Source organism: Pseudomonas arcuscaelestis (assembly GCF_016881005.1).
Lineage (GTDB): Bacteria > Pseudomonadota > Gammaproteobacteria > Pseudomonadales > Pseudomonadaceae > Aquipseudomonas > Aquipseudomonas arcuscaelestis.
Genome location: NZ_JACOPV010000012.1, coordinates 1 through 57,671, shown reverse-complemented (window position 1 = coordinate 57,671; position 57,671 = coordinate 1). Strand labels below are relative to the sequence as shown.

44 protein-coding genes and 3 pseudogenes (1 of these 47 running past the window's edge) are annotated in these 57,671 nt (G+C 59.4%); 21 read left to right on the top strand and 26 right to left on the bottom strand.

The genetic code is table 11. The features are described 5' to 3' along the window. The 6 genes from H8F21_RS19010 to H8F21_RS18985 form a co-directional block, all read right to left on the bottom strand. Window positions 1-1,029: the beginning of a fimbria/pilus outer membrane usher protein gene (locus H8F21_RS19010; protein ID WP_328824517.1), read on the bottom strand. 1,302 nt of this gene lie to the left of the window's left edge; only the first 1,029 of its 2,331 coding nucleotides appear in the window; it begins with the start codon at window positions 1,027-1,029; its stop codon lies off the left edge, out of view. 83 nt (window positions 1,030-1,112) lie between these two features. Then, the gene (locus tag H8F21_RS19005) at window positions 1,113-1,874 is read right to left on the bottom strand and encodes a fimbrial biogenesis chaperone (protein ID WP_203478641.1); all 762 of its coding nucleotides are present in this window, start codon (window positions 1,872-1,874) and stop codon (window positions 1,113-1,115) included. A gap of 71 nt (window positions 1,875-1,945) precedes the next feature. Continuing rightward, complete coding sequence (locus H8F21_RS19000) at window positions 1,946-2,449, bottom strand: Csu type fimbrial protein (protein WP_203478569.1); 504 nt, start codon at window positions 2,447-2,449, stop codon at window positions 1,946-1,948. Between the two features lie 3 nt (window positions 2,450-2,452). After that, a complete protein-coding gene (locus H8F21_RS18995) occupies window positions 2,453-2,983 on the bottom strand; it encodes a Csu type fimbrial protein (RefSeq protein ID WP_203478570.1) in 531 nt (176 codons plus the stop codon). Between the two features lie 17 nt (window positions 2,984-3,000). Beyond that, a complete protein-coding gene (locus tag H8F21_RS18990) occupies window positions 3,001-3,531 on the bottom strand; it encodes a Csu type fimbrial protein (protein WP_203478571.1) in 531 nt (176 codons plus the stop codon). Window positions 3,532-3,580: 49 nt separating this feature from the next. Next, window positions 3,581-4,108: a Csu type fimbrial protein gene (locus H8F21_RS18985; protein WP_442962952.1), complete on the bottom strand. Its 528-nt coding sequence runs from the start codon at window positions 4,106-4,108 to the stop codon at window positions 3,581-3,583. A gap of 212 nt (window positions 4,109-4,320) precedes the next feature. On the opposite strand from H8F21_RS18985, the gene zapE reads away from it, so the two are divergent. Further along, window positions 4,321-5,436: a cell division protein ZapE gene (zapE, locus tag H8F21_RS18980; protein ID WP_211201952.1), complete on the top strand. Its 1,116-nt coding sequence runs from the start codon at window positions 4,321-4,323 to the stop codon at window positions 5,434-5,436. A gap of 21 nt (window positions 5,437-5,457) precedes the next feature. Here the strand turns inward: zapE and H8F21_RS18975 are convergent, their stop codons facing one another. The 4 genes from H8F21_RS18975 to H8F21_RS18960 form a co-directional block, all read right to left on the bottom strand. Beyond that, window positions 5,458-7,347 (bottom strand): propionyl-CoA synthetase, encoded by a 1,890-nt coding sequence (locus H8F21_RS18975; protein WP_203478575.1) that lies wholly within the window; start codon window positions 7,345-7,347, stop codon window positions 5,458-5,460. Between the two features lie 180 nt (window positions 7,348-7,527). Then, entirely contained in the window at window positions 7,528-8,235 is a 708-nt protein-coding gene (locus H8F21_RS18970) for a YebC/PmpR family DNA-binding transcriptional regulator (protein ID WP_136475596.1), read from the bottom strand. Between the two features lie 95 nt (window positions 8,236-8,330). Further along, window positions 8,331-9,722, bottom strand: a complete 1,392-nt coding sequence (locus H8F21_RS18965; RefSeq protein WP_203478578.1) for an FAD-dependent oxidoreductase — start codon at window positions 9,720-9,722, stop codon at window positions 8,331-8,333. 19 nt (window positions 9,723-9,741) lie between these two features. Further along, window positions 9,742-11,058: an MFS transporter gene (locus H8F21_RS18960; RefSeq protein WP_203478580.1), complete on the bottom strand. Its 1,317-nt coding sequence runs from the start codon at window positions 11,056-11,058 to the stop codon at window positions 9,742-9,744. Window positions 11,059-11,336: 278 nt separating this feature from the next. Between H8F21_RS18960 and H8F21_RS18955 the strand changes: the two genes are divergently transcribed. Further along, window positions 11,337-12,206 carry a LysR family transcriptional regulator gene (locus tag H8F21_RS18955; RefSeq protein WP_136475593.1) on the top strand — a complete coding sequence of 290 codons (870 nt, stop codon included), beginning with the start codon at window positions 11,337-11,339 and terminating at the stop codon, window positions 12,204-12,206. 193 nt (window positions 12,207-12,399) lie between these two features. Here the strand turns inward: H8F21_RS18955 and H8F21_RS18950 are convergent, their stop codons facing one another. Both H8F21_RS18950 and H8F21_RS18945 read right to left on the bottom strand, forming a co-directional pair. After that, window positions 12,400-13,698: a Zn-dependent hydrolase gene (locus tag H8F21_RS18950; protein ID WP_203478582.1), complete on the bottom strand. Its 1,299-nt coding sequence runs from the start codon at window positions 13,696-13,698 to the stop codon at window positions 12,400-12,402. 45 nt (window positions 13,699-13,743) lie between these two features. Beyond that, window positions 13,744-15,231, bottom strand: a complete 1,488-nt coding sequence (locus H8F21_RS18945; RefSeq protein WP_203478584.1) for an NCS1 family nucleobase:cation symporter-1 — start codon at window positions 15,229-15,231, stop codon at window positions 13,744-13,746. Between the two features lie 325 nt (window positions 15,232-15,556). On the opposite strand from H8F21_RS18945, the gene hydA reads away from it, so the two are divergent. The 3 genes from hydA (at window position 15,557) to preA (ending at window position 19,742) form a co-directional block, all read left to right on the top strand. Further along, on the top strand, window positions 15,557-17,002 hold the full coding sequence (gene hydA / locus H8F21_RS18940) for a dihydropyrimidinase (RefSeq protein WP_203478586.1): 1,446 nt from the start codon (window positions 15,557-15,559) through the stop codon (window positions 17,000-17,002). Window positions 17,003-17,100: 98 nt separating this feature from the next. Next, window positions 17,101-18,468, top strand: coding sequence for an NAD(P)-dependent oxidoreductase (locus tag H8F21_RS18935; protein WP_203478587.1), 1,368 nt, complete (start codon window positions 17,101-17,103; stop codon window positions 18,466-18,468). Beyond that, window positions 18,465-19,742 (top strand): NAD-dependent dihydropyrimidine dehydrogenase subunit PreA, encoded by a 1,278-nt coding sequence (preA, locus tag H8F21_RS18930; RefSeq protein ID WP_203478645.1) that lies wholly within the window; start codon window positions 18,465-18,467, stop codon window positions 19,740-19,742. The genes H8F21_RS18935 and preA overlap by 4 nt, the downstream gene beginning before the upstream one ends. 53 nt (window positions 19,743-19,795) lie before the next feature. Here preA and H8F21_RS18925 read toward each other — a convergent pair whose 3' ends face one another. After that, window positions 19,796-20,425, bottom strand: coding sequence for a LysE family translocator (locus H8F21_RS18925; RefSeq protein WP_203478589.1), 630 nt, complete (start codon window positions 20,423-20,425; stop codon window positions 19,796-19,798). Window positions 20,426-20,567: 142 nt separating this feature from the next. Between H8F21_RS18925 and H8F21_RS18920 the strand changes: the two genes are divergently transcribed. Further along, window positions 20,568-20,942: a DUF2784 domain-containing protein gene (locus H8F21_RS18920; protein WP_203478646.1), complete on the top strand. Its 375-nt coding sequence runs from the start codon at window positions 20,568-20,570 to the stop codon at window positions 20,940-20,942. 10 nt (window positions 20,943-20,952) lie between these two features. Here H8F21_RS18920 and H8F21_RS18915 read toward each other — a convergent pair whose 3' ends face one another. Beyond that, window positions 20,953-21,573 carry a TetR/AcrR family transcriptional regulator gene (locus tag H8F21_RS18915; RefSeq protein WP_136475587.1) on the bottom strand — a complete coding sequence of 207 codons (621 nt, stop codon included), beginning with the start codon at window positions 21,571-21,573 and terminating at the stop codon, window positions 20,953-20,955. Window positions 21,574-21,731: 158 nt separating this feature from the next. Between H8F21_RS18915 and dkgB the strand changes: the two genes are divergently transcribed. Then, window positions 21,732-22,535 (top strand): 2,5-didehydrogluconate reductase DkgB, encoded by an 804-nt coding sequence (gene dkgB / locus H8F21_RS18910; protein WP_203478590.1) that lies wholly within the window; start codon window positions 21,732-21,734, stop codon window positions 22,533-22,535. Here dkgB and H8F21_RS18905 read toward each other — a convergent pair. Beyond that, complete coding sequence (locus tag H8F21_RS18905; protein WP_203478591.1) at window positions 22,532-22,774, bottom strand: DUF2790 domain-containing protein; 243 nt, start codon at window positions 22,772-22,774, stop codon at window positions 22,532-22,534. The two genes, dkgB and H8F21_RS18905, sit on opposite strands and share 4 nt — an antisense overlap. Window positions 22,775-22,938: 164 nt before the next feature. Here H8F21_RS18905 and pdxR point away from each other — a divergent pair, with 164 nt between their 5' ends. Together pdxR and H8F21_RS18895 are read left to right on the top strand one after the other, a co-directional pair. Then, window positions 22,939-24,369 carry a MocR-like pyridoxine biosynthesis transcription factor PdxR gene (pdxR, locus tag H8F21_RS18900; protein WP_203478592.1) on the top strand — a complete coding sequence of 477 codons (1,431 nt, stop codon included), beginning with the start codon at window positions 22,939-22,941 and terminating at the stop codon, window positions 24,367-24,369. A gap of 102 nt (window positions 24,370-24,471) precedes the next feature. Beyond that, window positions 24,472-24,909, top strand: a complete 438-nt coding sequence (locus H8F21_RS18895; protein ID WP_203478593.1) for a carboxymuconolactone decarboxylase family protein — start codon at window positions 24,472-24,474, stop codon at window positions 24,907-24,909. Between the two features lie 80 nt (window positions 24,910-24,989). Here the strand turns inward: H8F21_RS18895 and H8F21_RS18890 are convergent, their stop codons facing one another. From H8F21_RS18890 to H8F21_RS18880, 3 genes are all read right to left on the bottom strand, one after another. Further along, window positions 24,990-26,420 carry a short-chain fatty acid transporter gene (locus H8F21_RS18890; protein ID WP_203478594.1) on the bottom strand — a complete coding sequence of 477 codons (1,431 nt, stop codon included), beginning with the start codon at window positions 26,418-26,420 and terminating at the stop codon, window positions 24,990-24,992. Between the two features lie 142 nt (window positions 26,421-26,562). After that, on the bottom strand, window positions 26,563-27,219 hold the full coding sequence (locus H8F21_RS18885; RefSeq protein WP_136475581.1) for a CoA transferase subunit B: 657 nt from the start codon (window positions 27,217-27,219) through the stop codon (window positions 26,563-26,565). A gap of 36 nt (window positions 27,220-27,255) precedes the next feature. Then, on the bottom strand, window positions 27,256-27,954 hold the full coding sequence (locus H8F21_RS18880; RefSeq protein ID WP_136475580.1) for a CoA transferase subunit A: 699 nt from the start codon (window positions 27,952-27,954) through the stop codon (window positions 27,256-27,258). Between the two features lie 137 nt (window positions 27,955-28,091). On the opposite strand from H8F21_RS18880, the gene H8F21_RS18875 reads away from it, so the two are divergent. The 5 genes and pseudogenes from H8F21_RS18875 to H8F21_RS30090 all read left to right on the top strand — a co-directional run. Further along, window positions 28,092-28,997: a LysR family transcriptional regulator gene (locus H8F21_RS18875; protein WP_136475579.1), complete on the top strand. Its 906-nt coding sequence runs from the start codon at window positions 28,092-28,094 to the stop codon at window positions 28,995-28,997. Beyond that, on the top strand, window positions 28,985-29,806 hold the full coding sequence (locus H8F21_RS18870; protein WP_203478596.1) for an aldo/keto reductase: 822 nt from the start codon (window positions 28,985-28,987) through the stop codon (window positions 29,804-29,806). Before H8F21_RS18875 ends, H8F21_RS18870 begins: the two co-directional genes overlap by 13 nt. A gap of 301 nt (window positions 29,807-30,107) precedes the next feature. Further along, window positions 30,108-31,463 carry an APC family permease gene (locus H8F21_RS18865; protein WP_203478598.1) on the top strand — a complete coding sequence of 452 codons (1,356 nt, stop codon included), beginning with the start codon at window positions 30,108-30,110 and terminating at the stop codon, window positions 31,461-31,463. A 68-nt stretch (window positions 31,464-31,531) separates the two neighbouring features. Continuing rightward, window positions 31,532-32,752 (top strand): annotated as a pseudogene (locus tag H8F21_RS30095) (PDC sensor domain-containing protein); the annotation flags it as partial. 390 nt (window positions 32,753-33,142) lie between these two features. Beyond that, window positions 33,143-33,658 (top strand): annotated as a pseudogene (locus tag H8F21_RS30090) (methyl-accepting chemotaxis protein); the annotation flags it as partial. Window positions 33,659-33,673: 15 nt separating this feature from the next. On the opposite strand, the gene H8F21_RS18855 reads toward H8F21_RS30090, so the two are convergent. From H8F21_RS18855 to H8F21_RS18840, 4 genes are all read right to left on the bottom strand, one after another. Beyond that, on the bottom strand, window positions 33,674-39,391 hold the full coding sequence (locus H8F21_RS18855; protein WP_203585155.1) for a CHAT domain-containing protein: 5,718 nt from the start codon (window positions 39,389-39,391) through the stop codon (window positions 33,674-33,676). A gap of 315 nt (window positions 39,392-39,706) precedes the next feature. Next, window positions 39,707-41,047 (bottom strand): MFS transporter, encoded by a 1,341-nt coding sequence (locus H8F21_RS18850; protein WP_203478603.1) that lies wholly within the window; start codon window positions 41,045-41,047, stop codon window positions 39,707-39,709. A gap of 53 nt (window positions 41,048-41,100) precedes the next feature. Continuing rightward, on the bottom strand, window positions 41,101-42,633 hold the full coding sequence (locus tag H8F21_RS18845; protein WP_203478605.1) for a class I adenylate-forming enzyme family protein: 1,533 nt from the start codon (window positions 42,631-42,633) through the stop codon (window positions 41,101-41,103). 2 nt (window positions 42,634-42,635) lie between these two features. Continuing rightward, the gene (locus tag H8F21_RS18840) at window positions 42,636-43,814 is read right to left on the bottom strand and encodes an acetyl-CoA acetyltransferase (RefSeq protein WP_203585154.1); all 1,179 of its coding nucleotides are present in this window, start codon (window positions 43,812-43,814) and stop codon (window positions 42,636-42,638) included. 148 nt (window positions 43,815-43,962) lie between these two features. Between H8F21_RS18840 and H8F21_RS18835 the strand changes: the two genes are divergently transcribed. Continuing rightward, window positions 43,963-44,535, top strand: a complete 573-nt coding sequence (locus tag H8F21_RS18835; protein WP_203478610.1) for a LuxR C-terminal-related transcriptional regulator — start codon at window positions 43,963-43,965, stop codon at window positions 44,533-44,535. A 74-nt stretch (window positions 44,536-44,609) separates the two neighbouring features. Continuing rightward, window positions 44,610-44,807: pseudogene (locus H8F21_RS29675) on the top strand (tetratricopeptide repeat protein); the annotation flags it as partial. An 83-nt stretch (window positions 44,808-44,890) separates the two neighbouring features. Here the strand turns inward: H8F21_RS29675 and H8F21_RS18830 are convergent. Beyond that, a complete protein-coding gene (locus H8F21_RS18830) occupies window positions 44,891-48,631 on the bottom strand; it encodes a tetratricopeptide repeat protein (protein ID WP_203478612.1) in 3,741 nt (1,246 codons plus the stop codon). A 249-nt stretch (window positions 48,632-48,880) separates the two neighbouring features. Between H8F21_RS18830 and H8F21_RS18825 the strand changes: the two genes are divergently transcribed. After that, a complete protein-coding gene (locus H8F21_RS18825; RefSeq protein WP_203478613.1) occupies window positions 48,881-50,614 on the top strand; it encodes a hypothetical protein in 1,734 nt (577 codons plus the stop codon). Window positions 50,615-50,646: 32 nt separating this feature from the next. Then, on the top strand, window positions 50,647-51,801 hold the full coding sequence (locus tag H8F21_RS18820; protein ID WP_203478615.1) for a patatin-like phospholipase family protein: 1,155 nt from the start codon (window positions 50,647-50,649) through the stop codon (window positions 51,799-51,801). Between the two features lie 79 nt (window positions 51,802-51,880). Here the strand turns inward: H8F21_RS18820 and H8F21_RS18815 are convergent, their stop codons facing one another. Then, on the bottom strand, window positions 51,881-53,215 hold the full coding sequence (locus tag H8F21_RS18815; protein WP_203478617.1) for a hypothetical protein: 1,335 nt from the start codon (window positions 53,213-53,215) through the stop codon (window positions 51,881-51,883). A 355-nt stretch (window positions 53,216-53,570) separates the two neighbouring features. Between H8F21_RS18815 and H8F21_RS18810 the strand changes: the two genes are divergently transcribed. Next, a complete protein-coding gene (locus H8F21_RS18810) occupies window positions 53,571-53,774 on the top strand; it encodes a hypothetical protein (protein WP_136475570.1) in 204 nt (67 codons plus the stop codon). A 6-nt stretch (window positions 53,775-53,780) separates the two neighbouring features. On the opposite strand, the gene H8F21_RS18805 is transcribed toward H8F21_RS18810, so the two are convergent. Beyond that, window positions 53,781-54,074, bottom strand: coding sequence for a DUF3077 domain-containing protein (locus tag H8F21_RS18805; RefSeq protein ID WP_203478619.1), 294 nt, complete (start codon window positions 54,072-54,074; stop codon window positions 53,781-53,783). Window positions 54,075-54,633: 559 nt separating this feature from the next. Between H8F21_RS18805 and H8F21_RS18800 the strand changes: the two genes are divergently transcribed. Both H8F21_RS18800 and H8F21_RS18795 read left to right on the top strand, forming a co-directional pair. Continuing rightward, entirely contained in the window at window positions 54,634-55,626 is a 993-nt protein-coding gene (locus H8F21_RS18800; protein ID WP_203585153.1) for a formylglycine-generating enzyme family protein, read from the top strand. Window positions 55,627-55,922: 296 nt separating this feature from the next. Further along, window positions 55,923-56,915 (top strand): formylglycine-generating enzyme family protein, encoded by a 993-nt coding sequence (locus H8F21_RS18795; protein ID WP_203585152.1) that lies wholly within the window; start codon window positions 55,923-55,925, stop codon window positions 56,913-56,915. A gap of 42 nt (window positions 56,916-56,957) precedes the next feature. Here H8F21_RS18795 and H8F21_RS18790 read toward each other — a convergent pair whose 3' ends face one another. Continuing rightward, the gene (locus H8F21_RS18790) at window positions 56,958-57,401 is read right to left on the bottom strand and encodes a hypothetical protein (protein WP_203585151.1); all 444 of its coding nucleotides are present in this window, start codon (window positions 57,399-57,401) and stop codon (window positions 56,958-56,960) included. Window positions 57,402-57,671: the final 270 nt, after the last annotated feature.

Genomic DNA, 57,671 nt, shown 5'->3' with positions numbered 1-57,671 from the left:
GCCGTAGGCGAAGTCTCGCAAGGCATAGTCGCGACGCAGGCTGCCAGCAGCCAGTGAGAAGTCCGCAAGGCCCTTCTGCAACAGGCTGCTGGTGACGTAGAACGGCAAGGTCGTGGAGACCTGCCGCCCAAGGGCGTCGGTAGTCACCACCACCGCTTCGCCAGCGCCATTGATGAAGGGAATATTGGTAAGCGTATAGGGCCCAGGTTGCAATTCTGCGCTGGAGCTCTTGTAGCCATTGATGAACAGATCCAGCGAAGACGGCACTGCCGCTTCCCCTGCGAATGCTGGCAGAGGATAGGTGACCAGGTCCGGGCGCACGGCAAAGTCTCGCGACAGCTGGACGCCCCCCAAACGTACCGAACTGCTCCAGGGCAACGCGCCGCTGAGGACGTCGCCCATTTCCAGGGTCAGCAAGCGCGCCTCATCGGTATAACGCCAGGTTGTGTCGTAGCGGCGAAAGCCCTGCTGGCTGTCATCGAACTGGTTGCCGCCCAGCGCCTGGCGCCATTGACCGGTTGTCGACAGGGTGCCCCAACTGTCGAACAGGCGCAGTTCATTCCAGGCGGCAAGGTAGGTGCCGCCGTCATCGGTGTCGTTCAGGTACAGGTCGTAGTTGAACACACCACCCAAACTGCTGCGCGCCTCGCTGAGCGGATATAGCTGTTGGTTGCCCAGGGTTTGCAGCGGCAACCAGGCAGGCGGTACTTGCAACAGCAGGCGCTGCGCCTGACTGTCATAGTCGACATGCAGGCCATTGATGCTGTCGAGCGCCACGTCCCCTTCCGCTAGCCTCGGCACTTGCACCCCTGCCGCCTGCAGGTCCGCCGACGCCATGTACAGGCGCCCGGCGCGTTGCTGCACCACTACCAATTCAGGGCTGCTCATTTGGTTGACTACCAATTCCAACGACAACTGCGCATCGCCAACCGCTTCCAGGCTGGTGGGCGGCGCAGGCAGCTCGCCAGCCAACAACGGCGCGCTGCCCAACGCCAGCAGCGCACAGGCCGTCAGCGCCAGTGGACGCACCAAGGCCGCAGAAATACTCACGCACCGTATCCAACCATGACCGGGTCCTCCCTGGGCCCTGCTCCTGCGGTACTACCTTGTACTTATTGACCCTGACTCAGGGTTTGCGCCGGCTCCTGACCATTGATCCGCCCTTTGAGGACCGTGGCAGCTGTTATCGGTTGCGGCACTGGCCAGCGCATGCTGGCCCCGGGCAACACATAGCCGAGCAGACCTTCGACCAGCGGACGGCTCTGCCCACCTTGCTGTAACACCACATCGGTCAGGCGCGCATGCACCGGCCCGGTGTTGCGTACTTCCACGTAGGGCCGGCCCTGGACCGACACCTGACGCCAGCTCAATGCCGGTTTGCCAACACTTGCCGGATCGCGCTGGCCAGTGGCATCCGTCTTGCCCCACAGACCTTGCCCATAGACGAACAGCGGCACCGAGTAGCGCATCTGAAAGCGGATAGCCGCCTGTGGTTTGTCCGCAGGTGTGTTCTCGGACCAGGCCGGAGGAATTTCGTCGATGATGATCCGGTAAGCTTGTTCCTGGCCTACCGCAGAGGGGCCGGTGCGGGTCAGACGGATCAACTGTTTTTGTCCCGGCGCGATCGTTGCCACCGGCGGGCTGCCGATGATCTCGCGCTGGGCCTGGTATTGATCGTCATAATCACCCTGGCGCCAGGCGAACACCCTTACCTGCAGATTTGCCGCTGTGGTGCCGCGATTTTCCAGCCACAGCGCACCGGCCTTCTGGTCGGCCTCAAGCACAGGATCGATCGGCCAGATCAGCACCGATGTGGCCGCCTGCAACGGCGCCCCCGCCAGCATGATCAGCGCACAACCAAGCCACTTGATCATCCGGCGCGAATTGCCAACACATGCCCTCATTCACACTCTCCTTGGTTGTCGAACACACCTGGCAAGTCCTCTCACCAGGTCAGCACCACCTGCACCACATCGGTGTAACTGCCGGCCGGCAGCTTGCCGGTCAGCTGTGCCCGGGCATAGACCGGTAACTTGATAGCGTTGGCGTCGCTGTAATTCACAGCGACGATCTGGTCGATGCCCAGCGGCTGACTGAAACCGGCATCGCTGAACAATTGATACGCCAACAATTGGCTGCCGGCGTTGCGCTTGAGATTGCGGCTGCCGCTGCCCGGATTGCGCCCCGCATCGACGCTCATGCGCAATGTGACCCCCGGCGTGCATTGCAGGGACACGGATGCGGCACTGAGCGCTGTAGTGGGGGCGCCGCCGGCAAGTGCTGAAAAGGTGCCGAAATTGAGCTCGCCATAGTTGCTCGCGCCGCCAACTACCAAGCACCCGGCAACTACTTGGGCGCTCACTTGAAACGTGCTGGTGGTCGCCGCCGGCAACGTTGCCGGCGCGCCCCACACAGCCAGCCCCAGCAGCGCGCAAAACGTGCGCGGCACGGGTCAGAAACTCAACTCGACGCTCACCGTGTCGGTATAGGCCCCGGCGGGTAGACCGGCTTTGCCCTTGGCCAAACCATAGAGGTTGACCGTCTGCGCCACACCGGTGCTGGTTGCCAGGGTAATGGTGCCGTTTATCGCTAGAAGCTGGGAGTGACCGGAGTCGGTATAGAAGTCGTAGGGCACAAAGTTGCCTGCCCCATCCGCCAAGGATCGAGTACCACCGGGTGACTGGCCATCGTTTATGCCAGTGCCGACTTTAACCACGGGTACCGTACCGCTGGAGCAGAGGATGCTCATGGCCCCACCTGCTCCCAGTACTTGCCCTGCGACTTCGGTGAACAACGCATCGGTGGTGCCAAAATCCAATGCACCGAAGTCCACCCCGGTGCTACCCGTATTGCCGTTGACCAGACAGCTCGCCGTCAAGGTAAGCGTGGCATTGATTTGTCCGGTGATGCTCGCCGCATTGGCCTGTACGCACAGTGCCAGGCCGACGCCTGCGAAGATAAAGCGAGAAATGTACGGCTGCATGAGTCACTCCTTGTGTGTTACCAGTCCAGGGTCACCATCAACGTGTCGCGATAAATACCGGCCGGCAGGGATTGCGGGTGAGCTACCAGCACGCCGTAAATCGGTATGGGGATCTGCGCCGTACTGTTAATGGAAAAATTGAGTTGCTGGCCGATGCCATAGTGAGCATTGCCGGAAGCGTCGGCCGACAACTGATAGGCAATCAGCTCGCGGCCATTGCTCAAGCGCCGGTTGCCACCGTCCCCGTGAGTGCCGCCATTGATACTGACGGTGAAGGCGCGCACGGAAGGATTGCAGCGCACCATCAGGCTGTCGTTGGAGGCTTCTTCGTCCACGTGCGAAAGCAGCGGTCCGGTCCAGCTCGGACCCTGGCTGCCGAAATCCAGAACACCGGCGCCAGGGTTGCCGACACCACCCCTGGGATCACCACTGATCTGGCAGGCAGCGCTGATAACCAGACGCGCCTGGATGTGCCCGCTCGTCCCCGCGAAAGCGTCAGGACTCACCAGTAGCAACGGGCCAATACTCAACAACAGAACTTTCTTCATGCTGCCAGTTCCTTTAGCAGGCACCCCTTGCCAGTCAATGCAGGGGCTTTCACCAGGTCACGGTCACCTTGAGCAGGTCCGAATAGCTACCGACGGCTGGCACCTGGGTCAAGCTGTCGATACGTGCATACAGCGGAAGTTCCACCGAGCCACTGGAGGGCACGCGTGCATGCTGTATCACATTGACCGGCAGCGGTACGCGCCAGGCTGCATCCTGATACAAGCGATAGGGAATCGGTTGCGCCGACGGTTGGGCGCTGGCCAAGTAGCGCACTTCGCCGCTGCCGCCGTGCTGGCCAGCATCAACCTGCAACTGATAACTGGTGTGCGGATTGCACTCAAGCCGCGGTGGACGCTGGTTGTGTAAATAGCTGGTCCTGGGGCCGGAGGGATCGTCCAGCCGCGCGGTAACGCCAAAATCCAGAACGCCCAGCGCTTGGGCCCCGGCCTCACGTGGCTGATGCACAAGCACGCAACCGCGCTGTACCTGAACTTTGACTTCAACCATAAATTGAGCGGCGGCGCTGCTGTTGGCAATGACCAATCCGAGCAGTACAACCAGAGCGCGTCCTTTCACACTTTCATCCTTTAACGCAGAATTCATCTGGTTTTCAGGGTAGCAGTGAAGAAAAATGCTGCCAGCTCGTAGGAGAATGTACAGGTCGCGTACAAGATCCGCCGTCGCATTACCGACCTCCTCACGCGTTGGCAGCTACCGGCCATTTTGGTTAAATTAGCCGCGCTCACTCAAGCCGGTGCTTGAGTCCTTTCAGCCTTGAGGCGCCCAGATTGCCTGCTCAACCACCTTCCTGGATACGCTCACCGATACGCGCCTTGCGCCATCATCTCGCACCGGCATCCGCTGGCGACGCCAGCCTGCCTGCAACCGTTCATCAGTATTTTCGTCACAAGGCTGCAGTCCAGGGTTTCACCTTGAGCCAGGGGCAATTGCAGGTCATCGAACACTTTGCCAAACAGGCTACTCGTATCGACAGCGGCCAGGCTCGCAGTTTGTATCTGCATGGCAAGGTTGGACGAGGCAAAAGCTGGCTGCTCGATGGGTTCTTTCACGCATTGCCACAGGCGCACAAGCGTCGCCTGCATTTTCATGATTTTTTTGCCCGCCTGCACCAAGGCATGTTCGAGCACCGCCAGCAGGATGACGCCCTGGCCTGCACCCTCGACCAACTGCTGCAAGACTGCCAGGTATTGTGCTTCGATGAATTTCATGTGCACGACATTGGCGACGCAATGCTCATCACCCGGTTGTTCCAGGCACTGTTCGCCCGGCGCATCTTTGTAGTGGTGACGTCCAATTACGCGCCGGAAGGTTTGTTGCCCAACCCTCTCTACCATCAGCGTTTCGAGCCGGTCATACGCTTGATCAACAGCCAGATGCAGGTGCTGGAAGTGGGCGGTGACCAGGACTATCGCAGTTTGAGTACATCCACAAGCCACCAGCGCTTCACCCAGGGCCACTATGTTTGGCCGGGTAACCCGCAGCAGCGCCAGGCACTGCAACTGCCTGCCTCAGGCATGGCCCTCTCAGCCACTAACCCTGTGATGCTGCACGTGGGCAAACGCCAACTTAAGGCGCTGCTGGCCGAGGACAAGACAGTAGGATTCGATTTCGCCCAGATCTGCGAACAGCCTACGGCGGTTATGGATTACCTGCAGCTGGCCCAGCGCTTCGATTACTGGATTATCGACGGCTTGCCGTGCCTCGACGACTGTTCGATCGCCGAGCAGCAGCGCTTCATCAATCTGGTGGATGTGCTTTATGACCAGGACAAACATTTGATCGTGATCGGCGCAGCGCCGCTGCAGGTGAGCCTGCAGGGCGTTGCCGCCGACCTGGCGCGAACCCGCAGCCGGCTCGGTCAGTTACGCCAGGCCGACTGCTGAAAGCCACCGATGCGCGGGGGCTTAACCCACCCGCGCGAAGCTCGCCAGCACCGCTTCGATTTCTCCCAGCACAGCCGGATCATCCAGGGTTGAGGGCGGTGTGTAGGCCTGCTGATCGGCAATCTTGCGCAGCACAGCACGCAGGATCTTGCCTGAGCGTGTCTTGGGCAGGCGCTTGACCACCCGCACCTGATTGAAACAGGCAAGGGCTCCGATTTGCTCACGTACGCTGGCCATCAGCTCGCTCTGCAAGGCAGCCTCGCTGATGCCCTGGCCGTCCTTGAGCACCACCAGGGCCAGCGGCACCTGGCCCTTGATTTCGTCATGCACGCCAATCACCGCGCACTCGGCCACCGCTGGATGGCGAGCCACCAGGTCTTCCATTTCACCGGTCGACAGGCGGTGCCCGGAAACGTTAATGACATCGTCGGTACGGCCCATGATGTAGACAAAACCATCATCGTCCAGGTACCCGCCGTCACCTGTGTGGTAGTAGCCCGGATAGGTGGTGAGGTAGGCATCCAGATAGCGCTGGTGGTCGCCCCACAGCGTCTGGCTGCAACCGGGCGGCAATGGCAAGGCGATTACAATGGCGCCCTGCTGGTTCGGGCCAAGCAGTTGGCCGTCATCGTCCAGCACCCGCACGTGGTAACCCGGCACGGCGCGGTTGCTTGAACCTGGCCGCGCGGCACTGCCATCGAGCCCCACGCAAGGTGCCGTCACCGGCCAGCCGGTTTCGGTTTGCCACCAGTGGTCGTGAACCGTCTTGCCGCTGATCGATTCCAGCCACTGATGCGTGCTGGAATCGAGCTTTTCCCCCGCCAGGAACAGCTGGCGCAAGGAACTCAGGTCATAACTGCGCAGCAGCTCGCCCTCCGGGTCCTCCTTGCGGATGGCGCGCATGGCGGTCGGTGCGCAGAACAGGCCGTTGACCCGATACTGCTCGACCACGCGCCAGTAGGCGCCCGCATCGGGCGTGCGAATCGGCTTACCCTCATAAAACACGGTGGTGCAGCCGTTCATCAGTGGGCCATAGACGATCAACGAGTGGCCGACCACCCAGCCAACATCGGAAATTCCCCACCACACATCACCGGCCTGCATACCGTAGATATGACGCATGGCGAAGCTCAGGGCCACGGCGTTACCACCGTTCTCACGAACAATACCCTTGGGTTTTCCGGTGGTGCCGGAGGTGTACATGATGTACAGCGGATCGGCGGCGGCCAGCTCTACCGGCGCTACCGGGCGGGCCTTGGCCACGGCTTGCTGCCAGTCGAGGTCGCGGCCTTCAATCAGGGTTGCCGGCGCCTGCGGACGCTGCAGCACCAGCACCTTGCGCGGTTGATGGCTGGCCAGTTGCAGGGCGCGGTCAACCAGCGGCTTGTATTCGATGACGCGATCAAACTCCAGCCCGCAGGAAGCGGTCAGCAGCAAGGTCGGGCGTGCATCGTCGATACGCAGGGCCAGTTCATTGGCGGCAAAACCGCCGAACACCACCGAATGCACGGCACCGATGCGAGCACAGGCAAGCATGGCCATGGCCGCCTGGGGCACCATGGGCATGTAGATAATCACGCCATCGCCCTTCTGCACCCCCAACTCACGCAGCAATCCAGCCAGGCGCGCGACTTCGTCACGCAGTTGCACATAGGTGAACTGTTGCTGGCTGCCGGTTACAGGTGAGTCGTAGATAAGGGCAGTCTGCTCCCCTCGTCCCTGTTCGATCTGATGATCCAGGGCCAGGTAGCAACTGTTCAGGCTGCCGTCGGCAAACCACTGGTGGGTGCCATCGGGACGTTCCCCGAGGGTTTGCAGGGGCTTGCGATACCAGGCCAGTCCATCGGCATGTTCGGCCCAGAACGCGGCAGGATCGGCGATGGAACGGGCATAGCTGTGCTGATAAGTCATCGGTACTGAACCCTGAGTTTGTTGTTATTTAAAAGGGCGAATATCGATTATGGCTGGCTATCGCAGGGACGCCATCGGACTTAAGTCTCATCAGATATGCACAAATGCAGGGCCTGAACGCAACGCGGGGGACAAGCCTATTCGACTTGCCCCCCGCGTTAAGGTAACTGGACTTTTAGATCAGCCAGCCAAACCTACGTAGACGTTCTGCACGTCATCATTGTCATCGATGGCATGCAGGAATGCCTCGACTTCAGCCATTTGCTCATCGCTCAAACCGCTGACCGGGTTCTTCGGGGTGTAGCCGATTTTCGCCGAAACAACGGTAAAACCTTGCGCCGGCAAGGCCTTCTGTACCGCATCCAGGTCGGTGGTGTCGGTAATGAACAGGGTCGCGCCCTCTTCTTCACCTTCAGCAAAATCCTGGGCGCCCGCTTCGATTGCGGCCATTTCCGGGTCCGCGTCAGCGCTGGCCGGCGTGGCTTCGATCAGGCCAACGTGGTTGAAGTCCCAGGCGACGGAGCCCGAAGCGCCCAACTGGCCCTTGCGGAACAATACGCGGATCTGCGCCACAGTACGGTTGACGTTGTCGGTCAGGCACTCGACGATCAGCGGTACCTGGTGCGGCGCATAGCCTTCGTAGGTGACCGAGTTGTACTGCACGGAATCGCCATCCAGACCTGCGCCCTTGCGGATCGCCCGCTCCAGGGTTTCGCGGGTCATCGAGGCCTTTTTGGCCTGCTCTACCGCCAGACGCAGGCGTGGGTTCATGTCCGGGTCAGCGCCAGCCTTGGCGGCAATCTGAATCTCCTTGGACAGCTTGCCCATGATCTTGCCCTTGGCGTTGGCTGCTGTTTCTCTATGCTTGGCTTTCCACTGTGCGCCCATCTCGACTCTCTTGTTTCAACTGCCGGTTCAGGTAGCGACCAGCAAAGTGGGTGCAGTTTATACATCCTCGTTCTGGCAATCGACAAAAAAACTGCTCAGCCCTTGTCGGCCTTACCCGCCGCCGCGGCAAAACGTGCCAGGCGCACATCCAGGCGCCGTGGACGATGACCATGATCCTCGGCCTGCTCTTTGCGACGAATGGCGTTGCGCACCATCAACGACCCCAGGTAACGGATGGGTTCGGGAGGAAAATAGCCCAGCGGACCGTTGACCAAAGGTGAGCGCGTCCATTCGTTGTCCAGCCCCAGCGCCAGCGACGAAAGGATCTGCCCGCCCATATGACACGGGCCGACACCACTGCCTGAGTAGCCAAAGCCATAGAACACATTGCCCTGCGCACCCAGGCGACCGAAGAACGGCAAGCCGGTCACCGAGCGATCGGAAGGACCGTTCCAGGTGGCGGCCACGGGCACCTGCGCCAATGCAGGGAAGAACTCGCCGAGGCTACGCCGCAACAGCGCCTCGTAGGGTGACGGCTGATCGAATACCGGCAGCATGCGTCCGCCGTAGGCAAAGGTGTTGCCACCTTTACCAAGCATCAGCCGGCCGTCGCTGGTGTTGTGGTAGTAATGCACGAAGATCCGCGAATCCAGCACGCTGACGCCATTGGTCAAGCCAATCTGGCCCAGCAACTGCGGTTGCGGCTCAGTAATGATCATGTCGCTGGAGACAATCGCCACGCTGCGTTCGAACTGCGGGAAGGCGCGGGCCATCCAGGCATTGAGACCCAGGACCACACTTGCTGCACGAACGTTGCCAGTGGCGGTTTCCACCACCGCCTGCGGCCCCTCCTGCAGGCCGGTCATGGCGGTGCGTTCAAAAATGCGCACGCCCTTGTGCAGGGCAACCCGGCGCAGACCGCGCACCAGTTTGCCCGGTTGCACCGTGGCGGCAGCTGGCGAGAACCAGCCTTCCAAATGCTTGGCCGAACCGGCCATGCGCTGCACCTCATCCACCGGCAAGCGCCGAAACGAGTTGATGCCCTGGCGCTCCAGCGCGGCAATCACGCCGTCGGTAGCGCCCATCTGGGCGCGGTTGGTGGCGGTGTACAAGGTGCCGTCCAAGCGGTAGTCCGCATCGATAGCGTGATCACGACAGAAGTCACCAATTGCATAGATGCTCTGCTCGGATGCCTTGACCAGACGTATCGCCTCCTGCACCCCGAACAGCCGTTCCAGGGTGAAATACTTGGCCGACCATGACAGCGCGCAACCGCCATTGCGCCCACTGGCCCCGGCGCCACAGATATCGGCCTCGATCAGCACGACATCCAGGGCCGGGTTTTGCTCCTTGAGCATCAGCGCGGTCCAGAGCCCGGTGTAACCCCCACCGACAATGCACACATCGCAGTGGGTATCGCCAGACAGTGGTGGACACGCGCGTGCATCTTCCTGATCCAGCGCCTGTTGCAGCCAAAAGGGTCTCATGGTCGGTTCCTTGTAGGTGTCAGGTACGCAGTGGCTTGATTGCCATGGCCGTATTCGGTGCCACGGCCGGGATGTGATCGGCTGTCGCCGGGCGACTGTTCCAGTGCGGCACCAGCACCAGCGCCGAGAACAGGGCGCAGGCGGCAAATACGATGAACACGGTGATGCCGTCGAAATAGCCTGGCAGCAGACCACCGAGAATCGCGCCCACCGAGCCACAGCCGTTAACGAAACCAGCTGCCGTGGCACCCGCCTTGGCGCTGCCGAAATCGATGGCGGCCGCGCCGCTGATCATCGAATCCGGCCCGTACAAGGTCAGGCCCATGACAAACAACAAGGCCACCACCAGCATCACGCTGCCGGTTTGCATCGCGCCCATGAACAGCGCCAGCGTTACCGTCAGCACGATCAGGCTGATCACGCAGGCCGGCATGCGCCGGGCGCCAAACAGCTTGTCCGAGGCCAGGCCGATCATGATCGGGCCCAGTAGGCCGGCCAGTTCGAAGGCCGTGGGGATGATTGCGGCGCCAACCTTGCCCACCGAGGGCATCTGCTCAAAGACCATGACCGGTCCCCATAACAGAATCGCGTAGCGCGCGGGTTTCAGTAGAAAGTACGCAAGCCCCAGGGTCAGCACGGTGCGATTACGCAGGATCTCGCGCAGCGGCGCCCAGATACTGCAAATCGTGGTGCCGGGCACCATGCTTTCAGGCTCAGGCTCCACCGCTGGCAGACCAACGTCTTCGGGCTTGTTGCGCTGAAGGAAGAAAAACAGCACCGCCACCCCGGCAACCACGGCGGCACTGGAGAAAAACGCCGCGTGCCAACTGCCGACCAGGGTGTAGGCCCACCAACCGGCAAAGGGCGAAGCGACAAGACCGCCAAACGCATAACACGAGCTCCACAGCCCAAGCACACGACCGCGCTGCGACGAGGGGAAAAAACTGCCAATGTTCTTGCACAATCCCGCCCACCCCGTGGACTGGGCCAAGCCTTGAACCAGCATGCAGGTGGCGAAAATCGGGAACGTTGCGTAACTGCCCATCACCAGCGCGGCTGCCGCAGAAATCACCAGGCCGCCGAGCACCACCACACGTGGGCCGAAGCGGTCGGCGAGCATGCCCCAGGTGAACTGCCCCACTGCATAGGCAGCCAGGTAAATGGCATCGAGGTTGGCCATGGCCATTTTGTCGAGGGTAAAACTTGGGTCTTCGCCAATGCCCAATTTGGCGACGGAAAATGCTTTGCGGGTGAAGTAGAACGCAGCGTAGGCAATCCAGGTGACGGCAAAGATCTGCACGCGCCAACGCTTTATGTCTGCAATGTGTTTATTCATGGTGACTCTGACCTCGGAGCTTGAGTGTGCCGGCAGAATTTGAAAAAACGCCTGTCTTGTTGTTGTGTTGCGCACTGCGTGACGACCGGTCAGGGCCGTCACAGGGTCAGATGGAACTGGAGCAAGCGGTATTGTTGTGCCTTTTCAACCAGGTCCATGGCCCGTTGGTCACAGGACGTGACATGGCGGGCTGAACGAGATAAAAACAATTACTGACTGATAAATAAAATCGATTTATCGTATTTCACTAATAAGCTCAGCTTGTAATAGGTGCTGCGATGTCGGTCTCCCATGCTCAGTTGAAAGCGTTTCATGCCGTTGCCCTGCACGGCAGCTTCACCCGCGCCGCCGAACGGTTGTTCCTCACCCAGCCGGCGATCTCCGATCAGGTGCGCAAACTTGAAGAACGCTTCGGTGTATTGCTGTTCAATCGCAACAAACGTTCGGTGCAACTGACCGACCTGGGCGAACGCCTGTTGGCGATCACCCAGCGCTTGTTTGTCTGCGAAGCCGAAGCCCACGAACTGCTCCAGGACTCTCGCGCCTTACAGACCGGAACCTTGGTCCTGGCCGTCGATGCGCCGGTGCATGTGCTGCCGCAAATTGCGCAGTTCTGTGAGCAGTACCCGGGCATCAGCGTCAAAATCGAGACCGGTAACACTGACGAGTCGCTACTGAGGCTATTCAATTATCAGGCCGACCTTGCCTTGCTTGGCCGAGATGTCGATGACGAACGCCTCCTCTGCGTACCGATGCGCAGCGACCCGATGGTGGCTTTCGTTTCACACAATCATCCCTGGGCCAGCCGTGGCTCGATCAGCCTGGCCGACCTCGATGACACGCCACTCGTGCTGCGCGAGCCGGGATCAGTGACCCGCCAGACCCTGGAAGAAGAAATGCAACGAGCGGGCCTGCGCATCCGCCCGGCGATCCAGGTAGAAGGCCGGGAAGCGGCGCGCGAAGCGGTAGTGGTGGGCATCGGCGTGGGCGTGGTATCAGCCGCCGAATTTGGTGCGGACGCGCGGGTTTGCGCCTTGCCGATCGTAGATTGCCAGCGCCGCCTCACCGAGACCCTCGTGTGCTTGCGCGAACAAAGCTCACGACGCCTGGTGGCAACCTTCCTGCAAATGGTGCGAGACAGCCTCTGACACCATCGCGCACCCATCTTCAAGCCGGCAAGGCCGGCTCCCGCAACAGTTGGAACCTGCTCTGGTGGGGCAAGCCCTTTGCTTACTTTGGGGCGACTGGCCAAAGTAAGGCACCGTAAGGGCGCAAAGGTGACTAAGCGCCACCATCGCAAATGGATCTACCCACAAATCCCACCGCCGCAGCCCTCAAAAATCAAGCCATCTTAAGCACGACCGCATCCCTGCCCCGAGCCACCGTCTCAGCCGCCACCAACATCGCCCGCAACAACACTGCACAACCATCAGCCAGATCCTGAGGTGCAGCGTTCTCGATTTCGTTGTGGCTGATCCCCCCCTCACAAGGCACAAAAATCATACCGGCCGGCCCCAGCTCAGCGAGAAAAATTGCATCGTGGCCAGCGCCGCTGACAATGTCCATGTGCGACAGACCTAGCCCCTGAGCCGCACTGCGCACCGCCTCGACACACTCCTGATTGAAATACAGCGGCGGAAAATCTGCCGTCGGCGTCAAGGTGAACTGCAGCCCATGTTGCGCACAGGTACTACTGATCACATCGCGCACCTGGGCAATCATCGACTCAAGACGTGGCGGCTCCAGGTGGCGAAAATCCAGGGTCATGCGCACTTCACCGGGAATGACATTGCGCGAACCCGGATAAGCCTGCAGGCAACCGACGGTCCCGCAGGCATGCGGCTGATGCTCAAGGGCCACTCGGTTCACCGCCGCCACCACCACACTGGCACCGACCAGGGCGTCCTTGCGCAGGTGCATAGGTGTCGGCCCGGCGTGGGCCTCGACACCGCGCAGCGTCAAGTCGAACCACTTCTGACCCAGCGCGCCGAGTACCACGCCAATGGTCTTGTGCTGGTCCTCCAGAATCGGCCCTTGCTCAATATGCGCCTCAAAATAGGCTCCCACAGGATGACCACTGACTGCCCTGGGCCCAGCATAGCCAATGGCCTTGAGCGCTTGGCCGACACTGATGCCTTCGGCGTCGACCTTGGCCAGGGTTTCTTCCAACGTGAACTTCTCGGCGAACACCCCCGACCCCATCATGCACGGGGCAAAGCGCGAGCCCTCCTCGTTGGTCCAGACCACCACCTCCAGCGGCGCCTCGGTTTCGATGTTCAAATCATTGAGGGTACGCACCACCTCAAGGCCAGCCAGCACGCCAAAGCAGCCGTCGAACTTGCCGCCAGTGGGCTGGGTATCAATATGGCTGCCGGTCATCACCGGTGGCAAGTGCGGGTTGCGCCCCGCACGGCGGGCGAAAATATTGCCGACGCCGTCGATGCTGACGGTGCAGCCTGCCTCCTCGGTCCACTTGATGAACAGGTCACGGGCCTGGCGGTCCAGGTCAGTCAGCGCCAGACGGCACACCCCACCCTTGACCGTAGCCCCGAGACGGGCAAGCTCCATCAGCGATTGCCACAAACGCTCGCCGTTGATGTGCCGATGGGTTGATTGCAAAACGTCCTGTGCTGTTTGCATGGTGTTCTCCTGCATCTGCTGCCGAACCTCTGCGGGCGATCGGCACTACACGGTGGGTTTGAGGTGAGTGGCACGCGCGCCCTTCAGTTGCCCGAGCCCGTAATAGATCAGCCCGCCAAGGGCGGAGCCGGTGAACCAGCCAAAATCGTAGAACCAGCTGAATGCCGTGCTCTGCAACGACAGCAGGGTCAAGGCAACCGGTACACCAAAGGCGATAAAGCCGCTCACGTTCCACGCCGGATAGACGTCATCGCGGTACAGACCGGCCAGGTCCAGGGTTTGCCTGCGGATCAGGAAGTAGTCCACCACCATGATGCCGGCGATCGGCCCGAGCAGGCTCGAATAGCCCAGCAGCCAATTGGAATAGACGCTTTCCAGGCTCACGTCGCTGACGATCCAGCCAAGTTTTTTCAGCAACTCATGCCCCATCAGCAACAGGCCGACCAGGCCGGTCAGGAGCACTGCCAGGGTCCGCCCGATCCACTTCGGCGCCAGGTTCTGAAAGTCGTTGGTTGGCGACACAATGTTCGCCGCAGTGTTGGTCGACAAGGTGGCGATGATGATCAGCGCCATGGCCAATGCCACCCACACCGGGCTCTGGATATGCCCGATCAGACTGACCGGATCAGACACCGTTTGCCCGACCAGCGATGCCGAGGCCGCAGTCAAGACCACACCGAGGGCAGCGAACAGGAACATGGTCAGCGGCAGGCCGAAAATCTGCCCGAGAATCTGGTCTTTCTGGCTTTTGGCGTAGCGACTGAAGTCTGGAATGTTCAGCGACAAGGTGGCCCAGAAACCGACCATGGCGGTGAGCCCGGCAAAAAAGTAGCCGTAAACACTGGCACCTTCCGCACGCTTGGGTGGCTGGGCCATAAGCTCGCTGATCGACACGTTGGGCAAGGCCCACACCAGCAGCCCGGCCCCCACCAGAACCAGCAGCGGTGCCGAGAGGGTTTCCAGCCATTTGATCGACTCGGCACCGCGCAGCACCACCCACAGGTTCAAGCACCAGAACAGCAGGAAGCCGATCACCTCGCCGGTACCACCAAGCGCCTTCCAGTCCGCCGACAACGTGCCAAGAAACAAGTGAATGGCCAAGCCACCGAACATGGTCTGAATGCCAAACCAGCCACAAGCCACCAGGGCGCGGATCAGACACGGTACGTTGGAGCCGATGATGCCGAAGGAGGAGCGCAGCAACACCGGAAAGGGAATGCCGTACTTGGTACCGGGAAAGGCATTGAGCGTAAGAGGGATCAGCACCACCGTGTTGGCCAGCAAAATGGCCAGTAGCGCTTCGCCCACCGTTAAGCCGAAGTACGCGGTGAGCACTCCACCGAGGGTGTAGGTCGGCACGCAAATCGACATACCCACCCACAGTGCGGTGATGTGCCATTTGTTCCAGGTGCGGTCCTGCACCTTGGTCGGCGCGATGTCGTGGTTGTATCGGGGGCTGTCGATGACGTCGCTGCCGGCGTCGAGTTCATACAAGCCATCACGTTCACGCACTTGCGATCTGGTCTGCTGCATGGCCGCTCCACTGTTTTTGTGTTTTTGGAGGTACTTGCACTGGCATACGGGCAATCACGGGTGCCCATGAGAAATCTTGACCATTTCCACAACCTGTCAAGAACGACAGGACCACTGGTCGTATTGTCAAGGCAGCGCAAAACCTAACAAATTCATATATTTCAATAAGTTGTAACGCGCATGAGCTTAAAAATTAATTATTTGCCCAATCCGACAACCGCTACTAGATTCAATTCCTGACAGCGATGACAGGTTTTGACCTACGCTGCTATGAGTACAAAACCTAGAGCCGGTATCAACCGGTCAAGCCTGCGAGGAGCATCTGATGACGCTTATGATTCGTGGCGCCACCCTGATTACCCATGAGGAAAGTTATCGTGCCGACGTGCTGTGTGCCGACAGTGTGATCAAGGCCATCGGCACCGACCTCGATATCCCCAACGGCTGCGAGATTCTCGACGGTAGCGGCCAGTACCTGATGCCTGGCGGCATCGACCCGCACACTCACATGCAATTGCCCTTCATGGGCACGGTGGCCAGCGAGGACTTCTACAGCGGCACCGCCGCAGGCCTTGCCGGCGGTACTACCTCGATCATCGACTTCGTCATTCCCAACCCACAGCAATCATTGCTCGAAGCCTTTCATCAGTGGCGCGGCTGGGCAGAGAAATCTGCTTCGGACTATGGCTTTCACGTAGCCATCACCTGGTGGAGTGACAAGGTGCGCGAGGAGATGGGCGAGCTGGTGAGCCAGCATGGGGTCAACAGCTTCAAGCACTTCATGGCCTACAAGAATGCCATCATGGCGGCCGACGACACCCTGGTCGCCAGCTTCGAACGTTGCCTGGAACTGGGCGCCGTGCCGACCGTGCATGCCGAGAACGGCGAACTGGTCTACCACCTGCAACGCAAACTGCTTGCCCAAGGCATCACCGGGCCCGAAGCACACCCGTTGTCGCGCCCCTCGCAAGTCGAGGGTGAGGCAGCCAGTCGCGCCATTCGCATTGCCGAAACCTTGGGTACTCCGGTGTACCTGGTTCACGTGTCGACCCGCGAAGCACTGGATGAAATCAGTTATGCCCGCGCCAAGGGCCAGCAAGTCTACGGCGAAGTACTGGCCGGGCACTTGCTACTCGACGACAGCGTTTACCAGCATTCTGACTGGCAGACCGCGGCGGGTTACGTGATGAGCCCGCCTTTCCGCCCGCGCAAGGAAGGCCATCAGGAAGCGCTGTGGGGTGGCCTGCAGTCAGGCAATCTGCACACCACCGCTACCGACCACTGCTGCTTTTGCGCCGAGCAGAAAGCCGCTGGCCGTGACGACTTCAGTCGAATCCCCAATGGCACCGCCGGTATCGAAGATCGAATGGCGGTGCTGTGGGACGAAGGTGTGAACAGTGGCCGATTGTCGATGCAGGACTTCGTCGCCCTGACGTCCACCAACACGGCAAAAATCTTCAACTTGTTCCCGCGCAAGGGCGCCCTGCGCGTCGGCGCCGATGCCGACCTGGTGCTCTGGGACCCGCAAGGCACTCGAACCATCTCGGCAGCGACCCATCATCAACAGGTCGACTTCAATATTTTCGAAGGCAAGACTGTTCGCGGCATCCCCAGCCACACCATCAGTCAGGGCAAGCTGGTCTGGGCCAACGGTGACCTACGTGCCGAGCGTGGCGCCGGGCGCTACATCGAACGCCCGGCGTATCCGGCGGTGTTCGATTTGCTGAACAGGCGTGCCGAGCATCAGCGACCGATTGCGGTCAAGCGCTGAAGTACTGAGTTCCTTGTACGCCGAGAACTGGTGGGAGCGAGCGCATTCGCTCCCACTGTAATCGGCGCAAGCAAAAATAAAAAAAAGAGGAAACCACCGTGATCGAGTCCCTCAACCACCTCCCGCGACCGTCCACTGACAACGCCAGCCTGGCCGAGCACTTCAGTGACCTGGCACCTGCGCTCAATGCCCGCCAGGCCGCAGTCGAGGCTTCCCGCTGCCTGTACTGCTACGACGCGCCTTGCGTCAACGCGTGTCCAAGCGACATCGACATTCCCTCATTCATCCGCAACATTCACCAGGAAAACGTACAGGGCGCAGCAGAGAAGATTCTCTCGGCCAATATCCTCGGCGGCAGTTGCGCCCGGGTCTGCCCGACCGAAATCCTCTGCCAGCAAGCCTGCGTGCGTAACCATCACCAGGAATGCGCGCCGGTACTGATCGGCCTGCTGCAACGCTATGCACTGGACCATGCCGAGTTCCAGGAACATCCCTTCCAGCGCGCTGCCAGCAGTGGCAAGCGCATCGCCGTGGTCGGCGCCGGGCCTGCCGGTTTGTCTTGCGCACATCGCCTGGCCTGGCACGGCCACGACGTGGTGATATTCGAAGCCCGGCCCAAGGCTGGCGGCCTGAATGAGTACGGGATTGCCAAATACAAAGTGGTCGATGACTTCGCCCAGCGCGAGGTGGACTTTGTTCTGCAGATTGGCGGCATTGAGATTCGTCATGGCCAAGTGCTGGGCGAAAACCTCAGTCTGGGCGAGCTGCAGCAACAATTCGATGCGGTATTCCTCGGTCTGGGTCTGGCCGCCAGTCGCCAATTGGGCCTGGCCGATGAAAATGCACCCGGCGTGCTGGCCGCTACCGACTATATCCGGGAGCTGCGCCAGGCCGACGACCTGAGCACCCTGCCCGTCGCTGACCGCTGCATCGTCCTCGGCGCCGGCAACACCGCCATCGACATGGCAGTACAAATGGCCCGCCTTGGTGCCCGTGACGTCAACCTGGTTTACCGCCGCGGCGTTGAGGACATGGGCGCCACCGAGCATGAACAACACATTGCCAAGGAGAACCAGGTACGCCTGCTGACCTGGGCCCAACCCGAGCAGGTGCTGCTCGACGATCAGGGTCGAGTGCGTGGCATGCGCTTTGCCCGCACCCGCTTGAGCGAAGGTCGCCTGCACACTACAGGGGAAACCTTCGAACTGGCTGCCGATGCCATTTTCAAAGCCATCGGCCAGACGTTCGACGACCACGCCTTGCGCGACAGCAGCGCCCAGGCGTTGGCCCGTGATGGCGAACGCATTCGCGTCGATGAGCACATGCGTACCAGCCTTTCCGGTGTTTACGCCGGAGGCGACTGTACCCACCTGGGCCAGGACCTTACCGTCCAGGCCGTGCAGCACGGCAAGGTGGCCGCCGAGGCCATCCATGCGCAACTGATGCTCAATGTGGAGGCTGCATAATGGCTGACCTATCGATCGAATTTGCCGGCATCAAGGCGCCCAACCCGTTCTGGCTGGCCTCCGCACCGCCTACCGACAAAGCCTATAACGTGGTCCGTGCCTACCAGGCCGGCTGGGGCGGCGTGGTCTGGAAAACCCTGGGTGAAGACCCGGCGGCGGTCAACGTGTCGTCGCGTTACTCGGCCCACTATGGGGTCAACCGCGAGGTCATGGGCATCAACAACATCGAGCTGATCACCGACCGCTCGCTGGAGATCAACCTGCGGGAAATCACCCAGGTCAAAAAGGACTGGCCTGACCGGGCACTGATCGTGTCGTTGATGGTGCCTTGCGAGGAAGCGTCATGGAAAGCCATTCTGCCGCTGGTGGAAGCCACCGGCGCCGACGGCATCGAACTGAACTTCGGCTGCCCGCACGGCATGCCTGAACGTGGCATGGGGGCGGCAGTTGGGCAAGTGCCTGAATATGTCGAGCAAGTCACGCGGTGGTGCAAGATGCACTGCTCGCTGCCGGTGATCGTCAAACTTACGCCCAACATCACCGACATCCGTCAGTCTGCCCGCGCAGCCCATCGTGGCGGTGCCGACGCGGTGTCGCTGATCAACACCATCAATTCGATTACCAGTGTCGACCTCGAACGCATGGTCGCCCTGCCCATTGTCGGAGACATGAGCACCCACGGCGGCTACTGCGGCTCGGCGGTCAAACCGATTGCCCTGAACATGGTCGCCGAGATTGCCCGTGACCCGGCGACACGCGGCCTGCCGATCTGTGGCATCGGCGGAATTGGCAGTTGGCGCGATGCGGCCGAGTTCATCGCCCTGGGATGCGGCGCCGTACAAGTCTGCACGGCAGCGATGCTGCACGGCTTTCGCATCGTCGAAGACATGAAGGACGGCCTCTCGCGCTGGATGGACAGCCAAGGCTATCGCAGCCTGCAAGAATTCAGCGGTCGTGCCGTCGGTCACACCACCGACTGGAAGTTCCTGGATATCAACTATCAGGTCATCGCCAAAATCGATCAGGATGCCTGCATTGGTTGCGGCCGCTGTCACATCGCCTGTGAGGATACCTCGCACCAAGCCATCGCCAGCCTGCGCCAAGCCGATGGCAGTCATCGCTACGAGGTGATCGACGCCGAATGCGTGGGCTGCAACCTGTGCCAGATCACCTGCCCGGTCCAGGACTGTATCGAGATGGTGCCGCAGGACACCGGCAAGCCGTTCCTCGACTGGCAGCATGACCCGCGCAACCCTTACCGCGAAGCCTCCTGAGCCTTTGCATGAACAACAAGGGAGGACCAATGATCCTCCCTTGTTGTTTGGGCTCAATGCATGTCACTGCGCCGATACAGGCTCAAGCCTACGGCCAACGCTGCCAGCATTCCGGCGCAACTGCGGTTGATCCACTGCATGGTGCGGGCCGAGAAACGCCGCATGGCATGCCGGCCGCCGTAGGCATAGACCGCCATCATCACACCGTCCAGGGCTGCACTGGTGATCGCCAGCACCAGGTATTGCTCGGCTACCGGCTGATCCGGGCGGATGAACTGTGGTAGGAAAGCGGAAAAAAACAACAGCCCCTTGGGGTTGGACAAACCAACGAACAACGCCCGCAGAAAGGCCGAACGGCCAGTGGCGCCGGCATTCATTGGCACACGCTCGAGCGCATTGCTTGGCGCACGCCACAACACCCAGGCCAGGTACAGCAAGTATGCGGCCCCCACCCACTTGACCAGGCTGAACAACTGCTCCGATGCTTGCAGCAGCGCCCCGAGGCCGCAGCCAACGGCAGCAATCAGGATCAAGTCGGAAAGCATCGCCCCGGCCATGCCAAAGCCGGCCACGCGCATGCCGTGGCTGGCGCCATTGTTGAGCGCCAGGAGCATGGCCGGGCCCGGGGTGATCATCACCGCACTGGCGGCAACAACGTAGAGCAACAATGTGGAAGCGTCCATGGCGGTTTTCGCAGGCAGAAAAACGCCAGAATGCCTGTTCGATGCGGTCAGGACAACACCTGTTATCGGCCTGCAGCAGACTTCAACACTTTGCCTTTATCATGGGGTGAACAAGGAATATCAACCCACGGAAGCGATTGTCATGCTGTACCGCCTGAGCGCCGATGGTCTGGTGCTGTTTCACCTGCTGTTCATTTTGTTCGTGCTGTTTGGCGGCTTACTGGCGCTGAAATGGCGTGGTGTGCTGTGGTGGCATCTACCCGCCGTGTGCTGGGGCATTGCCGTGGAATTTTTGCACCTGTTCTGCCCGCTGACCGATTGGGAGAACCGCCTGCGCCAGGCCGCTGGCCAGGCCGGCTATGAGGGCGGGTTCGTCGAGCATTACATCCTGCCGGTCATCTACCCTGCCGGGCTTACCCCGGGCATCCAGATCCTGCTGGGCTCGGTGGTGGTGCTGGTTAATGTAGTAGTCTATCTGCTGGTGATTCGCCGCTGGCCACGCCGTCAACTGACGTAGCCAGCAAGGCTTACGGCTCCAGGCCGATGCCGCGCAAAATGACGCTGGTGACCGTCTGCACCGCCCGTTCGAACTGCAGTTCGGTCAGCGGCTGGTGGTCATTGAGCAAGCCCACCTGGTGGCTGAAGTCGGCATAGTGCTGGGTCGAAGCCCAGATCATGTACAGCAGCCCGGAAGGCTCCACCGCGATGATGCGACCGTCGTCGATCCACTGACGAATCTTCGCCTCTTTCATCTTCGCCCAGTCATACAGCGGATCGTCCAGTGCCGCGCCCAGGTTGGGCGCGCCGTGGATGATTTCGTTGGCCCAGACCTTGGAGCCAAAAGGACGGGTGCGCGAATGGTTCATTTTGGCGCGGATATAGCTGCTGAGCACAATGCGCGGATCATCATAAAGTTCGAAGCACAGTGCATCCTGCTTCCACACTTCCAGCAGGCCGAACAGCACGGCCTGGTACAACTCGGCCTTGGTGCTGAAGTAATAGTGCACATTGCTGCGTGGCAACTGCGCCGCTTCGGCGATATCGGCCATGGCGGTACCTGCGAAGCCTTTTTCAGCAAAGACCTGCTCGGCCGCCAGCAGGATGTTATCGACATTGCGTTGGCGAATGCTGAGCTTGTGTCGGGTCATGACCAGATCCATTGCGACTGACACTGCAAGGCTAACATCAGTACTGCAGATTCGTGCGTCACCGGCAAAAAAGTTGTGTCGACGCAGGGATTTTTCTCGTGGTCGGCAGTCGCAATACTGCACACCTCTTATCAGCAGCCCTCCCCAGGAGCCCTTTCATGTCCATTCCTCTTCTTGGCCTCGGTACGTTCCGCCTCAAGGACCAGATCGTTATCGACTCGGTCACCCAGGCGCTGGAGCTCGGCTATCGAGCGATCGACACTGCCCAGATCTATGGCAACGAAGCTGAGGTCGGCACCGCCATCGCTGCCAGCGGCGTAGCGCGTGAACAGTTGTTCTTGACCAGTAAGATCTGGACCGACAACCTCGGCGCCGACAAGCTGATTCCGAGCCTTAAGGAAAGCCTACAGAAGCTCAAGACCGACTACCTGGACCTGACCCTGATTCACTGGCCTTCCCCCAAGGGCGCCGTGGCGGTCAGTGAGTTCATGGGCGCATTGGCCGAGGCCAAAACCCTGGGCCTGACCCGCCAGATCGGTGTTTCCAACTTCACCATCGACCTACTGCGCCAAGCCATCGAGGTGGTCGGTAAAGACGCCATCGCCACCAACCAGATTGAACTGCACCCTTATCTGCAGAACCGCAAACTGGTCGAGTTCATGGCAAGCCAGGGCATCGCTGTGACCTCGTACATGACCCTGGGCTATGGCAAAGTCCTGCAAGACCCGGTCATCCAGGCCATTGCCAGCCAACACCAAGCCACCCCGGCGCAAGTCACCCTGGCCTGGGCCATGCAGTTGGGCTATGCGGTAATCCCGTCCTCGACCCGTCGCGAGAACCTGGCGAGCAATCTCAAGGCGGCCGAGCTTAAGCTCAGCAGCGATGAAATGGCGCAAATCGCCGCCCTCGATAACGGCCTGCGCCTGACCAATCCCGAAAGCCTGGCGCCTGCCTGGGATTAGTCGTGATCGCTACACGCCTGCGCCAGCTTCAGGTAGCGCAAGGTATGTTGCTGGCCGGCAGAGTCGAGATAGACCATGCTGGCCTGCACCACATCACAGAGCTCGGTGTCCGGCTCGTTCATGCTCACTACACGGGCAATATCCAATGGCATGCCGTACTGATAGACAGCGGTTGATTCAGAAGCCTGGGCGCTGGCAGTAAGCAGCAGGCCCAGGCACAACAGAGTTCGCAGGTACATGGCGACGCTCCTGTAGGGCAAGAGGTTCGCCGAAACGCCGCAGAACCCCGACCTTTAAAGTGTGGCGCGCCCGCGCCCAAACGTCGCGCCAGGGGATCAACGGCAAGGGCTGGGCAGATCGGCTAATCTGCACGCCTGACAATCGCCTGCGGAACGGCCCCAGCATGGAACTCCATATCAGCCTGCACGGCAGCAAAGGCCTGGCCGAACAGCTCTACCAGCAATTGCGCGAAGGTATCGACAGTGGGCGCCTGGCGCCCGGCACGCAGTTGCCGCCGACGCGGCTGCTTGCCGAGCAATTGGGGGTGTCGCGCAAGACCGTGGCCGACGCCTATTCGCGCCTTACCTATGACAACCTGCTCAGCGGCAAGGTTGGCAAGGGCACTTTCATTACCCCCAGCGCACCGCGTTTACCCCCAGCGCCCGCAGCCCTGCCCCTGGCCAGCGCCGCAACGTTGGAAAAATGGCGCTCACGCGCCCACCTGCTGGCAGACCTTGCACCCAGTACCTGCCGTTACGACTTCATGGGTGGGGCGTCGAGCAAGACCCAGTTTCCATTCGATGACTGGCGTCGTTGCAACCAGTACGCGCTGCGCCAGATACGCCGCGGCAGTGCGCGCTATGGCGCCCATCAAGGCTTGCCGGAACTGCGTGAAGCCATCGCCCGACACATCGCCTTTGCCCGCGGAGTGCGTTGCGACAGCGCCGATGTGCTGGTTTGCAACGGTGCCCAGCAAGCGCTGGATCTGATTGCCCGAATCCTGATCGAGCCGGGTTGCAAGGTGGCCATGGAAGACCCCGGGTACACCCCGGCACGCCAGTTGTTCCTGTCCCAGGGCGCGCACCTGCAGTATGTGCCGGTAGACGACCAGGGCCTGTGTGTCGAGCACATTGCTGAAGGCACGCGGCTGATCTACGTTACGCCCTCGCATCAGTTTCCATTGGGCATGCCCATGGGCCTGGCACGTCGCCAAGCCTTGCTGGAGCGCGCGGCGGCACTGGGCGCAATAATTATCGAGGACGACTACGACAGTGAGTTCCGCTACGAAGGACGACCCACTGACGCACTGCAGAGCATGGACCGACATGGCCTGGTGGCGTATGTCGGGACCTTCTCGAAAACCTTGTTGCCCGAGCTGCGCCTGGGTTACACCATCGTCCCGCAAGCCCTGCGCGAAGCCATCTGCATTGCCAAACAATTGACCGACTGGCACACGCCGACCTTGAGCCAGTGGGCGCTGGCCAGTTTTATCAACGAAGGCTCGTTACTCAAACACATCCGCCGCGTACATGAGGTGTACGCCGCCCGCCGCCAGCGAATCCTGCAACGCCTGCACGGCGATCTGGCGCCTTGGTTCGAGCTGATACCGGCTACCGCTGGCTATCATCTAAGCGCACTGGCCAAGCATGACCTGGACGTGGAGTTTATGATCAGTATGGCGCGCAAGGTCGAAGTTGGGCTGTATTCGTTGGCGCCCTTTCATGTTCAGGCACCGGTGCGCACGGGCCTGCTGTTGGGTTTCGGTGCCATCGAGCTGCTGGATATCGACCCGGCACTGGACCGGGTGCGTGACACCCTGCAGGCACTGGGCTGATTGGCCTCCTGATATTTGCCGCAATTGGCTATTCGAGCTGCGCCGTCTCAGCGCTAAGGTAGCGTCCATGCCGCCTGATGCGGACCTTACCGGAGAGAACCAATGAGCAATCGTATCGAATGGGCCAAACATTCACCGCAAGCCTACAAGGCCATGGTCGGCCTGGAAATGGCCCTGGGCAAGTCCGGCCTGGAAACCTCGCTGCTGGAGCTGATTCGCCTGCGTGCCTCGCAGATCAATGGCTGCGCCTACTGCGTCAACATGCATGCCAATGATGCACGCAAGGCTGGAGAAACCGAGGCGCGCCTGCAAACCCTCAGCGTGTGGGAAGAAACCGCTTACTTCACCCCGCGCGAACGTGCCGCCCTGGCCTGGACCGAAAGCCTGACCCGCCTGCCCGAGCTGCGCGCACCCGAGCAGCAGTACCGTGCCTTGCTCGAACACTTCAGCGAAGCCGAAGTGGCCAACCTGACCTTGGCCATCGCCACCATCAACGCCTGGAACCGCTTCGGCGTCGGCTTTGCAATGATTCCAGGCTGACGGCAGCCCACTGCCACCGGTTGAAACGCTGACGGCTCGAGACAGTCTTCGCAACCGGTAGCAGTGGCCAGCGACTGCGATTAGCCAGCCGGCGTCGGCATCACCGGTGGTGTGTACTGCAAAGTGGTGCCCAGGAACCACAACAGGAACAATACCAACGGGAAGTGAACCAGCAACTGCACGAACGAGAAACCGATCAGGTCGCGAGCCTTCAGGCCCAATACGCCAAGCAGCGGCAGCATGTAGAAGGGGTTGATCAGGTTCGGCAGCGCTTCAGCGGCGTTGTAGATCTGCACCGCCCAGCCCAGGTGGTATTGCAAGTCGTTGGCCACGAGCATCACGTACGGCGCTTCGATGATCCATTTTCCGCCACCGGACGGAATGAAGAAGCCCAGTACCGCCGAATACACGCCCATCAACACCGCGTAGGTATCGTGAGAGGCAATTTGCACGAAGAAGGTCGAGATGTGGTGGGCCAAGGTTTGCGCATCAACGCCCTGAACCTGGGTAAGGATCGCCGCAATCGAGCCATACAGCGGGAACTGGATCAACACCCCGGTGGTGGTCGGTACCGCGCGCGTCACTGCATCGAGGAAGCTGCGCGGGCGCCAGTGCAGCAAGGCACCGAGCATGATGAACAGCAGGTTGTAGGTGTTCAGCCCGGAGATGGCGGTTATCGCAGGCTTGGAGCTGAATTCGTTGTACAGCCACCCCGCCGCCAGCGCCACCAGCAACAGAATCAGAATCGGGCTGTACTCCAGCCATTCGCCCGGGCGAGTACGCTCAGGGGTTGGGGGTGCCGAGAAACTTGGGTCAACGCCACAGTCTTCAGCGCTACGAGCACTGCTCGGCCCTGGCGCCGTGGCATACGCCACCACCAGTGAAACCACCACCAGCGCCGCCAGCATCACACCCGACTGCCAGAGGAAAATGGTTTCGGTGAACGGGATCACCCCGGTGATTGCCAGGATCGAGGGCGGCAGGCTGGCCGGGTTGGCCTGCAACTGCGCTGCCGAAGAGGAAAGCCCCAGCGCCCACACCGCCCCCAAACCCAGGTAGGCGGCAGCACCGGCAGCACGGTAGTCCATGCGCAAGTCGGTACGACGCGCCAATGCCCGCACCAACAAGCCACCAAACACCAGCGACAGGCCCCAGTTGAGCAACGAGGCCAGCATCGAAATCAGCGCCACCCAGCACACTGCCGAGCGGCCGTTTTTCGGGATGCGCGCCAGACGGTCGATGAGTTTCACCGCAGGTGGCGAGCTGGCCACCACATAGCCGCCAATCACCACGAAGGCCATTTGCATGGTGAATGGAATCAAGCTCCAGAAACCGTCGCCAAAAGCCTTGGCGGTATCGGTGGGCTTGGCGCCCATTGCCAGGGCGGCGACAGAAACCAGTACCACTGCCAGGGCGGCGAACACCCAGGAATCGGGGAACCAGCGTTCAGCCCAGTTTGAACAGCGCAAGGCAAAGCGCGCAGAGCGGCTGTCTTGAATATCAGCGGCCACAGGGTATTCCTTTTGTTGGTTTTATCAGAACGACTGAAGGCCCTATCGCCGACAAAGCCGACTCCGACAGAAGAATGCGTGGTTCGTCTGTCGGAGCCGGCCTTGCCGGCGATAGAGCCTGCAAAAACGATGAAACGTCAGGTTAGAAAGTCATCTCTTTCACATCATCCGGCACGATCAACTTGCCGGCGGTTTTCTCGATGATTTCTTCAACCGTCACCCCAGGTGCGGTTTCGCGCAGGATGAATGCGCCGTTTTCGATTTCCAGGTAGGCAAGGTCAGTCAGTACCTTGCGGATGCAGCCCGCACCGGTCAGCGGCAAGCTGCAACGGGGTAGCAGCTTGGACTCGCCGTCCTTGGAAGCGTGGGTCATGGTGACGATGATGTTGTCGGCACCGGCCACCAGGTCCATAGCGCCGCCCATGCCCTTGACCAGCTTGCCGGGGATCATCCAGGAGGCGATGTTGCCTTCCACATCCACCTCAAACGCACCCAGCACGGTGAGGTCGACATGACCGCCGCGGATCATGGCGAAGGATTCGGCAGAGTTGAAAATCGATGCCCCGACACGCGCAGTCACGGTCTGTTTGCCGGCATTGATCATGTCGGCATCAAGCTGCGCTTCGGTCGGGAATTCGCCCATGCCCAGCAGGCCGTTTTCCGATTGCAGCATTACATCCATGTCCGCTGGGACGTAGTTGGCCACCAGGGTCGGGATGCCGATGCCAAGGTTGACGTAGAAGCCGTCCTGGAGTTCGCGGGCGACGCGCTGGGCCATTTGTTCGCGGGTAAGTGCCATGGTCAGTATCTCTTTGTTGTTCTGTTCGGGGACGGTTCAGGCTTTGAGGGTGCGTTTTTCGATACGCTTCTCGAAGGTGCCGACAATCACCCGGTCGACATAGATACCCGGGGTATGGATTTCAGTTGGCAGCAATACACCCGGCTCGACGATTTCCTCGACCTCGACCACGGTGATCTTGCCGGCAGTAGCGGCCAGCGGGTTGAAGTTCTGCGCGGTGTTGCGGTACACCACGTTGCCGTAGTGATCGGCCTTCCAGCCTTTGACGATGGCGAAGTCGCCAGTAATGGCTTCTTCAAGGATGTATTTGCGGCCATTGAATTCACGCACTTCCTTGCCTTCGGCAACGGGCGTGCCGTAGCCGGTAGCGGTGAAGAACGCCGGAATGCCGGCGCCGCCTGCGCGCATTTTTTCCGCCAGGGTGCCTTGCGGCGTCAACTCTACATCCAGCTCGCCGCTGAGCAGCTGGCGCTCGAACTCGGCGTTTTCGCCCACATAGGAGGCAACCATCTTGCGAATCTGATGGTCTTCAAGCAGTACGCCCAGGCCAAAGCCATCGACGCCGCAGTTGTTCGAGACCACGGTCAGGCCCTTGACGCCACGCCGCTTGATTTCGTTGATGAGGTTTTCCGGGATACCGCACAGACCGAAACCACCTGCCAGTACGGTCATGTTGTCGGTCAGGCCTTCAAGAGCCTGTTCATAGGTTGCTACGCGCTTGTCCAGTCCGGCCATGCTGATCCGCCTTTTGTAGTTGTTTAACCGACGGGGGTGTCGGCGAGCGTTTGTCCCATCTTCACCCCAACGAACTTATTTGTTAATTTTGTTTTTATGTTTGTTTGATTAATTTTTCAAAAGAATAGACCACACCAATGAACGTCAAGCAGTTGCGCGCCTTTGTCACTGTCGCCAAGTACCAGAGCTTTGCTCAGGCCGGCGAGCATCTGCACCTGTCACAACCGGCCTTGAGCCTGACCATCAAGGCCCTGGAAGACAACCTCGGTGGCGCCCTGTTCAGCCGTACCACTCGCAGCGTCAGCTTGACCCCCGAAGGTGACGTTCTGCTGCCTCTGGCGCGGCAACTGCTCGCTGATTGGGACAACACCGAAGAACTCCTGCGCCAGCGTTTCACCCTGCAATTGGGCCGTGTATCGATCGCCGCCATGCCGGCGTTTGCGGGCAACCTGTTGCCTGCGGTACTAAAGGTGTTTCGCCAACGTTATCCTCGGGTCAATGTCACGGTGCATGACGTCATCAACGAACAGGTGCTGGAACTGGTACGCCATCGGCGCGTCGAACTGGGCATCGGCATTGAACCCGAGTCTAGCGCACCCCTTCTGTTCAAGCCGTTGTACCTGGACCGCTTCGTCGCGGTGGTACCAACCGAATCCCCCCTGGCCCAGCAAGCGCAGGTGAGTTGGCGCGAACTGCTGGCCGAAGATTTCATTGCCTTGCAACGACCGTCGGCAGTGCGACTGCTGCTAGAACAACACCTGGCTGCCGAGCATGGCAAGCTGGCGGTGGCCTTCGAAAGTCATCAGCTCTCGACCATCGGCCGCATGGTTGCCAACGGCCTGGGCGTGAGTGCGGTGCCGGCCTTGTGCATCGGCCAGATGCAAGAGCTTGGCGCCCGCTGTGTGCCGCTGGTCGAGCCGATAATCGAGCGGCGCATTGGCGTCTCCCTGCTCGCCGACCATAAACTCTCGGCAGCAGCCCAGGCGCTGCTGGATGTACTACAGGAACAAACCCGTCCCCAGGAGGTGAAATGCGCACAGTGAAGCTTGCCGGCAAAGACGTTCCAGCCATCGGCCAAGGAACCTGGTACATGGGTGAAGACCCCCGCCAGCGCAGTCGCGAAGTGGCGGCGCTGCAGCACGGTATCGACCTGGGCCTGACGCTGATCGACAGCGCCGAAATGTATGCCGAAGGCGGCGCGGAGGAAGTCGTCGGCCAGGCCATTGCCGGGCGCCGCGACAAGGTGTTCGTGGTCAGCAAAGTGTACCCGCACAACGCCAGCCGCAACGGCGTTCCGGCGGCCTGCGAGCGTAGCCTGAAGCGCCTGGGCACCGATTTTATCGATCTTTATCTGCTGCACTGGCGCGGCCAGTACCCGCTGGAAGAAACCGTAGAAGCGTTCGAGCGTTTGCGGGAGGCGGGCAAGATTGGTCGTTGGGGGGTGTCGAACTTCGATGTTGACGACCTGCGCGAGTTGGGCAATTGCGACTGCGCTGTCAACCAGGTGCTTTACAACCCCAGTCAGCGCGGTATCGAGTTCGACTTGCTGCCCTGGAGCCAAAAGCGCCAGATGCCGACCATGGCCTACTGCCCTTTGGCCCAGGCCGGGCGTTTGCTCAAGCACCCTGCCCTGATCGAGATTGCCGAGCGCCACGGTGCCACGCCAGCACAGGTGAGCCTGGCCTGGGTTACGCGCCAAACGGGCATAATCGCCATTCCCAAGGCAGTTGAGCCTGAGCATGTACACCTGAATGCAGCGGCGGCCAACCTGAACCTGAGCAGTGAAGACTTGCGTGCCATCGATCGGGCCTTTCCAGCGCCAACACGCAAGCAGCACCTGGCGATGGTTTGAAGCAATAAAGCGCATCATCCCTGACCTGAGGCGACCTTGAGTCGCCTTGGGCAGAAAACCGATAATAATCGGTATCACTGCGGATGAAGTGTCGAATTTAATCGACAACAGAAAATACCAGCCTCCAGGCCAAAAGCCGCGCAATAGAGCTATTTGCCCACAGTTATCGGCAAAAAACCGATCACATCGGTACACATTTTGTCAGAATTTAATTGACACACCTCTCCCACACTTCTTATTTTCCCCCTCGCTTCACCACTCAAAATAATTCAAACAAAAATACGGGCAAGCGCCATCCATCATGCCAGTCTCTTCGTCTGCACCTTCACCTGATACCCAATTCAAAAAGACCTTGAAACTCTGGCAGGTGGTCATCATTGGCCTGGCCTACATCGCACCGATGACCGTTTTCGACACCTTCGGCATTGTTTCTGGCATCACCAGTGGACACGTCCCCAGCGCCTACGTGCTGGCCTTGCTTGGCATCCTCTTCACCGCCGTAAGCTACGGCGTACTGGTGCGTCGCTTTCCCGAATCCGGTTCGGCCTATACCTACACACGCCGCGCCATCAATCCTCATGTCGGCTTTCTGGTGGGCTGGTCGTCATTGCTCGACTATCTGCTGCTGCCCATGGTCAACGCCCTGCTGGCCAAACTCTACTTGTCGGTGATGTTCCCGGAAGTACCGGCCTGGGCTTGGGTGGTGGGGTTTGTGATGATCATGAGCCTGATCAACATCCGCAGTATCAACCTGGTAGCCAACTTCAACACCCTGTTCGTGGCCATCCAGGCCATCATCATCGGCGTATTCATCTACCTGACCGTGCGCGGCCTGCACAGCGGCGAAGGGTTGGGCACTACCTGGAGCCTGCTGCCGTTTGCCGCTGAGGACACCCATTTCAATGCCTTGGTCGCTGGCGCCACCATCCTGTGCTTCTCATTCCTGGGCTTCGACGCGGTCACCACGCTGTCCGAAGAAACCGAGAACGCCGAAAAGGTCATTCCGCGCGCTATTTTCCTGATTGCGCTGATCGGCGGCTTGGTGTTCATCATCGTCTCGTTTTACATCCAGTCGTTTTTCCCGACCATGGACCGCTTCCAGGATCACGAGGCCGCCTTGCCGGAAATCGCCCTGTATGTAGGCGGCAAGCTGTTCCAGTCGATCTTCATTTGCTGCACGTTCATCAACACCCTGGCTTCAGGCCTGGCCTCGCAAGCCAGCGTATCGCGCCTTTTGTATGTGATGGGTCGCGACAATGTCATCCCCCGCCGCTACTTCGGTCGCCTGCATGACAAGTGGAAAACCCCGGTCATCAACATTGCCATCGTCGGCTTCATTTCTCTGTCGGCGATATTCTTCGACCTGGTGACCGCGACTTCAGTGATCAACTTTGGCGCGTTGGTAGCCTTCAGTTTCGTCAATCTCTCGGTGATCGTGCACTGCTACCTGCGTGAAGGCTGCAACAAGACCCTGGGCGACAAATTCAAGTACCTGGTGGTGCCGACCATTGGCTTTTGCATCATTGCCATCCTCTGGCTGGACCTGGATGAGCACTCGCTATTGTTTGGCGGGGTCTGGGCAGCGCTGGGGGTTCTGTACCTGGCCTACCTGACCAAAGCCTTCAAGGTAGCGCCGCCCAGCTTCATTGCCGAATAACAAGAAATGGCCCGTCGACATCGACGGGCTTTTGCCGTTTAACGACCTGCCACTTCAAGGATGCCACCATGCTGCTGCGCCGCCTGCTCATTCAATGGAAGATCACCCTGCTCGCCGGCCTCTGCCTGCTGGCCATCGTGGTGTTGCTGATGGGGGCGGCTCTATTTCAATCCAGCCGCAGCGCTGCACTGGTCAATAGCGCCAATACCCAGATCCTCGATGAGAACGCCCGCCTGCGCATGCACACCTACGCCCAGTTGCAGGCCGCGCATATCCAGCGCTACTTCAAGGATACCTACCTGTATGGCAACGGCGTCTCGCACCTGATGATGGTGCTCAAGGCCCAGGGGCTCGACAACCTGCGCCAGGCGCTGACCCAGCAGGCGAAAACCGCACTGGCGGCCAATCCCGAGCTGCTTGGCCTGTACGTCGTGTTCCTGCCCAATGCCCTGGATGGCAACGATGGCGCCTTCGTTGACCAAGCCGAGGTCGGCAGCAATGAACGCGGCCGTTTTTCCCTCTACTGGTCACAGCCACGCCCCGGCGAACTGACGTCGGAGGCAATGCCTGAAGAGATGCTCGCCGACACCAGCCTTGGCGCCAACGGTTTCGCCTACAACCGCTGGCTGACATGCCCACTTGAAACCGGCGAAGCCTGTGTGATCGACCCCTATTTCGATACCGTTGGCGATCGCACGCCCCTGATGACCAGCATTGCCATTCCGCTCAAGCAAGACGGCAAGGTCATTGGCGTGATGGGCCTGGACATCAGCCTCGACAGCTTGCAGCAACTGAGCCTCGATGGGCGCCAGGAGCTGTTTGACGGCAACGGTCAGGTCAGCATTGTCAGCCCCGCCGGCCTGCTGGCTGGACACAGCAGCGACGGCAGTCAATTGAGCAAGAAAATCGACCAGGTATTCGGCCAACAGACCAGTGTCCTTGCCGCCCAGATGCGTGCAGGCAAAGCCGCAGAGTTGAAAGACAACGGTATGCTGCAGGTCAGCCAGCCATTTGCCCCGGTCCCCGGCGCGCAGCCTTGGAGTGTACTGCTCGAGGTGCCCGAGCAGATCCTTCAGGCCCCCGCACTGGCGCTCAACACTCGCCTGGATGCCGCCAACAACAGCGCCAACCTCAACAGCCTGCTAATGGCTCTCGCTGCCGCCATAGTGGGCCTGATCGTGATCTGGATGACCGCCCGAGGTGTAACCCGGCCGATTCTTAACGTTGCCGCCATGCTCAAGGATATTGCCAGCGGTGAAGGCGACCTCACCCGCCGTTTGAACTACCCGCGCCAGGACGAGCTGGGCGAACTGGTCGGTTGGTTCAATCGCTTTCTCGACAAGCTGCAACCAGTAATCGCCGACGTCAAAGCCTCGGTGCAGGATGCTCGCAGCACCGCCGACCAGTCGGCAGCCATCGCCAGCCAGACCAGCGCCGGCATGCAGCAGCAATACCGTGAAGTCGATCAGGTGGCCACGGCCTCACAGGAAATGAGCGCCACCGCCCAGGACGTTGCACGCAACGCAGCTCAAGCTGCCGAAGCGGCCCGCGGCGCCGACGTGGCTACTCGCGAAGGCCTGGAACTGATCCGTACCACCACCCATGCCATCGAGCAGCTTGCCGGTGAAATGAATGCCGGCATGGACGAGGTGCAGCAACTTGCCGACCGCAGCGAACAGATTGGTTCGGTGCTTGAAGTGATTCGCGCCATTGCCGACCAGACCAACCTGTTGGCTCTTAACGCCGCCATTGAAGCCGCGCGCGCGGGGGAAGCCGGCCGCGGTTTTGCCGTAGTTGCCGATGAAGTGCGCAACCTGGCGCGCCGCACCCAGGACTCGGTGGATGAGATTCGTCTGGTAATCGAGGGCCTGCAGCAAGGTACTCGCGAAGTAGTCGGTTCGATGCACAGCAGCCACCGCCAGGCCCAGGGCAGCGTCAGCCAGGCCGAACTGGCCGTGCCGGCGTTGCAGCGGATCAGCGATGCAGTGGCGGTGATTACTGATATGAACTTGCAGATAGCGTCTGCAGCCGAAGAACAGAGCGCCGTGGCTGAGGAAGTGAATCGCAACGTTGCCAGCATTCGTGACGTAACCGAGTCGCTCTCCGGACAGGCCGAGGAATCGGCGCAGATCAGCCAGGCGCTGAACCGCCTGGCCAATCACCAGCAGGGGCTGATGGCCACGTTCAAGGTGTAGCCAGCAGTCGTGCGATTATCCGCGCCGGGTCTTCAAGACCCGGGCGATGTTGTCGAGCACTTTGGCTTCGGGTGCTTTCCGCGACCAGGCCAGCCAAATGGCGATCATCTGCAACTGACGCACCACCGACTCGAACTGCCGCTCCGATATGCGCTGGCCGGCCAGCGCATCATCGTAGCTGTCGTTGAGCTCGCGTTCAGTGCAAGGCTTCGCGCCCGCCGCATTGGCACCTCGGGTCACCCCTATCAGCCAGTGGGTAAGCAGTACATCGGCCTTCATCACTGCATCGAACACACCGAAGGACTGCTTGTAACGCGCCTGAGCTTCGGTTTCACAGCGTTCAAGATCTTCAATCGACAGCTTTTTCGAAAGGCACATAACCTCAAGCTGGACCCGGTTAAGCATCGCGTAAGGATTCCAGTCAGGTGAGTCCCTATCCTCCCCTACTGCATAAGCCATCTTTGCTGCCAAAAGGCTTCGACTGATGCGCCCATCCAATTCTTCATTGCGCGACTGGGTAACGCTTTCCAGTAGCGCTATATGTGCTTGACGCTTGAGGCCGCGCCCGCGCATGACCTGTCGGCGAGCAATCGATTCACCCGGCACGTCCTCGCACATATCACTCAACTGATCGGCACGATGGATGGCGGCCTTGATCAACCTGGCCGCCTCGTTGAAATCAGCAACCGCAGTGCCGTCGACTGGATCGGCGACGAGATAGGCCTGACGAATCTCTACATCAATCAGTTTCTCCACCGCGGTCATTGGTACACAGCCGCGACCATTGAAGCGCGCCAACGCCTGCAACAGGGCTTTGCGTGAAGCGGCCAACGCCTCAGGGTCATCCCATTCGCTGTACAGCAACCCCAGGCCGTACTGAACCTCGGCCTGGTTGATCCAGCTGTCCGGCAGCCCCTCAAGGCGTCTGCGCACCTGCTCCTGAAGTTGCTCGAACGCGGTCGCCGACGTTGCGGCATCAGTGTTGGCCGCCGCCAAGCGCTGGCCTTCCAGCCAGTCGAGCAGTTCTGGAGTGCCCCGCAAGCAGGTGTTGTTGCTGTCGCCGGGAGGTAGCAACCTGAGCTGGAACAGTGGGTCGCCATAGGCTTGGTAGGCGCCCCAGGTATTACAGGCGGGAAACTGCTCGAGGGTATCCAGACGTGCGCAACTGATCGCCTCGGCAAAGTGCTCGCCGTGAATGGCCAAGCGCGTGAAGAAGGTCTCGCAGAAGCAGCACGCGGCGCTGTCATCGACCTCCCAGCCCGCCGCGACCACACAGCGCACGCCCATGTTGATCAGCTCTTGGGCCAGGCTCGCGGCCAAACGGTTGCCGCCCGCTTCACCGACGGTGATCTTGCCCAGGTGACAGCAACTGAGGAACACCAGGTCCGGCACAGTTTCCATCCGATCGATCTCGGCAGCTGTCAGCAGCAAGCCATCCGACAACACCACGCCGCTACGCAGTTGGCCGTTGCTGTCCTTGCTGCGATACACGCCATGGGCGCAGATCACCAGAACGCGGTAAGGCCTGGCGAACAGTTGGTCGAATACCTCCACCGCACTGGAACCACCGGGCAGGTTCCAGGTGGTGTAACCCGCGCCGTCCAGCACCTGGCCCACCGCCTGGCTTTCACGCAGGGCACCGGGCAAGTCTGCCAGGCGTTCCGGCCAGGGCCCGTCGCCTTTGGGCCTGAACTGCTTGAAATAGCCCTGGGTATCCGGGTTGCCGATGACGCAGGCGTTCATCAGGTCCGTGCGTATTACTTCGCGGCGGTACCGCTGGGTGATGAACTGACGCACCAGACGCGTGCGCGAAATCATCGGCACACCGTCGGTCTCGAGCATTTCCCATGGCAAGTTGGCGCTGCTGTCGTCGAGCACCAGAATCAGGTTGTCCGATTTGCGCACCGCGCTCTTGAAGCCCAAGGGCAACATCAACTGGAACAGGCTGTTGCCAAAGAATGCCGCCGAGTCGTAGCGAGTGCTGTTCGGCCCGCGCAAGGCGCTGTCGACCATCTTTTCCAGCAAGCCCGGTTGACGCTGGTCGATGACCGCCTCGACGCGCGCACGTTGCCCCATGTACAGGTAGTTGAAGCGTTGCGCCGGCCGGTCGAAACGGGCTTCAGCCCTGCTCGCCGGTTGCCCAGGGCTGTCGGCGCTGCTGACCTGCAAGCGTGGCCAGTAGTCACCCGCAGGGGTAACGCTCAGGCGCGGCCTTGCACCGTCACCAAACTGCACGGCCTGGGCCACCTCCAGCCGACTGTTCAAGCGCTGCAGTTCGCCCGCCAGCTCACTGTCCAGGTTGGCTACGGCGTAGCTGGCACAGATAGCGGCATCGACAAACATCTCGACAATGTCCAGGCGCGTCACCGCCGCTGCACGGCCTTTGGGGCCGGCACAAACCGCGGCGTAGTCACGGTTGGCTTGCAGCACCCCGAGGGTCACCGCGCGGATCGACTCTTCTACAGTCAACTGCGCACTGGAATTGGTCCCCAGCAGCAAACTGGCAATATGCAACGGCAGCAGATCATCGGGTCTGTTGGGGTCGTCCAGGCGGGTAACCTGGGCATACTGGTCCACCGCACTGAGCAAGTAACGCAACACGCCACTGCGCACCGCCTGGATCACCACTTCAGCGGTCAGCTCACCCATCTCGCCAAGACCGATGATCAACGCGCCCCGCCCCGTCCCCCGGCTCACCTCGGCAGCCGTACGCGGCACCAGCACCACCGTGGTATTGCCCAGTTCGCCAGAGTACAGGCCCAAGCGCTGGCGTTGGGTCAGTGCACCGTTGACCAGGGTCTGATCGACGGCCGCTTCGGCACCGGAAATCGGGTCGCCGCGGTAGTGACCGCAGATCAGCGGCACTTGCACGCAACTGAGGTTCATCGCCAGAACATTGATTTTCAGCGTAGTCAGCTCTGGTTTTGGCTCCAGGCTGCTGCTGTTGCCGAGCACCTGACTCAGCAACTGGGCATCGGCCGGATAGGCGGGTGGCCCACCTCGGAAACTCACCAGCGCCGTGCTGCGCTCCGCTGTACGACTACTCGGCAGACGCTTGAGCAGCGCAGGCGTACGCTTGTGCAGCAAGCTCTCGATCTCGGCAAAATAGTGCTTGGTGGATGCCAGTTCACCGTGCACCACGGGCATGTACCAGTAACGATTATCGGGCAGATTGCCCAACTTGCCGGAGCGCCAGGTCACGGTGCCGTCGCCCTGCGAGGTACCGCGCAGCATCAGTTGCTCGCCGCTGATGTCCAAGCCACAGGGCGTGTTCTTGCCCTGACCAAAGACATAACTGATGCGCTCAGGCGCAAGCTCGATCCAACTGTTATCTGCCAGGCGCTGCCAATGCTCCTGCACTTGCTTGAGCGCTGCCGCGCGATGCCGGGCTCCCAGCTCTTTACCGAACCAGAAATCATCGTTCTTCAGGGCCAACTGGCTCCAGCTGGCCGCCGCGAAAAAGTCCACCGGACTGTGCCCGCCGATATCGACAAACCCTGGGGCAGGCAACAGGTGCAACGCTCCAGGAAAGTCGGCGACGATTTTCAGGATCTCCGACAAGTTGTTCTTAAGGTCCACCCGGGCCAGCATACGAATGGTGTCGGACTGCCCCAGCAGTGTTTCCACCATGGAGTAGGCACCCTGGTTGGGGGTGCCCAGCATGATCACCAGCCCATCGGCTTGGGTTATCAGGTCTTTCCATAGATCGGGGTCTTGCCTGAAAGCGGCACGTATCACCAAGCCGCCCATGCTGTGCGCGAGCAGGCGAATGCTGGAAGTGGGATGCTTCTTGAGTTGATCGCGTAACCTGACTGCCAGTTGCGCACCCAGGTCCTCCAGCGGCAGGCGCCAATCGTAGTAGTGGGCAATAACGTTGTGGGCCTTATCGAGATACTTGTACAGATCCCCATACGCCAACCTCATCAGGTCCTTGCTGCTGATCCGCGGCTCATCGATGGCGATGCTGCCCAGCCCCCTCAAGGCAAGCTTTAGGGGATCAAGCCAGAAAATTTCGTCGCCTACGCCCAAGCTGCTACCCATTATCCCCGGTATCAGGAACACCGCAGGCTGACCTTCGACATACACTTTCACCGTGTCGACGCTGTCAGCGCCCCGAGCTGATGAAGGTTCGGCGCCCCGGGTCATCGTCAGCCGATCCAGCAGCCAGTCGCTCAGGCTACTGGGAAGTGGACGATTTCGAAATTTGACGGTGTCGCGGAAATAATGGAAGTGATTGACCTGCGGCCCTTCGACCGCCATGGCGTGCGCCTCCTTGGCATGATCGAACAAGCCGCCATACATGGAGTCGGTGTTGACCACCAGGTCGTTGCGAGCACGATCAAACAACGCCCAATTGACGAACATGTAGCCAATGCGTTGCACAATCCCGCTGGCCGAATCCTCGGTATCACCGGCAACGATGGCCATTTTCAGCTTCGGCAGTGGTGCAGCACGCGCCAGCAACATGGCCATTGGCGCCTCTGGCAGCATGGCCTCGATGCCAGGCACCACTTGCGGTTGCATCCGTTTGTCAGCGATCTCCAGCACCACCCGTTCCAGCAGCTTCAGGCTGCGCGAAGCGAGCTGAGCGGTGGCACTGCCGGCGGCAGGTGTAGCCACGGCGCCCACCGCCGCACCAATACCCCAGGTGGCAAACTTGCGCACCAGACTCAGCAGGCAGGAGAGGAACACATCGAGGTTATCCGACAGCAAGGCCGTGCCACGGGCAGGAGCAGCCACGCGCACATAATGGGTTATATCGAGCTGCTTGGCCTTGAGCAGGTCTACAAGGTTCTGGAGTTTGGCCCGCTCTGCTTGTGCAAACTCCAGGCGCTGCGCGGTTAACGCCGGATCTTGTTTTTCCCGCTCGACTTCATCGGGACGCGGTTCACGGCGGTAATGCGCGATCCACTGTGGCAAGTGCGGATCATAGGGGTCCATGCACAACAGATCGGCAACCAATCCGCCGCGTGAATGACTGACCAACTGCACCCGCGCCTTCGTCGGCAAATGAACCAGCGCTTGCAAGGCATTGGTAATGGGGCTTTGCGAGAACGTGCGATGCTCAAGACCGACAATCTGGGTGCCGAACTTCAATTGCAGATCTTTCCAGGCTGCCGTTGCCGGCAACTCACCGAAGCTGCCCAGCGTGTGTGAGCCCGTGCCATGAATGAACAACAAGATAGGTTTATCGACCTGCAGCACCTTGTCGCTTGCAATCAGATCATGGGGATTCAACAGCCCACCGTTCCAGCGGTAAAGACCGGGCTCACCGGCCAACTGCCGTTCAATGGCTTCCATCAGTGCACTCGCACCCTTCTGCGCAGCCCAGTCGACAGCCATGTCAGTCGCTTTGCGGTTGAAAATCTGCTTGGCCAGGTCAGTGATGCCATCATCGTCCAGCACCAGTTGCCGGACTTGCCGCCAGACCCAGTCCGCAGCGCCACGGTTCTTGCCCTGGATGTCTATAAAGCGGGCAAAATCGACCGAACCGTCCCTGTCGACAACATCTGGCCGGGTTCGACGCAACTGCTCGACCAACGCATCGGCGCGAATATAAATGGTCGAGCCGTCATTGGCATCCAGCGCCAGCAAGGCATGGGGATCGTGCAATGTTTCACTGCGCGGTGCCTCACTGGCACGCGCGGCGGGTGCCAATTGCCAGGTTTTCAGCACGCGTATGTTGTCCAGGGTGCTGGTTGACCCAGCATGGATACCGCGACTGGTTGACACCGGCAGGGGCGCAGGTGCAATTGAGGCAGAATCGGCAGAGGGCTGGAGGGGCAATTTAATCAGGGGGGGCGCGTCAGTAGGCTTCACGATCAATCCCTCTGGATCCACCCCCTCACTAAAGTTCATGCTTAGTTAGATTTCCAACATTCCCTATGTTTTTAAAATGCGCCAAAACAATAGTGTTTCAAAAACATAACAACCGCACTTCGTTAATAGCGAACGTCTTCAGCGAGTGCTGTTTCTTATCGCGAGTATTTCCTACCTCATTGCAGCTAATCTTGCGCTTCAAGGAGCGGGCAAGCCCGCTCCTACCCACTACACCGCAGTGCCCGCCAGCTTCAAATCGACCTGGGCAGGCGCTGATTCCGTTGCCCCGTGGCACGCCACAAAATCCTCCTTGCGCAACGCCACCAAGGCAATCAGCGACACAATGCCGGTGCCGATGTAGAAGTACCACGGCGATGAGATATCCCCGGTCTGCTGAATCAACCAGGTTGAAATAAACGGCGCACTGCCGCCGAACACTGCCACAGGAATGTTGTAGGCCACCGCGATTCCCGTCGAGCGAATCCGCGTGGGCAGCAGTTCACTCATGGTCGCGTAGGTGGACGAAGCGTACAGACCAAACAGAATCGCCACCGCCATCAGCGGATAGAAGAAGGAGGCCGCAGTGGCTGTTGGTGCAGCCTTGAAGAACCAATACATCGCCGCTGTCGCCAACACCCCCACCACCATCAAAAACGGCTTGCGCCCATATTTATCGGTGAACATGCCACCAAACGGCATGACGAAAGCTGCCGATAGACTGGCAATGAACACGTAAAGCAGCGTGGTACCACTGTCGAACTTGAGAATGCGCGACATGTAGGTCGAGGCAAAGGTCAGCACCAGGTAGAAAATCGAGCTGTGCAGGGTGATGATGAAAAACACCAATGCAATCGCCCGCTTCCACTGCCAGACTTCACGCAACGGCGCCTTGGAGGTTTCTCCGGCTTTCTGCAAGGCAAGGAACTCCGGGCTGTCTTCAAGCTTCAGGCGGATGTACATAGAGATCAAACCCATGGGGCCTGCTACCAGAAAGGGAATGCGCCAGCCCCAATCCTGCATCAGTTCAGCGCCCAGCGCCCAGGTCATGCCGTTGGCTACCACACCGCCAAGCACCAGGCCCAATACCGCCGTCACCATCAACCAGCAGGTGGAGAAGCCGCGCCGCCCAGGCCCGGCATACTCGGAGATAAAGCTGGTAATGGTGCCGATTTCGCCACCGGCAGAAAAACCCTGCACACAACGGATCAACACCAACAGAATCGGTGCGGCGATGCCGATGGACGCATAAGTGGGCAGCATGCCCAGCAGGCAGGTGGAGCCTGCCATCATCACCAGCACGGTGATCAGGGTTTTGCGCCGACCGATCTTGTCAGCCAATGGGCCGAAGAACAACCCGCCCAAGGGACGGATGAAAAAACTCAAGGCGAAGGCGGCAAAGCTGCTGAGCAGGCTGGTGGTCGGATCATCGGAAACAAAAAACGCCTGACCGATGTACACCGCCAAAAAGCCATAGACGCCATAGTCGTACCATTCGATCAGGTGCCCGGAGGTTGCTCCGATGAACGCGCGCCGCCGTTGCCGGGCCGGATTGTGCTGAAGATTTGCCATAGCAGTATTCCTGTCTTGTTCTTATTGATGGAAAGCGGTCCTACAACAGTCGCTTACAAAACGGCGGCGCTTGCGGCCTCCTTCAGCCAGTGGCGCAGTTCAGTCTTGAGTACTTTGCCGTAGCTGTTTTTCGGCAGCTCGGCGAGAAACACATACTTCTTCGGCTTCTTGAACGAAGCCATGCGTTCGATGAACCAGGCAGTCAGTGCGCGCTCATCCAGCAGGTCCGCGTCACGGGCAACCACAAAGGCCACCACCGATTCGCCCCACTGCTCATCCGCCTCACCCACAACGCATACCTCGAACACCTGGGGGTGCAGCGCCAATACTTCCTCAACCTCGCGGGGATACACGTTGCTGCCGCCAGAGATGATGACGTCCTTGCACCGGTCAGTGAGGGTCAGGTAGCCCTGCTCGTCGAGAAAGCCGATATCGCCTGTCAGCAACCAACCATCGACCAGGGTTTCACGGCTGGCCGCTTCGTTGCGCCAGTAGCCGTGCATTACCGTCGGCCCACGGACCGCTATCTGCCCGGGCTGGCCGAGCGGCAATGGCCGACGGTCGCCATCGAGCACCTGCACATCGACACACGAGTGCGCCAACCCCACCGAAGCAGCAACACGGGCCCAATCCGCTCGCTGACGTCCAGCAATCACTTCGCGGGGCAAGGCGCTGATGGTCATCGGGCTCTCGCCCTGGCCGTAAATCTGCACCAGACGCGCACCGAAGGTGTCCACGGCATCCTGCAAATCCGCCAGGTACATCGGCGCACCACCGTAGACAATGGTTTTGATCCCGTCTCCGGCATAGCCGAGCACGCGCGCCTGCTCGACCATACGCTTGACCATGGTCGGCGCGGCAAACAACGAAACATCGCCCAGCCGGGCAGCCAGGTCGAACACTTCTTGCGCCTTGAAGCCGCGCGACGCCGGCACCACGTGCCGGGCACCACAACGCACATGTATGAAGTTGTACAAGCCGGCGCCATGTGACATCGGTGCTGCATACACCACGGCATCGTCAGCGTTGACGGGATCAACATCCACTGGGTAGCACAGAGACATCGCCGTCAGGTTGCCGTGAGAAAGCATCACCCCCTTGGAGCGTCCGGTGGTGCCCGAGGTATAGAACAACCAGGCCAAATGATCGGCCGTGCAGGTGTAGGGTGTTGCCAGTGCAGCGCCAACATCGGCCACCACGCGCCCGCGCCCGGCCTGCTCGCAGCAACCCTCAGCCAGCTCGCCGGGCGCAAAGACCTGGCCGTCGTCAGTGAAGATCAGCTTCGCCTCGGCGTTGTCGGCAATCCAGCCCGCCTCGCTGCGATGCAGCTTGCAATTGATCGGCACCGCTACGGCACCGATCCACCAGACGGCATACATCAACTCCAGGTACTCGCAGCAGTTCTTCATGAGCAGTGCTACACGCTCACCGGGGCGAACTCCATGCTCGTGAACCAACTGCAACGCCAAACCGCGCGCACGATTGGCAAAAGTGCGGTAATCGGCAATCTGCCGGTGCCCCTCAAACAGCGCCGGGCGCTCCGGCCAGCGTTGCCCGGCAGCCTGCAACCAATTGGCAATATTCACCGTTACGCCCTCCGTGCCTGAAGCACCGAGGCGTAGTTGGCCACTGCCATCCCACCCATGTTGAACAGCAATCCGAACCCGGCATTCGGCGCCGCCAGGCCAATCGGCTTACCGGTCAATTGAGCAAAGGCCAAGGCATGCATCGATACACCTGTTGCGCCCACCGGATGCCCCTTGGCCTTGAGCCCGCCGGACAGGTTCACCGGCAGCTTGCCACCGGGCTGGACAATCCCCTCCTCCAGCGCCCGATGCCCTTGCCCTTGTGGGGCCAAGCCGATGGCCTCATAAATCAGCAATTCGGCGATGGTGAAACAATCGTGCACCTCGGCGAAACCCAGATCGCCCAGGCTCACCTGTGCTTTGTCCATCGCTGCGCGAATTGCCCGCTGCGGGCCTTCAAAGGCCAACAAGTCCCGGCGCGACAAGGGCAGATAGTCATTGACCTGCACCATGCTGTTGATCACGACCTCGCGACGGAACTGCCGTGCCCGCTTGCTCGACGCCAACACAATCGCCGCCGCGCCATCGCTCACCAACGAACAGTCGGTCAGGCGCAGTGGCTCGGCTATGTATGGATTGCTCGGCGAAACAGTGTTGCAGTGCTCAAAACTCATCGCTTTGTGCATCTGCGCCAACGGGTTGGTCATGGCATTGGCGTGGTTCTTCGCGGCGATGGCCGCCATCGCCGACAGCGGGCTCTGATAGCGCTGTTCATAGTGGGCAGCCGCCAAACCGAACAACTGTGGGAAACTCAGCCCAGCCTCATCGCTATCATGCTGGTAGCCCGCACCGGCCAACGACCTGGTGACTTGCTCGGTGGAATTGGCAGTCATTTTCTCGGCGCCCACCACCAGTACCAGCTCTGCTTCGCCGGCACGAATGGCATTGATCCCCGCCTGAATCGCCGCCGCCCCAGAGGCGCAGGCATTTTCGCAGCGAGCAGCAGGTTTGAAGCGCAGCGCGGGATCGGCCTGTAACATCAGCGACGCGGGAAAACCATCGGTGACCAGCCCTGAATTGAAATGCCCGAGAAACAACGCATCAATTTCCGCGCCGGCCACATCAGCGTCAGCCAGGGCGGCGCGGGTGACATCGACAATCAGATCTTCCAGCGTGGCATCGGTCAAGCGGCCAAAGCGCGAATGCGCGGCAGCGACGATGCAGACAGAATCGGTAGCCATGGTTTTTGTCCTTTTGTTGATCAGGCGTTCCCTACAATGGCCCCAAGCGCAAAGCCCTCGCTATTCGTGCAACTACGTATAGGGATCAGTAGCTCGATTGATGGATACTGCGTGGCAACACTGAACAAGAAACAGGCAGGCCAGCGCCATGACCGACCCCGCCCGACAACTGCAAGACCTTGAGCGCTTGGCGTTCCAGGTATCGCCTGCGCCGCAGGTCATCACCGGCAACCGGCGCATGCTCGACCTCAACGAAGCCTTCCAGAGCCTGTTCGGCTACCAGCGCAGCGACCTGCTTGGCGAACTGATCCTCAAGCTCTACCCCTCACAGGCCGACTTCAACATCATCGGCGAACGCAGCCTGAGCTGGCTGCGCCATGCCAAGAATGGTGCCTACTCGGATGAACGCTTCATGCAACACCGCAACGGCGAAGTGTTCTGGGCGCGGGCCAACGGCTACACCCTGACCCCGGAAGACCCGTTTCAGTTGATGGTGTGGCACTTCGAGCGCATGGACCGGGTCTTCCGGTCCACGGTCAACCTCACGCCCAGGGAGCGGGAAATCTCGGCGCATATCGTCAACGGCCTGACCTGCAAGGAGATCGGGCGCAAGCTGGACATCTCGCACCGCACGGTGGAGGTGCACCGGGCGCGGCTGATGAAGAAGTTGCAGGCGAAGAACAGTGCGGAGCTGGTGTCGAAGATCATCGTATTGAACTGACGACGCACCGGCGGTTTCGGGGCTGTAGCAGCGGGAACTTCAGGTCACGGGCCCAGTCTATAAAGCGCCCGCACCCACCCCAGCCGAACAATCCTGCAACGCTGCATTACCTCGGTGTACTGCGCCTTCAACAGGGCGAGTACCAGCAGGCTGAAACACTGGCGGCGCGCTCCAACCTGCGGGTTGGGCGCAACGTACAGCTACGCAACCGCAACATGCAACTGATCCAGGCGGCGCAGCGGGCCCAGGCTTTGGGTAAACCGCCGCATGCCGAGCCCAGACATCAGACTCCGCTTGGAACCTATCTGGTAGGTGGCTGAGCGCTACGCATCACACTCTACGTTGTGAGGCTCAATTACCAGGTCCAGGGTTTCCACCAGTTCGGTGTCGCCCCAACGCCGGCTACTGCACCGGCATCGCCAAGTTGCATGTTGATCTCGTGAATCTCGCGCGACAGCCCGGTAATCATTGAGGCCGCCGCATGCCCACACTTCTTGTACAGCGCAATTGCCTCCTTCATCTGCGCGCGAGCGTTCTCCAATCGGGCCACTCTTTTCAGCACCATGCCGTACATGCTCAGGCAGTCGGCGAACGCGCGGACATCTGCCTTTCTGACGCTTTTGAAGGTTGCGACACCACGCGCAAGATAGGCCTCTGCCTCCTCATAGCGCTCTTGCTTGAAGTAGACCGAGCCGAGCCGGTAGCAAGAATGAGCGATGCGCTGATCGTTGCCGGCAAATGCCGATTCACGCAAATACAACACTTGCACAAACAGCTGCTCGGCCTCCTCCAGGCGGTTCTGTTCTTCACGCAAAGCCGCCAGGCCATTGAACACGATGGCCCGGTCAGCCGTGTCTATCTCACTCAGGTCTTTGGCGATGTCCAGGGCTTCCAGGAAGCACTGTTCCGCCATCAAGAACTGGCCACTGTCTTTATATTCCACGGCCAGATTGTTCAGGTACATCACCAGGCCGCAGCGTGTAGCCGGGTCTCTGGCCATGAGCCGACGGTGTGCCAGCTCAGCCTCAAGGTGCTGTTGGTCCAACCTGAACGTAAGGCACTGGTTGAACATCTCCTGGGCGCTACTGCCGTCCCCGGTCGCTGCAGGAAAGTGTCGACTGCGCTCGACGGCATTGCCCAGCACTTCTTGCGCTTCAACCAGCATGCCTTGCTTGAGCAACAATTGCCCCAGGTTGCACTCCAGCGTGTAGAGCTGTTGATGGTCATCGGGCGCCGTATCAACAAAAATTGCGTAGGCGATCTGGTAGGCCTCCGTGGCATCCTTGACTTTGTCCAGGCCCGCGCACACGTTCGCATAAGTCACTAGCGCATGGATGTGGGTCGGATGCCAGCTGGGTAGCGAGTCTCCAGCAGCTTCCAGCGCTTTGGCAGCGAATGCGCGAGCGCGGATGTAGTCCTGTTTATCGCAGTAGGTGTCCGCCAGAACGACCGTCAGGGTAATGAACTCGATGTCGAACGCGTCGAAAACCTTGGCCGCCATTTTGAAACCCTCGAGCAGCATTGCTTCTGCCGCGTCGAGTTTTCCCAGGTCCCGGTAGATCAAACCGAGGTTGCTGAGGATCTGTACCAGGTCTCGATTGCCGTGCGGATAAGCCGCCAACTGGATCTTGTAAGCTTTGCTCCCGAGGCTCGCCGCCTCTGCAAGATCACCTTGCTGATAGCGGGCAAGCGCAATGACCGCCAATACTTTGCCGACTTCTGGATGGTCCTTGCCGAACGCGGCTTCAAACTGCGCCAACACCTGCCGTTGAAGGTGTTCCGCCTTTTCCGGGCGCCGACTGGCAATGTACATCGCGGCCAGGTTGGCGTTGTTACGCGCCTGTAGCGTGAGGTTGCTGTCAAAGCGGCCGGCAATCAATTCGGCAACAAATGCGCACCAGGCTTCGCACAGCGCGTTGTACGAAAGGTCGATGAACTGGTGGGTAATCTGGTTGCAAACCGCCAGATCCTCGACCGCCAGCGGAAACCAGAGCGGCGAGCAGGCTTTCCAGGCGGCGGTGATACTCGCTATCGCCTGAGCAGGCTCTGGCTGTTGAGCACCGAGCGTGGCGAAGGCTTGCATCAAGGTTGCCGGGGCAGACTGGTAGCAGGCCACGACGCAAAGCGGCTTTTGCAGGTCCCAACTCAGCGTGTCCAAGGCCACGGCGTCTTCAGAATCCAGGGCAAGCAGCTCACAGGCCTGGAAAATGCGCTCGGCGATGACCAGCGGGGTGAAGCTGCCCAGCGCATTACTCAGCGATGGATCCTGGCCATTGCTCGCCCATCCCACGATGTGAATGATTTCCTGGCGAACAAGGATTTCATGTGCACCCTGCATGACGGCAGACTGCAACGACGAATGCATCAGTTGCTCACGCCCCTCATAGCGCACCAGGTAAGGACGCAAAACCGAGAGCACACGACTCATGAGCAGCTGCGCAGCGCGTTTCTGCCCGCTATCGCCTTCGGGCGCATCGTTGTCGCTTGCCAGCAGCAAGGCCAGTTGGCGCTCGGAAAGCCCCGCCCGCGAGGCGCACAGGTACTGTGCCGCCCGGGTCACGACCTGCGGATGGTTTGTCGTGCTCAGGTCAAGGTCCCAGGCAGTGAGCATCGAGCGGAACAGGCTTCCAACATCCGCATGACTGAGCAACACCTGAATATCTTTCTCAAGCGTTTCATGGGCCGAACGAATGCGCATTTGTTCGAGGACAACCCGCATGTACACCGGCAAGGTCATTGCTGGCGCCTGGATCAGCTGGTTGACCAGCGCGTCCGGTAGACGCTTGCGGTAGTTGAGGGTGTAGGTATCGATCATTTTGCGCAGCAGCGCCGCATCCGCGCGCTCAAGCCCATAGCGCCAGACCGCCTCCTCGCCTGCATCCAGGCTCGGTGTCGCCGACAGAATGACGATGACCTGGTCAGGCAAGGACAGCTTCTGGAACTGCCGCAGCACCTGGCTTGAGTTATCGAAGCGCTCGATACCATCCAGGAGCAGGATAAGCGGCTTGCCTTGCGCCGCGGCGACGCTTCGCGACAGCAGCTGGACCAGGGCCTGCCACTTTTCGTTTCCAGCAGGCACTTGCGTCAATGCTTGCTCTGGCGTCACGCGGCCTTCAAGCAACACCTGAATGTCGTCAAGCCACTGATCGATACCCCGTTTACCATCGGCACCGACGTGAAAGTCGAGGACCCTGGCGCCTGCAAGCAGTGGCTGGCGCGGCAGGTTGCGCGCCAGATAAGCCATCAAGGCGCTTTTGCCCGCTCCCGGTTCACCGATAATCAGCGCAGGTCGTTGTTCTTTGCCACTCAGCCGGCTATGGCAATAGCCCAATACCGCCTCGCAAGACCCTGTTGGCGGCACATAGAATTTCAGCCGCGTGCTGGCAAAGTTCTCATGCGGGAGGCGCAGCAAAGCCAGGGCGCCCTGCTTTTCCGGATAACGGCGGTCCAGCTCCTGCAGCAACTGCGCCTTTACCGACTCGCCAAAGGCTTCAACCGATTCGTAGTTATCGATTTCGATGACGCCTGAAGCGCGCAGCTTGTGCTTGAGCACCTCAAGTTTGCCATGGCCCGGGTCGTAAAAATCGGTGGCCTGCGCGCCGCCAGACTGACTGTACAGTTCACTGGTCAGCGCGGTGCTGCGCAAATAGAACAGCGCTTCGGCACGGCCCTGCTGCTGCCCCTCAAGCGCGTAGTCGAACTCAAGCTCAGTCACGCTGATATTCTTGTCCAGCGCCGTCTGAATCGTGCCGACGTACTCGCTGAGCTCCTTACCCTGCAGGTAGTCATTGAGCATCGCCTGGTCTGGAACCCAGCCATAGCGCTCGCCCAGAAAGCCGATAAAGAACGGTGGGAAGTCACGGCAGCGGTCGATTTCTTTCAGGCAGACTGCGACGGTTGTGCCTTTTTCAGCTTCCTGCTCGGTGATGCCCCAGCGCAGGTCAATTTCAGTAAACCCCACGCCTCGGCTTTCACACGCCTCACGCACTTCGGGAAATACCCGTGTCAGCAGGTAGTGTCGCTCGGCCTGCATATCCTTGAAGGTTGAGGAAAGGAAGACCCTGATTTCCCTGACTGTGCTGCTGTCATTTTGCATGAAGACGTCCGTGAGCGAGCTCGAAGCCGATAATGGCCAATCAATATCAAGTAACATTTAAAGCTGAATTGGAGCTGCCACGCAATAATCGGAAAGTTTTTCATAATAATGTCCATGTACGCCTCCTCATCCTTATCTCACCTCGATATGCTGGCGCTCTTTGAGTAAAGGCACATTGATGTCATGTCAAGTTTAGGCAGTAGCCCCGGTGCGCCGGATGCTCTCCGATTGATGAGTGAATCCACAGGTATGAGCCAACCCCTTTCCATCGTCATCGGTGTCAGCGGGCATCGCGACGTTCTCACCCAGGACGCTGCGCGCATTGAACGTCAGTTCCGTGAGCTGATTGCGTCATTGCGCCGAAAGTACCCCGACCTGGCCCTGCGGGTGATCACCGGGCTTGCCGAAGGGGCCGATCAACTGATCGCCAGAACCGCCCTGGCGCTGCGAAAGGAAGGCTTGCCGGTAGAGCCGGTAACGGTGTTTCCAATGCCGCTGGCGCACTACCGCGAAGACTTCCACGGCGCAGCGCTAGAGACCTTCGACGCGCTCCACGCCGAGCTTAAGGCGCTCGGCCTGCCGGTACTGGAGCTGCCACAAGTGAGCGAGCGCCAACAGGCCTACTGCAACCTGGGTGATTACCTGCTCAACAAGTCCGATGTTCTGGTGGTGATCTGGGATGGCAACCTTTCAGCCAATCGCGGAGCGCAGCCCAAGCCCGGCGGCACCGAGCACATCACCTTGCAGGCGCTGCAACCGCTGGAACTGTTGGCGCGCACGCGCGACACCTCCAGCCAGCTGCGCAACGACATCAGCCGCTACCTGCACGACGTCGACACCGTGCCGGTTTACCGCATCAGCGCCAATCGTCAGTCTGCCAGTGCCATCGATCAACACTGCGGTTACATCCTCAGTGCCGGTGCCGAAGGTGTCAGCGTCAGCGACAAACCGCCGGCCAATACCCTGGAACACCTGCGCGAGTTGAACCGGTCGAGCCGTACCCTTGCCCAGAACAGCAAGAGCCAAGGCCATTGGCCGAGCGACGACCAGCCGTTCTACAGCCAGCGCTCTGCCGACCTGAAATCGATAGGCGAACTGTTCCAGCGTTTCGACGGCCTGGCCAACGCCATGCAACTCAAGACCGACCGCACCCACCGTACAGTGGCCGGGCTGACCCTGCTGTTGACCAGCGTGTTCCTGTTCTACGCAAAAATCCTCCCGGTCGCGTTGGTGCTGGCGGGCTATGTCTGCCTGTTCGTGCTGTCATTCCTCTGGTACCTGCGGGCCAAGCCCAACCGGACCAAATTCCGCTACGCCTTTTACCGCGCGGTTTCCGAGTCGTTACGTATCGAATTCTTCTGGCAAGCACTGGGCCAGGTCGATCCGCAAGGCAACGCTTCGCTGGCGCAACGGCTACCGGCCCAAGGCCAGGACAAGCGCCGCACCATCGTCTCGCTGATAAGGCAGGCTTCGCTGGGTGGCAACAACACCAGCGTGCTTCCTGTAGAGCGCAGCAAAGTGCTTAACGACTGGATTACCGCGCAGCGCGCGTACTACCACAAAGCCCGGCATCGCCTGCACCTCAAGCACGAGAAGATCGAGCGCGTAGTCAAGGCGACCATCTGCATTCCAGTGATCCTCTGTGTATTGCTGCTGTCCTTCTATTCCTTCTTCAAGCACACCACCTTGCCTGGGCTGGAGCTGGCCTGGAAAGACCTGATCGTGTTTGCAATCGGCTGGATTCCGGTGATCGGCGCGGTGCTGGAGCTGCACGCCAACAACACCTCCATCAAGGAACTGCACGCGCAGTACCAATCGACCGAGCGCTACCTTGAGCGCGTCGAAGCGCTGATGGCGAGCCCGCAAGCCGAGGACATGGGCCCGGCCGTATTCGAAGTGGTCGGTGTTGAACTGTCCCGCGAGCACATGAGCTGGTTGGCCACCACCGAACGCAAGGCCATTGTTCCCGCCCACGGCGGTTGAGCGCCAATCACCTACACAAAAGGAAGCCTGTAGTGAATTCAGTCCTTCAGGGCATGGTACGAAGCGAAGGCCAAAAGCGCCTGCTGACCATCGACGGCGGTGGCATACGCGGCGTGATCGCGGTAGAGATACTGGCCGAGATCGAGCGCTTGCTGCGCGTGAGTACCGGCAATCCGCAGTTGCGTCTGTCCGACTGGTTCCACTTCGTCTCCGGCTGCAGCACCGGCGCCATTCTGGCAGCCGGATTGTCGCTGGGCATGGAGGTCGATGAACTGCGTGACCTGTACAACACCTCCGGCCAGCGCATGTTCAAACGTGCGGGCTGGTGGCAACGTATGGGTTTTCATCGCTATGTTCACGGCGAACTCGAGCGCCTGATGAAAGAGCGCTTCGGCGAGCACACCACCCTGGGCTCCGAACAACTGAAAACCCTGCTGATGGTGGTACTGAAAAACGCCACCACAGACTCACCCTGGCTGCTCACCAACAACCCCTACGCCCAGTACAACCAGCCGGGGCCAGGCTGCAACCTGGACCTGCCACTGTGGCGCATTGTGCGCGCCAGCACCGCTGCACCCACCTTTTTTGCCCCGGAAACCATCCATTTTCCGGGGTTGAAAAAGCCGTTCGTGTTTATCGACGGCGGCCTTACCCCCTACAACAACCCGGCGTTCATCTCCTACCTCAGCGCCACCCTGCCGGCCTATCGCATGGGCTGGAAAACCGGTGAAGACGACATGCTGCTGGTGTCGGTGGGCACAGGCCTGCATCCGGCCTCGGCACCGGAACTGACACCCAGACAGATGAACCTGCTCTACACCGCAACCTCAACACCTGCCGGGCTGATGCTGGCGTCGGCAAACCAGCAAGACATGCTTTGCCGTGCCTTTGGTAAATGCGTCGCGGGTGACCCGCTGGACAGTGAATTGGGCGACATGATCGGCCTGCAGCACAGTGCGCCGCTGTTCACCTATGCGCGTTACAACGTCGACCTGACCAGCCAGGGTCTGGCCTCGATAGGCTGCGAAGAACTGATTGGCCGCAACCTGCACCGCCTCGACGCCACCGACCTGATCCATGACATGCAGACCGTGGGCCGGGCCGTGGCGAAAAGCAGAGTCCGCCTGGACCATTTTGAGCGCTTCATCGAGCAGGTTCCTGTGCCTCAGCGGCAGGTAGTTGCTTGACTGAGTAGACGGAAACGACACAACAGCACCCCGCGATTGCGTCCTGTCAGGCGCATCGCATCGCGGGGCAAGCTCATGCCTACAATGTCTCCCCACCGACAACGTTGTACCCCACCATGAACAAGGCCCGTTCAAGGTCCAGCAACCTGACGGATTCACCCTGCGCACGAAGTGTCGAAACCACCTGACGCAAGATCCGGTTGCTGATGCGCACCAGATCAGCCCAGTGCTGAATCTGCGGCGCCGAATAGCCCAACTTGGAAAACTTGAAATTGCCCTGAGATGGATTGCGCGTGTCCAGCGGGTCGTCGCGCTTGCCTCCCCAGCAAAAGGCGAGATCCTGCGGCACCGAACGCTCTGTACTTGTCGCTAGCCAGCGCCGTGCCAACAAACCCAAAGCAGCACCCACCCGACCGTCATAAATGATGATGTTATGTGGATCCGCCGCCGCATAGATCTTGGTCATCGCCGAGTTCATCAGCAGGCGCTCGCCATCAAAGGCCTGCAGCGATTGCTGGCAATCAGGCTGGAGCAATTCAACCGCACGCAGAATCGACTGACACAACGTCGCACGGGCAACGTGAGCGTTGATCCAGTCTCTGGACCCGCCGTCCTTGCCCAACGCCACATTGCCCCAGGCGAACACCGCTTCACAGGCCTGTTGCGCGGCGGCGCAATCATTGGCAGCCAGCGCATCACGCAGACGTGAAGCGATACTGGCGAAATCGTCAGGCGCCGGCGCTTCGTACCAGGAGTAATGCTCAGCGGCCTGACGCAACGTCTCACACCACCAGTCGCGGCCCTTGGCCTGTGCCTTCCAGGTGATCCAGGCAGGATGATGGGTGACCGCATAACGATGAACGAACGGCGCAGACGCACCGCTCCAAAGCCCGATAAGGTAATCGGCAAAGGCCTGCTGGTTTGGCGTCAGCAGCCCTGCGCCGGGATCAACAACGAGCGTTTCCCCAGCGCTAGAATCAAGCACATTGAAATCTGCCTGCTTCACCAGCCAGACGCTGGAAGGCTTTTTCGGATTGATGTCCACCACCCCAAGGCGCTGCAGGATCGGTAACACATAGGTGATGTTACGCACGCCGTATTTACCCGACGGCAGCAAGCGCGAAGCCTGGCACAGGGGGCCGGCTTTCTCGGGCGCATCGGCGGCGGCAATCTCGCAGGGATTGCCGGCATGATGCTCGTGGTCGATCAGATAGCCAAGTGCCGCTTCAAAGGCTCGTCGAGGAATTACCACCTTCGTCTTCGCCGACTTGCCCGTGTGCACAACGACACGCTCGCCGGACACTTCGCCGACCTCAAACGCCGTGTTCCGTGCCGGCGTTCCCAGCGGGCCTACCGCGTGCAGCTGCGACCACAGCGAAGCTACTGTTTGCGTGGCTACCGATTGCTTGATCATTACTTCCATTCCTTGAACAGCGTCAGAGGCTGCAGAGCATCAGCCTGGAATTCGAGCCCTAATAACAAAGTCGTGACCCTCGATAATGCCAAATAGATGGCTACGATCGCAGATCGTGCCGGGATACAGCGCTGGCAGCAAGCTGACGCGCTAGAAAAAAGCGCCGCATAAATTCCCTGCTCGACACCATTCGTCGCATTCAAAACCCGACAGCAAATTTCCGTCACTGACTGGCTTGGCTATTGCACAAGCCCGCCTCAGCGGCCCCGAAAAGACGTAATTCTGACGCGGCAGCGGCCAAAATTATCCTTTACGGGCGCCTAAGAGACGCCTGCTCAGTTATCGGAGATGTAACGTGTCAACGCTCAATGAAATCGCAATGAACCACGCGAAAATGGTCAAAAGGCTGGCGGATGAATCCATCGCCCTGGAGCAGCGTCAGCCCCTGGTCGTGGGTGGTTTCGAGGTTTCATCCCTTGACACACCGCACCACCTGCCGCTGCCCTTTATCATTGATGTTCAAGACCGGAACATCGAGCTGACTGCCGCGTCGCTGTGATTCACTCTAGGTAGCTGCGAGCACGCTGTGCGCCAAGTCGTCGACCAACGCCTTGGCCATACCAAGCAGATAATGTGCCGCCCAGGCGCACGTCGCATCCTCCTCCAGCCCAGCCTGCAACGTCAGCGTTTGCGCACAGGCCATCAACGTTGACACCTGTTCAAGCACAAACCCCGCGCTGTGCCCTGGCTCAACCCGAAACAATCGCTGTACACCTCCCCCGTCCTCGCCTTCACCGAATGTTGCGACACCTACTGTCTTGAGGTTCGAAACACTGTCGAATCGCGGCTTCTTATCCATCCCAACCTCCCTGGCCAAGTTGGCCTTTACGCAACGGCGCCAGGCGTTGAGGAACACGTGGGTGAGGGTGAGTAGTGGGTCGATGAGGTGAATTGTTGGCGGGGATGAAGTGGTGGATCGGGGACGATTTTTAGCATGACGAACTCCTTTGCTTTAGGGAGCTGCCACAACCTTTGCTGTCAAACAAAGGTGGCAGCTATACGTGGGTTGACAGACCGGCAAAGCAAAGGGAAACCCGGCGCACACGAAGGTGCCCCACGTACAGCCGCCATAACGCGAGCACATGCGGATTCACTTTGAATTCGATCTGTCAAAACCGGTCGTTGAATTGGCAACGACCGAGCGAGACTAGAGCGGGATCAAAAGCGCCGCAATGGCTTTTAGGCGGTAAAAGTATGAATAAGAAATGGACTACATGGAGTCAGGAAATTCTGAAAGATTTTCCCGCAGCTCCTGTGTATTCATTACACCTGTAAAATTCGATGGATATTTCGACTTCACCCAAGGTTGGTAGGTAGCTGGTTTCTGACTATTGCCTCACCCGAATAAGGACATCCCCGTGCCAAGACGGTTGTTGATAACGACCTGCACCTGCTTGCTATTGTCAGGTTGCCAGGAACAGTCATTCCTCTACCCCAAAAGCCAGAAACTCTCCGTCGACAAGGTGAACGAAATCGCCTCGACCATTGAGCGAAAATACCCAAACCTCTCCATTGAGACGCGCAGCAAAGTGCTCAACACTGTTGTGCAATCACTGGATAATATGGTGTTTGTTGAGGGCGGAGAGTTTCAAATGGGAGATTTTGGGTGGCCATTTGATGATGATCCACATAATTTATGTGAGTGGCCTTGTGGAGTACAACCCTCTAAAATGAGGCGGATAACTATGCACGGAGAGGACGACTTCGTTCACCCTGTAAAGCTCAGTAGTTACTCCCTATCTAAATTTCAAACGACCATAAAAGATTTTGACATCTTCTTTATCTCTCAATCCAAACCAGTGTTCAATGCAGAGGACAGGAAGCGTAAAGACATTCAATTTCTGCATGAACCGAACCATCCTGCCCCTACAAAAGAATGGCAAGAAGCCAAAGACTACTGTGGCTGGCTGGGTGATTTAAGTGGATATCCAGTCGATCTGCCGACAGAAGCGCAATGGGAGTATGCCGCTCGAAATCGAGGCAAGCATGTAGTATTTTCCACCGATAATGGTAGCTTGAATTATGGAAGAAATTTTCCTGAGCCCAACGTAAAACGCGTATTTCCAGTAGATAGCTTCGTTGCTAACCCTTTGGGCATTTACAACCTTTCTGGAAATGCAACAGACTGGGTTAATGATTGGTACGATAAGGATTATTACCGCCGCTCGCCTGTCAATAATCCTCAAGGGCCACGTACTGGTAGGGAACGAATATGGCGCGGCGCAAATGTCCTTGAAGACCCCCTATTAAGTGCCAGTACGGTCCGCCGCTGGGGTGTTGAGCCAATACAAGAGGACTACTACCCCAGCGTCGGCTTTCGTTGTGCAATACAATCAAAACACCCACTCTAGCGCATCAAATAAAAGGAAGTTGCATCCCATTTCAGGTGGTCGTTTCGCGCTAAAAAATGTAGAGGGGTGGCGACGACTGGCAGAGAACAAAATGCTTCCGGAATCGGCGCAATGACTTTAAGTCCGTAAATGCGCGTCAAGAAAAGGACTACATAAAATCAGGAATTCTGAGAAATTCACTTGCGCTATTGTGTACTCATTACATCTGTAAAATTCGACAAAACCTTGATATCGCCAGTTGCGTCTTCCTAATTTTTGGTTTTTGACTATCGCCTCACCCGAATAAGGACATCCTCGTGCCCAGACAGTTTTTATTAGCGACTTGTACTTTACTGCTGCTGGCAGGTTGCCAGGAACAGTCGATCCCTCACCCCAAAAGCCAGAAGCTCGCCGTCGATAAGGTGGCCGAAATCGCCTCGACCATTGAGCGAAAATACCCAAACCTCTCCAACGAGACACGCGGCAAAGTGCTCAACACTGTTGTGCAGTCGCTGGACAATATGGTGTTTATTGAGGGTGGTGAGTTTCAGATGGGGGATTTTGGGTGGCCGCTTGATGATGACCCGGCTAATTTATGTGAATGGCCTTGCGGAGTCGAGACGAGTCGCATGGGGAGAATTACGATGTTCCCAGATGATGATTTTGTGCACCCTGTTAAGTTGAGCAGCTATCACTTATCAAAATTCCAAACAAAAATAGAAGATTTCGATTTGTTTTTCATCACACAGGAAAAACCTATCTTCGATGCAGAGCTAAGGAAGTTTGAGGATCTAGCATTTCTCCATAAACCAAATCTGCCGGCACCAGCGAGAAGCTGGCAACAAGCGAAGGATTACTGTATTTGGCTAGGCCAGCTTAGTGGTTACCCAAGCGATCTCCCGACTGAGGCTCAGTGGGAGTTCGCTGCCCGTAATCGTGGACAGCACGTGATCTTCCCCACCGACAACGGGAGTTTGAGCTACGGACGCAACTTCCCTGAACCAGGTCAATCGCATACGTTCCCCGTAGATCAATTCGTACCTAATCCACTGGGGTTATACAACCTCTCTGGCAATGCAACTGACTGGGTCAATGACTGGTATGACAAAAATTACTACCATTACTCACCCATCGAAAACCCTCAAGGTCCAGCTGTCGGAACACAGCGGGTTTGGCGGGGCACCAACATGTTAGAGGATCCATTATTAAGCGCCAGTACTGTTCGACGCTGGGGAGTGAAACCGGTACAGGAAGACCACTATGCCGGAATAAGTTTTCGCTGTTCAATTCAATTAGAGCGTCCATTATGATCCGTACAAAAGGCGCTTTTTAGCGCCTTACTTAAACCACCACTAAACCAAGCCGTCAAACCTCCCGCTATTACGTGCAGCAAATAGAACCTTTTCCTTTCGCCAATTATTACTTGGAGCCCAAGCCTCTGCAGCCAATCGTGCCTGATTATTCACCGCCAAACTTTCCACAAACCTATTAAATTCGTTTTGCTCCCTACCATCCAGCAGTGAATTTATTTTCTCCAAACTGTTCAAAGCATTAACTTTCTCCCCCCTAAGCGAGCAGTGCTCCAGCATTTCGATAAAATGCCTCCAACGGCGCACTTCTGAAAGCAACACAACCAACGCCTCTTCTTGCTGCTCATTAAAGCTCTCGGCAAACCCTTCGCACAACATATAAACCATTGGACCAAGGGTTTCAGGGGGTAGCAAGCCAAAAGGTATTGATCTTTCCTTGACCTTTATTGTTTTATCGGACTTGTGCCTTAGCACATACTTCGCCAAATTTACCGCCTCTGCCTTGGTTGCGACTCGAGTATCCCACCACCTTCGCGCTGTAACAACATTACTGTTGAAAGCGTCATGGGTCGTACCAAGTGGCGAAGCCGCAATCTGGTACAAAGCCGATGCTATGTAATTGAAGGCTCGGCGGCCTCAAGGAGCAAGTGCAACACCTGATGTAAGGTGTTGTCATGTCTACCCAATACAGTCACCTGAGTACCGAGGAGCGCGTCACCATCATGGTGATGCTATTTCAACGGCAGACGCTACGAA

What these genes read in the sequence shown, in the direction of transcription:
- H8F21_RS19005 (WP_203478641.1), bottom strand. Translation starts at nt 1,874, where the DNA reads ATGATCAAGTGGCTTGGTTGTGCGCTGATCATGCTGGCGGGGGCGCCG.
- H8F21_RS18995 (WP_203478570.1), bottom strand. Translation starts at nt 2,983, where the DNA reads ATGCAGCCGTACATTTCTCGCTTTATCTTCGCAGGCGTCGGCCTGGCA.
- H8F21_RS18990 (WP_203478571.1), bottom strand. Translation starts at nt 3,531, where the DNA reads ATGAAGAAAGTTCTGTTGTTGAGTATTGGCCCGTTGCTACTGGTGAGT.
- H8F21_RS18975 (WP_203478575.1), bottom strand. Translation starts at nt 7,347, where the DNA reads ATGACTTATCAGCACAGCTATGCCCGTTCCATCGCCGATCCTGCCGCG.
- H8F21_RS18970 (WP_136475596.1), bottom strand. Translation starts at nt 8,235, where the DNA reads ATGGGCGCACAGTGGAAAGCCAAGCATAGAGAAACAGCAGCCAACGCC.
- H8F21_RS18965 (WP_203478578.1), bottom strand. Translation starts at nt 9,722, where the DNA reads ATGAGACCCTTTTGGCTGCAACAGGCGCTGGATCAGGAAGATGCACGC.
- H8F21_RS18960 (WP_203478580.1), bottom strand. Translation starts at nt 11,058, where the DNA reads ATGAATAAACACATTGCAGACATAAAGCGTTGGCGCGTGCAGATCTTT.
- H8F21_RS18955 (WP_136475593.1), top strand. Translation starts at nt 11,337, where the DNA reads ATGTCGGTCTCCCATGCTCAGTTGAAAGCGTTTCATGCCGTTGCCCTG.
- H8F21_RS18950 (WP_203478582.1), bottom strand. Translation starts at nt 13,698, where the DNA reads ATGCAAACAGCACAGGACGTTTTGCAATCAACCCATCGGCACATCAAC.
- H8F21_RS18945 (WP_203478584.1), bottom strand. Translation starts at nt 15,231, where the DNA reads ATGCAGCAGACCAGATCGCAAGTGCGTGAACGTGATGGCTTGTATGAA.
- hydA (WP_203478586.1), top strand. Translation starts at nt 15,557, where the DNA reads ATGACGCTTATGATTCGTGGCGCCACCCTGATTACCCATGAGGAAAGT.
- H8F21_RS18925 (WP_203478589.1), bottom strand. Translation starts at nt 20,425, where the DNA reads ATGGACGCTTCCACATTGTTGCTCTACGTTGTTGCCGCCAGTGCGGTG.
- H8F21_RS18920 (WP_203478646.1), top strand. Translation starts at nt 20,568, where the DNA reads ATGCTGTACCGCCTGAGCGCCGATGGTCTGGTGCTGTTTCACCTGCTG.
- H8F21_RS18915 (WP_136475587.1), bottom strand. Translation starts at nt 21,573, where the DNA reads ATGACCCGACACAAGCTCAGCATTCGCCAACGCAATGTCGATAACATC.
- dkgB (WP_203478590.1), top strand. Translation starts at nt 21,732, where the DNA reads ATGTCCATTCCTCTTCTTGGCCTCGGTACGTTCCGCCTCAAGGACCAG.
- H8F21_RS18905 (WP_203478591.1), bottom strand. Translation starts at nt 22,774, where the DNA reads ATGTACCTGCGAACTCTGTTGTGCCTGGGCCTGCTGCTTACTGCCAGC.
- pdxR (WP_203478592.1), top strand. Translation starts at nt 22,939, where the DNA reads ATGGAACTCCATATCAGCCTGCACGGCAGCAAAGGCCTGGCCGAACAG.
- H8F21_RS18895 (WP_203478593.1), top strand. Translation starts at nt 24,472, where the DNA reads ATGAGCAATCGTATCGAATGGGCCAAACATTCACCGCAAGCCTACAAG.
- H8F21_RS18885 (WP_136475581.1), bottom strand. Translation starts at nt 27,219, where the DNA reads ATGGCACTTACCCGCGAACAAATGGCCCAGCGCGTCGCCCGCGAACTC.
- H8F21_RS18880 (WP_136475580.1), bottom strand. Translation starts at nt 27,954, where the DNA reads ATGGCCGGACTGGACAAGCGCGTAGCAACCTATGAACAGGCTCTTGAA.
- H8F21_RS18875 (WP_136475579.1), top strand. Translation starts at nt 28,092, where the DNA reads ATGAACGTCAAGCAGTTGCGCGCCTTTGTCACTGTCGCCAAGTACCAG.
- H8F21_RS18870 (WP_203478596.1), top strand. Translation starts at nt 28,985, where the DNA reads ATGCGCACAGTGAAGCTTGCCGGCAAAGACGTTCCAGCCATCGGCCAA.
- H8F21_RS18865 (WP_203478598.1), top strand. Translation starts at nt 30,108, where the DNA reads ATGCCAGTCTCTTCGTCTGCACCTTCACCTGATACCCAATTCAAAAAG.
- H8F21_RS18850 (WP_203478603.1), bottom strand. Translation starts at nt 41,047, where the DNA reads ATGGCAAATCTTCAGCACAATCCGGCCCGGCAACGGCGGCGCGCGTTC.
- H8F21_RS18840 (WP_203585154.1), bottom strand. Translation starts at nt 43,814, where the DNA reads ATGGCTACCGATTCTGTCTGCATCGTCGCTGCCGCGCATTCGCGCTTT.
- H8F21_RS18835 (WP_203478610.1), top strand. Translation starts at nt 43,963, where the DNA reads ATGACCGACCCCGCCCGACAACTGCAAGACCTTGAGCGCTTGGCGTTC.
- H8F21_RS18830 (WP_203478612.1), bottom strand. Translation starts at nt 48,631, where the DNA reads ATGCAAAATGACAGCAGCACAGTCAGGGAAATCAGGGTCTTCCTTTCC.
- H8F21_RS18825 (WP_203478613.1), top strand. Translation starts at nt 48,881, where the DNA reads ATGAGCCAACCCCTTTCCATCGTCATCGGTGTCAGCGGGCATCGCGAC.
- H8F21_RS18815 (WP_203478617.1), bottom strand. Translation starts at nt 53,215, where the DNA reads ATGATCAAGCAATCGGTAGCCACGCAAACAGTAGCTTCGCTGTGGTCG.
- H8F21_RS18805 (WP_203478619.1), bottom strand. Translation starts at nt 54,074, where the DNA reads ATGGATAAGAAGCCGCGATTCGACAGTGTTTCGAACCTCAAGACAGTA.